The sequence below is a fragment of the Herbaspirillum huttiense genome (assembly GCF_047300815.1).
Taxonomy (GTDB): domain Bacteria; phylum Pseudomonadota; class Gammaproteobacteria; order Burkholderiales; family Burkholderiaceae_D; genus Herbaspirillum; species Herbaspirillum huttiense_A.
In genome coordinates this window covers 1,477,962-1,534,589 of record NZ_CP178608.1, presented here as the reverse complement: position 1 = coordinate 1,534,589, position 56,628 = coordinate 1,477,962, and the positions used below count along the sequence as shown (strand labels likewise).

At 62.9% G+C, this 56,628-nt stretch carries 48 protein-coding genes and 1 pseudogene (2 of these 49 running past the window's edge); 36 read left to right on the top strand and 13 right to left on the bottom strand.

The genetic code is table 11. From position 1 onward, the window contains the following. From ACLRDN_RS06990 to ACLRDN_RS06970, 5 genes are all read left to right on the top strand, one after another. Nucleotides 1–281, top strand: the 3' portion of a protein-coding gene (locus tag ACLRDN_RS06990) for a YajQ family cyclic di-GMP-binding protein (protein WP_034333613.1). The gene continues 205 nt to the left of window position 1, outside the view; only the last 281 of its 486 coding nucleotides appear in the window; the start codon falls outside the window, past its left edge; its stop codon occupies nucleotides 279–281. A 222-nt stretch (nucleotides 282–503) separates the two neighbouring features. Then, nucleotides 504–917, top strand: coding sequence for a PAAR domain-containing protein (locus tag ACLRDN_RS06985; RefSeq protein ID WP_413459546.1), 414 nt, complete (start codon nucleotides 504–506; stop codon nucleotides 915–917). Beyond that, entirely contained in the window at nucleotides 914–1,474 is a 561-nt protein-coding gene (locus ACLRDN_RS06980; RefSeq protein ID WP_209531658.1) for a PAAR domain-containing protein, read from the top strand. The genes ACLRDN_RS06985 and ACLRDN_RS06980 overlap by 4 nt, the downstream gene beginning before the upstream one ends. Further along, entirely contained in the window at nucleotides 1,474–2,241 is a 768-nt protein-coding gene (locus tag ACLRDN_RS06975) for a hypothetical protein (RefSeq protein ID WP_413459545.1), read from the top strand. Before ACLRDN_RS06980 ends, ACLRDN_RS06975 begins: the two co-directional genes overlap by 1 nt. After that, nucleotides 2,238–2,717, top strand: coding sequence for a hypothetical protein (locus tag ACLRDN_RS06970; RefSeq protein ID WP_413459544.1), 480 nt, complete (start codon nucleotides 2,238–2,240; stop codon nucleotides 2,715–2,717). Before ACLRDN_RS06975 ends, ACLRDN_RS06970 begins: the two co-directional genes overlap by 4 nt. A 214-nt stretch (nucleotides 2,718–2,931) precedes the next feature. Here the strand turns inward: ACLRDN_RS06970 and aroG are convergent, their stop codons facing one another. From aroG to ACLRDN_RS06950, 4 genes are all read right to left on the bottom strand, one after another. After that, nucleotides 2,932–4,005 carry a 3-deoxy-7-phosphoheptulonate synthase AroG gene (gene aroG / locus ACLRDN_RS06965; RefSeq protein WP_008326955.1) on the bottom strand — a complete coding sequence of 358 codons (1,074 nt, stop codon included), beginning with the start codon at nucleotides 4,003–4,005 and terminating at the stop codon, nucleotides 2,932–2,934. Nucleotides 4,006–4,561: 556 nt separating this feature from the next. Continuing rightward, the gene (tldD, locus tag ACLRDN_RS06960) at nucleotides 4,562–6,022 is read right to left on the bottom strand and encodes a metalloprotease TldD (protein WP_134134763.1); all 1,461 of its coding nucleotides are present in this window, start codon (nucleotides 6,020–6,022) and stop codon (nucleotides 4,562–4,564) included. Between the two features lie 25 nt (nucleotides 6,023–6,047). After that, nucleotides 6,048–6,854, bottom strand: a complete 807-nt coding sequence (locus ACLRDN_RS06955; protein WP_413459543.1) for a carbon-nitrogen hydrolase family protein — start codon at nucleotides 6,852–6,854, stop codon at nucleotides 6,048–6,050. A gap of 88 nt (nucleotides 6,855–6,942) precedes the next feature. Next, nucleotides 6,943–11,235 (bottom strand): YhdP family protein, encoded by a 4,293-nt coding sequence (locus tag ACLRDN_RS06950; RefSeq protein ID WP_413459542.1) that lies wholly within the window; start codon nucleotides 11,233–11,235, stop codon nucleotides 6,943–6,945. Between the two features lie 311 nt (nucleotides 11,236–11,546). On the opposite strand from ACLRDN_RS06950, the gene glnE reads away from it, so the two are divergent. Next, nucleotides 11,547–14,261 (top strand): bifunctional [glutamate--ammonia ligase]-adenylyl-L-tyrosine phosphorylase/[glutamate--ammonia-ligase] adenylyltransferase, encoded by a 2,715-nt coding sequence (gene glnE, locus ACLRDN_RS06945; RefSeq protein WP_413459541.1) that lies wholly within the window; start codon nucleotides 11,547–11,549, stop codon nucleotides 14,259–14,261. A gap of 133 nt (nucleotides 14,262–14,394) precedes the next feature. On the opposite strand, the gene ACLRDN_RS06940 is transcribed toward glnE, so the two are convergent. From ACLRDN_RS06940 to tkt, 4 genes are all read right to left on the bottom strand, one after another. After that, nucleotides 14,395–14,901, bottom strand: a complete 507-nt coding sequence (locus ACLRDN_RS06940; protein ID WP_413459540.1) for a hypothetical protein — start codon at nucleotides 14,899–14,901, stop codon at nucleotides 14,395–14,397. 226 nt (nucleotides 14,902–15,127) lie between these two features. After that, complete coding sequence (gene gap, locus ACLRDN_RS06935; RefSeq protein ID WP_075257511.1) at nucleotides 15,128–16,141, bottom strand: type I glyceraldehyde-3-phosphate dehydrogenase; 1,014 nt, start codon at nucleotides 16,139–16,141, stop codon at nucleotides 15,128–15,130. Nucleotides 16,142–16,333: 192 nt separating this feature from the next. Beyond that, a complete protein-coding gene (locus ACLRDN_RS06930) occupies nucleotides 16,334–16,861 on the bottom strand; it encodes a GNAT family N-acetyltransferase (protein WP_198516518.1) in 528 nt (175 codons plus the stop codon). A gap of 14 nt (nucleotides 16,862–16,875) precedes the next feature. Beyond that, nucleotides 16,876–18,918, bottom strand: a complete 2,043-nt coding sequence (gene tkt, locus ACLRDN_RS06925; protein WP_413460357.1) for a transketolase — start codon at nucleotides 18,916–18,918, stop codon at nucleotides 16,876–16,878. Between the two features lie 162 nt (nucleotides 18,919–19,080). On the opposite strand from tkt, the gene ACLRDN_RS06920 reads away from it, so the two are divergent. The 21 genes and pseudogenes from ACLRDN_RS06920 (at nucleotide 19,081) to ACLRDN_RS06820 (ending at nucleotide 40,499) form a co-directional block, all read left to right on the top strand. Beyond that, complete coding sequence (locus ACLRDN_RS06920; protein ID WP_039788649.1) at nucleotides 19,081–19,806, top strand: 16S rRNA (uracil(1498)-N(3))-methyltransferase; 726 nt, start codon at nucleotides 19,081–19,083, stop codon at nucleotides 19,804–19,806. 119 nt (nucleotides 19,807–19,925) lie between these two features. Next, nucleotides 19,926–20,264 (top strand): annotated as a pseudogene (locus tag ACLRDN_RS06915) (type II toxin-antitoxin system RelE/ParE family toxin). Beyond that, nucleotides 20,261–20,542: a helix-turn-helix domain-containing protein gene (locus ACLRDN_RS06910; RefSeq protein ID WP_413459539.1), complete on the top strand. Its 282-nt coding sequence runs from the start codon at nucleotides 20,261–20,263 to the stop codon at nucleotides 20,540–20,542. The pseudogene ACLRDN_RS06915 and the gene ACLRDN_RS06910 overlap by 4 nt, the downstream one beginning before the upstream one ends. 327 nt (nucleotides 20,543–20,869) lie before the next feature. After that, nucleotides 20,870–22,699, top strand: a complete 1,830-nt coding sequence (gene atzF, locus ACLRDN_RS06905; protein ID WP_413459538.1) for an allophanate hydrolase — start codon at nucleotides 20,870–20,872, stop codon at nucleotides 22,697–22,699. A gap of 22 nt (nucleotides 22,700–22,721) precedes the next feature. Beyond that, a complete protein-coding gene (locus ACLRDN_RS06900; RefSeq protein ID WP_413459537.1) occupies nucleotides 22,722–23,735 on the top strand; it encodes an ABC transporter substrate-binding protein in 1,014 nt (337 codons plus the stop codon). A gap of 7 nt (nucleotides 23,736–23,742) precedes the next feature. Beyond that, a complete protein-coding gene (locus ACLRDN_RS06895; RefSeq protein WP_413459536.1) occupies nucleotides 23,743–24,591 on the top strand; it encodes an ABC transporter permease in 849 nt (282 codons plus the stop codon). Next, entirely contained in the window at nucleotides 24,588–25,445 is an 858-nt protein-coding gene (locus ACLRDN_RS06890; RefSeq protein ID WP_413459535.1) for an ABC transporter ATP-binding protein, read from the top strand. The genes ACLRDN_RS06895 and ACLRDN_RS06890 overlap by 4 nt, the downstream gene beginning before the upstream one ends. Nucleotides 25,446–25,559: 114 nt before the next feature. Then, entirely contained in the window at nucleotides 25,560–26,657 is a 1,098-nt protein-coding gene (locus ACLRDN_RS06885; protein ID WP_034330116.1) for a BMP family ABC transporter substrate-binding protein, read from the top strand. 28 nt (nucleotides 26,658–26,685) lie between these two features. Continuing rightward, nucleotides 26,686–27,834, top strand: coding sequence for an ABC transporter permease (locus ACLRDN_RS06880; protein WP_413459534.1), 1,149 nt, complete (start codon nucleotides 26,686–26,688; stop codon nucleotides 27,832–27,834). Continuing rightward, complete coding sequence (locus ACLRDN_RS06875) at nucleotides 27,827–28,747, top strand: ABC transporter permease (protein WP_413459533.1); 921 nt, start codon at nucleotides 27,827–27,829, stop codon at nucleotides 28,745–28,747. The genes ACLRDN_RS06880 and ACLRDN_RS06875 overlap by 8 nt, the downstream gene beginning before the upstream one ends. Before the next feature lie 24 nt (nucleotides 28,748–28,771). Then, the gene (locus ACLRDN_RS06870; RefSeq protein ID WP_252696915.1) at nucleotides 28,772–29,467 is read left to right on the top strand and encodes a cysteine hydrolase family protein; all 696 of its coding nucleotides are present in this window, start codon (nucleotides 28,772–28,774) and stop codon (nucleotides 29,465–29,467) included. A 1-nt stretch (nucleotide 29,468) separates the two neighbouring features. Further along, the gene (locus ACLRDN_RS06865; RefSeq protein ID WP_413459532.1) at nucleotides 29,469–31,037 is read left to right on the top strand and encodes an ABC transporter ATP-binding protein; all 1,569 of its coding nucleotides are present in this window, start codon (nucleotides 29,469–29,471) and stop codon (nucleotides 31,035–31,037) included. Next, complete coding sequence (locus ACLRDN_RS06860) at nucleotides 31,034–31,717, top strand: cysteine hydrolase family protein (protein ID WP_413459531.1); 684 nt, start codon at nucleotides 31,034–31,036, stop codon at nucleotides 31,715–31,717. Before ACLRDN_RS06865 ends, ACLRDN_RS06860 begins: the two co-directional genes overlap by 4 nt. After that, entirely contained in the window at nucleotides 31,714–32,091 is a 378-nt protein-coding gene (hpxZ, locus tag ACLRDN_RS06855) for an oxalurate catabolism protein HpxZ (RefSeq protein WP_145606463.1), read from the top strand. Before ACLRDN_RS06860 ends, hpxZ begins: the two co-directional genes overlap by 4 nt. Before the next feature lie 34 nt (nucleotides 32,092–32,125). Beyond that, nucleotides 32,126–32,827: a GntR family transcriptional regulator gene (locus ACLRDN_RS06850; RefSeq protein WP_413459530.1), complete on the top strand. Its 702-nt coding sequence runs from the start codon at nucleotides 32,126–32,128 to the stop codon at nucleotides 32,825–32,827. Between the two features lie 184 nt (nucleotides 32,828–33,011). Further along, nucleotides 33,012–33,989, top strand: a complete 978-nt coding sequence (locus ACLRDN_RS06845; RefSeq protein WP_413459529.1) for a bifunctional riboflavin kinase/FAD synthetase — start codon at nucleotides 33,012–33,014, stop codon at nucleotides 33,987–33,989. A 136-nt stretch (nucleotides 33,990–34,125) separates the two neighbouring features. Next, entirely contained in the window at nucleotides 34,126–37,020 is a 2,895-nt protein-coding gene (ileS, locus tag ACLRDN_RS06840; protein WP_413459528.1) for an isoleucine--tRNA ligase, read from the top strand. Nucleotides 37,021–37,094: 74 nt separating this feature from the next. Continuing rightward, nucleotides 37,095–37,610, top strand: a complete 516-nt coding sequence (gene lspA, locus ACLRDN_RS06835; RefSeq protein WP_413459527.1) for a signal peptidase II — start codon at nucleotides 37,095–37,097, stop codon at nucleotides 37,608–37,610. 63 nt (nucleotides 37,611–37,673) lie between these two features. Then, nucleotides 37,674–38,870, top strand: a complete 1,197-nt coding sequence (gene coaBC, locus ACLRDN_RS06830; protein WP_413459526.1) for a bifunctional phosphopantothenoylcysteine decarboxylase/phosphopantothenate--cysteine ligase CoaBC — start codon at nucleotides 37,674–37,676, stop codon at nucleotides 38,868–38,870. Nucleotides 38,871–38,946: 76 nt separating this feature from the next. Next, entirely contained in the window at nucleotides 38,947–39,396 is a 450-nt protein-coding gene (gene dut, locus ACLRDN_RS06825) for a dUTP diphosphatase (RefSeq protein ID WP_034330145.1), read from the top strand. A gap of 11 nt (nucleotides 39,397–39,407) precedes the next feature. Then, nucleotides 39,408–40,499 carry a M48 family metalloprotease gene (locus tag ACLRDN_RS06820; protein WP_413459525.1) on the top strand — a complete coding sequence of 364 codons (1,092 nt, stop codon included), beginning with the start codon at nucleotides 39,408–39,410 and terminating at the stop codon, nucleotides 40,497–40,499. A gap of 145 nt (nucleotides 40,500–40,644) precedes the next feature. Here the strand turns inward: ACLRDN_RS06820 and clpA are convergent, their stop codons facing one another. Continuing rightward, nucleotides 40,645–42,948 carry an ATP-dependent Clp protease ATP-binding subunit ClpA gene (gene clpA, locus ACLRDN_RS06815; protein ID WP_276840522.1) on the bottom strand — a complete coding sequence of 768 codons (2,304 nt, stop codon included), beginning with the start codon at nucleotides 42,946–42,948 and terminating at the stop codon, nucleotides 40,645–40,647. Further along, a complete protein-coding gene (gene clpS, locus ACLRDN_RS06810) occupies nucleotides 42,945–43,259 on the bottom strand; it encodes an ATP-dependent Clp protease adapter ClpS (RefSeq protein ID WP_034330154.1) in 315 nt (104 codons plus the stop codon). The genes clpA and clpS overlap by 4 nt, the downstream gene beginning before the upstream one ends. A gap of 337 nt (nucleotides 43,260–43,596) precedes the next feature. On the opposite strand from clpS, the gene ACLRDN_RS06805 reads away from it, so the two are divergent. Beyond that, a complete protein-coding gene (locus tag ACLRDN_RS06805; RefSeq protein ID WP_006463169.1) occupies nucleotides 43,597–43,803 on the top strand; it encodes a cold-shock protein in 207 nt (68 codons plus the stop codon). A gap of 179 nt (nucleotides 43,804–43,982) precedes the next feature. Here ACLRDN_RS06805 and icd read toward each other — a convergent pair whose 3' ends face one another. Then, on the bottom strand, nucleotides 43,983–45,239 hold the full coding sequence (icd, locus tag ACLRDN_RS06800; protein ID WP_413459524.1) for an NADP-dependent isocitrate dehydrogenase: 1,257 nt from the start codon (nucleotides 45,237–45,239) through the stop codon (nucleotides 43,983–43,985). Nucleotides 45,240–45,475: 236 nt separating this feature from the next. On the opposite strand from icd, the gene ACLRDN_RS06795 reads away from it, so the two are divergent. From ACLRDN_RS06795 to ACLRDN_RS06785, 3 genes are all read left to right on the top strand, one after another. Further along, complete coding sequence (locus ACLRDN_RS06795) at nucleotides 45,476–46,036, top strand: pseudouridine synthase (protein ID WP_413459523.1); 561 nt, start codon at nucleotides 45,476–45,478, stop codon at nucleotides 46,034–46,036. A gap of 180 nt (nucleotides 46,037–46,216) precedes the next feature. Further along, complete coding sequence (locus ACLRDN_RS06790; RefSeq protein WP_006463172.1) at nucleotides 46,217–46,387, top strand: hypothetical protein; 171 nt, start codon at nucleotides 46,217–46,219, stop codon at nucleotides 46,385–46,387. Between the two features lie 170 nt (nucleotides 46,388–46,557). Further along, complete coding sequence (locus ACLRDN_RS06785; RefSeq protein ID WP_413459522.1) at nucleotides 46,558–47,031, top strand: DUF192 domain-containing protein; 474 nt, start codon at nucleotides 46,558–46,560, stop codon at nucleotides 47,029–47,031. Between the two features lie 170 nt (nucleotides 47,032–47,201). Here the strand turns inward: ACLRDN_RS06785 and rpsT are convergent, their stop codons facing one another. Beyond that, nucleotides 47,202–47,468, bottom strand: coding sequence for a 30S ribosomal protein S20 (rpsT, locus tag ACLRDN_RS06780; RefSeq protein WP_006463174.1), 267 nt, complete (start codon nucleotides 47,466–47,468; stop codon nucleotides 47,202–47,204). Between the two features lie 374 nt (nucleotides 47,469–47,842). Here rpsT and murJ point away from each other — a divergent pair, with 374 nt between their 5' ends. Both murJ and ACLRDN_RS06770 read left to right on the top strand, forming a co-directional pair. Continuing rightward, nucleotides 47,843–49,396, top strand: coding sequence for a murein biosynthesis integral membrane protein MurJ (gene murJ / locus ACLRDN_RS06775; protein ID WP_413459521.1), 1,554 nt, complete (start codon nucleotides 47,843–47,845; stop codon nucleotides 49,394–49,396). Nucleotides 49,397–49,507: 111 nt separating this feature from the next. Then, nucleotides 49,508–50,356, top strand: coding sequence for a SirB1 family protein (locus ACLRDN_RS06770; protein ID WP_145606487.1), 849 nt, complete (start codon nucleotides 49,508–49,510; stop codon nucleotides 50,354–50,356). Nucleotides 50,357–50,380: 24 nt separating this feature from the next. On the opposite strand, the gene ACLRDN_RS06765 is transcribed toward ACLRDN_RS06770, so the two are convergent. Continuing rightward, nucleotides 50,381–52,303 carry an ATP-binding cassette domain-containing protein gene (locus ACLRDN_RS06765; RefSeq protein WP_413459520.1) on the bottom strand — a complete coding sequence of 641 codons (1,923 nt, stop codon included), beginning with the start codon at nucleotides 52,301–52,303 and terminating at the stop codon, nucleotides 50,381–50,383. A 326-nt stretch (nucleotides 52,304–52,629) separates the two neighbouring features. Between ACLRDN_RS06765 and ACLRDN_RS06760 the strand changes: the two genes are divergently transcribed. The 3 genes from ACLRDN_RS06760 to ACLRDN_RS06750 all read left to right on the top strand — a co-directional run. Further along, a complete protein-coding gene (locus tag ACLRDN_RS06760; protein ID WP_413459519.1) occupies nucleotides 52,630–55,104 on the top strand; it encodes a penicillin-binding protein 1A in 2,475 nt (824 codons plus the stop codon). 515 nt (nucleotides 55,105–55,619) lie between these two features. Then, a complete protein-coding gene (locus ACLRDN_RS06755; protein WP_413459518.1) occupies nucleotides 55,620–56,336 on the top strand; it encodes a c-type cytochrome in 717 nt (238 codons plus the stop codon). Next, on the top strand, nucleotides 56,333–56,628 hold the start of the coding sequence (locus tag ACLRDN_RS06750; protein ID WP_413459517.1) for a c-type cytochrome. Its footprint extends 1,006 nt past the window's final position; 296 of the gene's 1,302 nt are visible here — the first part of the coding sequence; its start codon is at nucleotides 56,333–56,335; its stop codon lies beyond the right edge, outside the window. The genes ACLRDN_RS06755 and ACLRDN_RS06750 overlap by 4 nt, the downstream gene beginning before the upstream one ends.

Here is a 56,628-nt window from a genome sequence, read left to right as displayed (position 1 = left end):
AGCGCAACGTCGACGTGCGTTTCCTGGACGAAGGCAAGATCGAGAAGATCGGCGGCGATAAGGTCAAGCAGGTCATCAAGGTGAAGAACGGCATCGAAAGTGACGATGCCAAGAAGATCGTGCGCGTCATCAAGGACAGCAAGATGAAGGTCCAAGCCAGCATCCAGGGCGACGCCGTGCGCATCACCGGCGCCAAGCGCGACGACCTGCAGGCGGCCATGGCGCTGCTGCGCAAGGAGATCAAGGAGATTCCGCTGGAGTTCAACAACTTCCGCGACTGATCTGGGCACTTGCCTTTGCAGTACCGACAACGCCGGCTTTTGCCGGCGTTTGTTTTTGGCGCTAGCTCGATGGTATTCGAGAAACCGCAGCTGATTGCTTGAGGGCAAGCGGGTTTCCGCTTTGCCAAATCTACACTCCTTCCACCCAAAAATATCGGCGTCTCTTGAAGCGAGGGCTGATGGGCTGTTTGGGCAAGTTGCCCACTGACGGAAGGAGCAAAGATGGAACACAAGGAATTCGACGGACAACGCCTGGTAACCGATTTTCTTGCCGGCATCGACAAACGACCCATCAAAGGCCGCCATACGCTGGCGACGCTGGGTTCGGCCACGCGGCTTGGCGGGGAAGTCGCTACGGCAAGCAGTAGCATGCACATCAAGGGACACCGCGTCGCCTGCGTCGGTGACATCGTGCGATATCAGGACGGGACGGAGAGCAGGATCATCTCAGGTGCCGGCGCAGCTTTAACCTGCAAAGGCCATCCGATGGCCATCGTCGGCAGCACGACCGACAATGGGGACACGGTCACAAGCAGTCTGCAAAATACGGCACAAATTCGGGAATACGCAGACGATTCTGGCATACCGGGGCTGCTGCAAGCTGGCTACCTGGCGCCAACAGGGGATGGCGCATGAAGATCATCGGCTGGATTCGCTATGGCGATAAAGCCGCCTGCGGGGGGACGGTAATTGAGGGTGACCAGACTTGCCGCAGCCATGGGCGGGCTTATGCCTTTCAGGGGGCTCGGGTGGCTTGCCGAAAGGACTGCATCATTGCTGATGGTTTTCCGCGCTCTACGCTCACCAATGGACGGGCTCAGGTGATACATGGGATGAAGACCAGTGCTGGGTGTCCGTTGCTTTCTACGCTCAATGAGGTTGATGGCGTGGGCAATGCGAGCGGTGAAGCAGTCACGACCAATTTTTATCAAACAACTCAAGGCGACTGGCTACCAAAGTTTGGACCTGAGCATCTCACAGAAGAAAGCCCGGATGAACAAGTGCGCGCCATCGATGGCAAGACCGGCGAGCCGATACCTGATCTGGCGTATTACATCAAGGCACCGGACGGAACTACTTACAGCGGCTACACCGATGCCAACGGCTTATGCGAACGAGTCGCGACCTATCATCCTGAGGAACTGAGCGTCTGGTTCGGCGAGGATGCAGAAACAAAAATGCGGGAGGGATGATGGGAGCAAAGGTCAAGACTAACCATGAAAAGGGCTCAACGGTGCCGGTGAAGCACGACCGCAAAGTACGTTTGTTACTATGGGGAGGCGCAGCAACCCCATCAGACAATTACACCTTCGAGCACGCAAAAAACAACGTGCTGCGCGACTATAAAACTCAGGACAAAAGCAAATTTATCTTAGTGGTAAAGCGGATATATGTCGCAAAAGACATTGTCAGCATCATCAATTCGCAAACGACTGGAAGCATTCAGTCTCTCGACATATGGACGCACGGGGGCCCTCAAGCACTATACCTAACTACCGCAGATCCCCCACCGCCGAAGGACTCCTCGTGGATTAGGAAAAAAGCTTATGAAGCAAATAGATGGGTACTACACAACTCCAGTCTATACCGCACAAGAACCCGAATGATATTCAACGCAGCGGGATGGGTGGAAGGTTCCGCACTGGTGGACGACATAGAGTTTTCGAAGTTTTCCGAAAATGCGAGAGTCGAACTACATGGATGTGCAACAGCGGCAAATCCATCCGATGCCGACAACATCGCCGCCGATATTTCAGAAAAACTAGCCTTAGCAGGAAAAGAAATGTCATTCGTAATCGGCCATATTGAGAATGCTGTTCCGGTTATCAAAGGTAAAGGAAAAACACGCGCGCCAGAGCAAGACTATAGGTTCGGTGAAAGGGCGATATTCAAGCACGGAAAACTGGTCTCTATTACGGAAAAACAAGGCGACCTTAGCGACAAAGAGCTTGAAAAATGATGCGAAAAAAATATCTGGCACGTACTTTCATCAGCACCTCGTTACTTCTATTGGGTGCCATAGGTATCTGCGTTTATCCATTCACGCTGTCAAATCCAGACGTAACGATACAAGTCTTCGATAGACGTTATACCTGCGGTGAATGCTATGTAGCATTCGGAATATCAAAGATCGAGGGGCGCGATGAAAGCAACCGACAAAACTCACCTTACCGGTTCGAGGACTGGGATGTTCTCGTTCTGTTCAGGGGGAATGACTCCTACCTATCCAGATATCAAGATGAGTTGTTTGAAAAGAACCCGGCATGTACATGGCCGACGTTTCGTCTCACGGGCCAGTTCAAACGTCGTTTGATTTATGCCCTGATCTTCAATGGCGACCACTACGATGGCATCTACTTCGATGCGAACTCAGGCGTGGCGATCAATACGGAGCCGAGCTGCAAGACCGTTGCGCGAGAGACCGCGTTGCCATAGGGCCAGAACTTCATTTTTAGAAATCAGATGAAAAGACGTTGCCTTTCGTCTTCTTACTTCTTTCCTGGGCTGCGCTGTGGGCAGGTAGCCATCTGCCCGACCAATATGAATTCAGCCGGGCCTAAAACAACAAAGCCCTGGCTCCCACCAAGGCTTTGTTCACTACCTCGCGCCAGCAATCACCGGCGCTTCAATCTCACTTCAACGACAACCCTCAAGCCGCATCCCGCTCATCGCCCACCAAACGGCGCTGCTTGACCGAATCCGCCAGGCCCTGCAGCACTTGCAGGCTTTCTTCCCAGTTGATGCAGCCATCAGTGATGGACTGGCCATAGGTCAGTTCCTTGCCCGGCACCAGGTCTTGGCGGCCGGCGACCAGGTGCGATTCCACCATCACGCCGACGATGCGGGTGTCGCCTGCAGCCACCTGGCGGCCGATGTCGGCGCAGACCGGGATCTGGTTTTCCGGCTTCTTGGAGCTGTTGGCGTGCGACGCGTCGATCATCAGGCGCGCTGCCAGGCCGCTCTTGGCGATGTCCTGGCAGGCCGCTTCCACGCTGGGCGCATCATAGTTGGGCTGCTTGCCGCCGCGCAGAATGATGTGGCAGTCCTCGTTGCCGGCAGTGGAGACGATGGCCGAGTGGCCGCCCTTGGTCACCGACAGGAAATGGTGCGGCTGCGACGCGGCCTTGATGGCATCCACGGCGATCTTGACGTTGCCGTCGGTACCGTTCTTGAAGCCCACCGGGCAGGAGAGGCCGGACGCCAGCTCGCGGTGCACCTGCGACTCGGTGGTACGGGCACCGATGGCACCCCAGCTGATCAGGTCAGCGATGTATTGCGGGCTGATCACGTCCAGGAATTCGGTACCGGCCGGCAGGCCCAGGTCGTTGATGTTCAACAGCAGTTCACGCGCCGCGCGCAAGCCGTCGTTGATGCGGAAACTGTTGTCCATGTACGGGTCATTGATCAAACCCTTCCAGCCCACCGTGGTGCGCGGCTTCTCGAAGTAGACGCGCATGACGATTTCCAGCTCGTTCTTGTGGCGCTCGCGCTCCACCACCAGGCGGCGCGCATATTCCATGGCGGCCTTGGTGTCGTGGATGGAGCAGGGGCCGATGACGACCATCAGGCGGTCGTCCTGTCCATGCAGGATGCGATGCAGCGCAGTGCGGGCTTCAGCGGTGGTGCGCTCGACCTTTTCGGTGCAGGCGAATTCGCGGATGAGATGCGAGGGGGGGACCAGTTCTTTCATTTCTCGGATGCGAAGATCGTCAGTGCGCGGCATTTTTTTCTCCTGGTGTACTGCAATGATTCAGCTGGAATATTGACCAAAAAAAAACCGCCATCACTGGCGGTTTTTTAGGAAATCGGTTTTGTCTTTTTACGAACGCTTACCGCTTTTCACCGCCGTGGGGCTGGAATAGCTAAAGTAAAAATAAAAGTAAGCGCGGGCGAAAGACATGTCTGGCGTCATGGGTTAAGTGAAGCAGGCGTTCATAGTGCTACAAATCAGGGGCTTTGGCAAGCAACAAGACGAAATCGATATGCTGCGCTGCAAATGCAGCTTTTATTCATTAAATGTACATTCCGTGAATATTTATTGCCTAAACAACTAATTAACATCAGCAATACACAATAAAAAATCTGGCCTCGCGCAAGCCTTGCCCGTCCCCCATCATCCCGCCAACTGTGGCTTTCCTGCAAAAAAGGTGAATATTTGATCTGGCCACGTCGTTTCCCCCTGCCACCGGAAGTCATATTCCCGGCGCATAAATGAAAAAACCGCCGGTGGATGACACCGGCGGTTTTCACAAGAAACGATGCAGAGATGAACAGAACGATCAGGCAGTCCCACCCACGGTCACGCCATCCAGGCGCAAGGTCGGCTGACCCACGCCAACGGGGACGCTCTGGCCTTCCTTGCCGCACACGCCGACACCCGAATCCAGGCGCATGTCATTGCCGATCATGGAGACGCGGTTGAGCACATCCGGGCCATTGCCGATCAAGGTCGCGCCCTTGACCGGATAGGTGATCTTGCCATCCTCGATCATGTAGGCCTCGCTGGCCGAGAAGACGAACTTGCCATTGGTGATATCCACCTGGCCACCGCCGAAGTTGACGGCATACAGGCCATTCTTGACCGAGGCCAGGATCTCGCCCGGATCCTTGTCACCGCCCAGCATGTAGGTATTGGTCATGCGCGGCATGGGCAGGTGGGCGAAGGATTCGCGGCGGGCATTGCCGGTGACGTCCATCTTCATCAGGCGGGCGTTCATGGTGTCCTGGATGTAGCCCTTCAGGATACCGTCTTCGATCAGCGTGGTGCACTGGGTCGGATTGCCTTCGTCGTCGATGTTCAGCGATCCGCGGCGATCAGCGATGGTGCCGTCATCGACCACGGTCACGCCCTTGGCAGCGACGCGCTCGCCGATACGACCGGAGAAGGTGGAGGAGCCCTTGCGGTTGAAGTCCCCTTCCAGGCCGTGACCGATGGCTTCGTGCAGCAGGATGCCGGGCCAGCCGGGGCCGAGCACCACGGTCATGGGGCCGGCCGGGGCCGGGCGCGCATCCAGGTTCACCAGCGCAGTGGCCACCGCTTCGGAAGCATACTTTTCCAGCAGGGTGTCGGAGAAATAGCCGTAGTCATAACGTCCACCGCCACCGCTGCTGCCCATCTCGCGGCGGCCATTCTGTTCGGCGATGACGGTGACCGACACCCGCACCAGCGGACGGATATCGGCGGCCAGCACGCCGTCGGCGCGCGCCACCAGCACCACGTCGTATTCACCGGAGAGGCTGGCCATGACCTGCTTGACGCGCGGGTCCTTGGCGCGGGCGATGCGTTCGATGCGTTCCAGCAGTTGCACCTTGGCCGTAGCGTCCAGCGAAGTCAGCGGATCATGCGGCAGGTACAGCGCACGACCGCCGGCCGGCGTCATGGCACCGGCCACCTTGATCTTGCCGCTGCCCTGGCGGGCGATGGTGCGGGTGGCGGCAGCGGCGTCCAGCAGGGCCGATTCGGAAATCTCGTCCGAATAGGAGAACGCGGTCTTGTCGCCCGACACGGCGCGCACGCCCACGCCTTGGTCGATGGAGAAGCTGCCGGTCTTGACGATGCCCTCTTCCAGGCTCCAGCCCTCGCTCTTGGTGAACTGGAAGTAAAGGTCGGCATAGTCCACCTTGTGCGTGAACATGCTGCCCAGGGCCTTGAGCAGCTTGGATTCGTCCAGGCCGAAGGGAGTCAGCAGCACGTCGCGCGCCACTTGCAGGGCGCCCATGTTGGGTTCAAATAATTTCATAGCGTCTTGTCGGAAGGCAAAAAGGTCAAAGCTTGCGATGGCGTAGCGCCGGCAAGCTTTCTCGAACGTATTGTAGACGATGGGGGTCAATGTCGCCGATCACAAGTCCTTCTCCCTCAGGAAGCACCGAGACGATCTCACCCCAGGGATCGACCAGCATGCTGTGGCCCCAGGTGCGCCGGCCATTGACGTGCTCCCCGCCCTGGGCCGAGGCCAGCACGTAGCACTGGTTCTCGACGGCGCGGGCGCGCAGCAGCAGCTCCCAGTGCGCGCGGCCGGTGGTATAGGTGAAGGCGGCAGGCATGACGATCAGGGTGCACTCGCCCATGGCGCGATACAGCTCCGGGAAGCGCAGGTCATAGCACACCGACAAGCCGACCCGGCCGAAGGGCGCCTCGAAGCTGCGCACTTCGCTGCCGTATTCGATGGTGCGGGCCTCGTCGTAGTTTTCTTCACCCCGCACGAAATTGAACAAGTGGATCTTGTCGTAACGCGCCACCCGCTGCCCATCGGGTCCATAGACCAGTGAAGTATTGAGCACCTTGCCGGAAACCGCCGACTGCAGCGGCAGCGTGCCGCCCACCAGCCAGAGGCCATGCTCGCGCGCCCAGGCGCTCAAGTGTTCCTGGATGGGGCCGCTGCCATCGGCTTCGGCATGGGCCAGCTTGTCGCGTTCGTGGCGGCCCATGATGGGCCAGTATTCGGGCAGCAACGCCAGCTGCGCACCCTGCCGCGCCGCCTGTGCGACCAGGCGCGCGGCAGCGTCGACGTTCTGCTGCGGCTCGGGGGTGGAGACCATCTGGATCGCCGCCACCTTGAAGGAATCGCTCATGTCTGCCTCTTTGCCAGCGTGGGGAGTTGAAAACAATGCCACCAGTATCGCCCATCCGGGCCAGCCGCGCAGGCGCGCAGCAGGATGTTCAGGCGCCGGAGTTGATGACCGGCCCCGGCTCCGGCGTGCGGCGCCGCTGTACCGGCGCTGCAGCCGGCGCAGGGATCAGCTCGTCACCCTGCTTGCCGCTGCCCTGGCCATCCCCGCCCTTCTTCATCAGTTCCCGCGCGCGCTCGCCATCGACCGGCGAGACCTGTCCCTGCTTGACCACGATGGGGTCGCTCCAGGGACCCGTCACCTTGTATTCAAAACTGAGTGACTTCATCACCGGATTGCGCAGGAACAGCTGCGCCAGCAAGGTACTGACCCCCACCACCGGATTGACCGCCATGGCCACCACCGAGGCCGTGCCCAGGTTGATCTCGGGGATCACCACCACATGCAGGTCCTGGGTTTCCCGGGCGATGTCGGCCGAGCCGCTCATCAGCACCGAGGCCGTCACGCCGGTCATTTTGAGGTTGTCGGTGCTGGCGATGCCCTTGGCGATGCTGGCGGTACCGGCCACGGTGTCGAAGGCGAAACCCTCCGAGAACACGTCCCGGAAGTCCAGCGTCAGCCGGCGTGGCAAGGCCTGCAGGTTGAGCACGCCCAGCAGCTTGGCCGCGCCCGGATCCACCTTCAGGAACTGCCCCGAATGCACATCCATGTGGACCTGTCCGGCCAGGGTCGCCATATCCATCGCATAAGGCGGCGCCTTCCAGCTGAGGTCGCCGTCGAGCTTGCCGCGCCCGCCACGGATGGTGCCGGGATAACCGAAGCGCTCCAGCAGCTTGCCCGCGTCCTCGATATCAAGCGCATAGGTGAAGTTGGAAGTGTGATTGCTGCCGAAGGTGAGCCAGTTGCCCGCCGCCCGGAACTGCGCATCGGGATTGGCCAGCAGCAGGCGGCTGATGCGCCATTCGCGGCCGACAGAGGTCAGGATGTTGCTGGCATCGAGCTCCAGGCGGCCCAGCTTCTTGCCGCCCAGCTCGAACTGCTCGGCACGGATGTCCAGGGCCGGCATCTGCACGTTGTCATCGGTCTTGCCGGTGCTGGCGGGCTGGACCGTGTCGGCCCCCGGGCTGGACTTGGGGATGACCAGCGAGGACAGGCGCGCGGTGACCTTGCCGGCGCCACGTGCGCTGCCGGGTTCGTCCCAGGTCACGGTACCGGCGGCCTGCTGCGACTCCAGGTTGATCTGCCAGGCATTGCGGCGATGCGCGGCTTCCAGGATCAGCTTGTTGAGCTTCTTGCCCATCAGGTTCAGTTCGCCGACACGGGCCGAGACGCTGTCCGGCTCCAGGTATTGGGTCACGTCGGTACCGCCCAGGCGATGGCCGGCTGCCGCGCCGCCGGCGTCCTTGCCGGCCAGGTCATTCTTCAGGGCCAGCCACGCATCGGCATCCAGGCTATCGGTGGCCAGGGCCAGCTTGAGGCCCGAGGCGGGCGCTGGCGCAGGCTGGTTCCAGCCAATGCCGCCGCTGGTGACGCGCCATTCATTGCCCTTGCCCGCCACGCGCTCACGTACATAGCGCGAGGCCACATTCGATCCCAGCGCCACGCGCATTTCTTCTCGTTCGATCAGCGGGTCCGAGGAGCCCAGCGGCAGCAGGTCGAATCGCATCGGCAGGTTGTCCTGGGCGCTCTTGCGCAAGGGCAGCGGCAGGTCCACGCCCAGACCGGCCAACGTGGACTCCACCGTCACCTCGGGCTGGCGCTGGCGCACCGCTACCGTGGCGGTGTAGCGGGTGCCGCCCGAGAAGCGCGCCAGCAGGCGCTGCAACGAAGCATCGGGATATTGCTTGCGCAGGTTGTCGATATTGATGGCACCGTCCAGTCGAACCTGGCTGCTGCCATCCTTCTGGGTGCCGCCGCTGATGGCCAGGCTGTCGCCCAGGAACTGGCCGCGCACGCCATTGAGCGTGAAGCCGTGCTCGTTGAATTCGACCTTGCCGCTGGTGCGATAGATGGGCGGCAGTTCCGGCAACAGGTCCACATCATTGTTGGCGAAATGGAAGGCCCCCTGGGCGCGGGTCTCGATGGCATGGTTCAGCGGCATCTGGAACTTCAGGTCCAGGCGGCCTTCGCCGGTGGCCGTACTGTGTTCCATGACATTGCCGGTCCAGCGCGCTACCGGGCTCTGGTTCACGTATTGCAGGAAGACCGGCATGGAAGCATTGGCTACGCCATCGATTTCCAGCACGGCTTCATGGGAATCAACATCGGCCACGCGCGCGCTCACCGGCCCCAGGCGCGCGCCCAGCGTGCGGGCGCTCTCGGCCTTGATCTCCAGGCGCGTGCGGTCGACACTGATGCGGCCACGTCCCTCTTCCAGCAGGGGCCACTCCGGCTCCTTGCCGTCACGGCCCACATGGCCGGGGGTGTAATTCAGTTTCAAGCCTTCAAAGTCGCCCGCCAGCTGGAACACGCCCTTGGGCTGTTCCCCTGCCTTGGCCGTATGGAAGGGGAAGTCAGCCAGCGCCCCCTTGAGCTTGAACTGCACATCCGTCAGATGGCCGGCCAGCAAGCCCTCGGTCAGCCAGCGGTGCAGCGGCTCGCTCATGCGTTGCGGCAGGTAGCGGCGGATCGCCTGCACATCGAAACTGGTCAGTTCGCCATGCAGGTCGACGCTGCCGGAGGAGCGGCCTTGCAGCGGCATCAGGTGCTGGCCGCTGAGGCTACCGGCCACGCCAGGCTGGGCGAACTGCATCTGGTCCAGATCCACCTGCAGGGTCTGGTCCTTCAGGTATTGCCAGCGCGCCTGCAGCTTGAGGCTGTCAAAAGGCAGGCTGGGCTCGCGGAAGAGATCGGTCGGCAGATCGACCACCATCTGCCGGGCATCGACCTTGACCGAGCCGCCCTTCTCGCTGGCATCGATCTCACCAGTCAGGTTGCTGAAACCGGGGAAGGCCGCCCATTGCGCGCGCGCCTGCTGGGTGCCGCTCTTGCGCGGCTCGACGTGGGCCGGCAAGCCCTTCAGGCCCAGTCCCTTGAACTTGCCGCTGACGCGATAGGAACTCAATTCAGGATAAGTGCCCTGCCATTGCACGGTGAAATCGTGCAGTTCCCCGCGCGGCGCCAGGTCATCCAGCAGCTTGCGCTGGGACGGTGCCAGCGGCAGCCGCGTGGCCAGTTGCGAGAGGGTCTGCAGGTTCAGGTAAGTGGCCTTGACGCTGGTGCGCTCGGCCTTGAGCGGGCTGGCCGGTTCATAGCTCTCGGCAATCGAGGTCGGCGGCAGGACGAAACCGTCCGGGGTCTCGATGGAAAAATCGGTCAGCGTCACCTGGTGGCCATTGGCGCCGAAGGTCGGCACGCCATCCTCGGGGTTGGTCCCCAGGGTTTCACTGGCGGAGATGCGGCCATTGACGCGCTTCAGGGACAGCGGCTCCAGCTGGCGTGACAGGCGCGCATTGAAATCGGTCAAGCCCAGATCGGCGGTGAAGTTGGCGACCTTGGCGTGGTCCAGCGTGAGCCAGGCGCGCACCGAGCCACGGCCGCTGTTGATGGCAATGGGATAGTCCAGCCAGGCGCGCCAGACCGCCAGGTCGGTATTGCGCAGGTCGGCATAGAGCAGGCCCTTCCAGCGGCCGATGTCGGAACTGCGCGCAAAGGCCGGATGGCTGAAGTCGGCCCGCACATCCAGGGGCGCTGCCATGTCCTGCGGCGGAATGGCGCGCAGCGAGAGGCGATGGCGCAGCCAGCGGTTGTGCAGCACCAGGTTGACGTCTTCCAGCACCAGTTCGGGCGCGCGGCGCAATTCGTCATCCCAGCGCAGCTTGCTGTGACGGATCACGATTTCGCGCTGCGACAGCAGCCAGTCTAGGTTGCTGCCGTCGCCTCCCGCCGGTACCGGAATGCCGGCCACGTAGAGCTTGCCGGCAGGATCGCGCCGGATGGCCAGGTCGGCACCCTCGATGCTGAGGTTTTCCAGCCGCAGCGAGGCCACCAGCACGCTGCTCCACGAGAGTGTGGTCGACACGCGCGGCAGGCTCAGGGCGGCTTCGCCCTCTTGGTCGTGCACGGTGAGATTGGTCAGCGAGAGCTGCGGACGCAGGCCGCTCCAGGAGGCCTCGATGGAGTCGATGCTGACCGCGCGGCCGATCTGGTGCGACACCAGGGCTTCGATGCGCGGCTTGTAGTGGCCGATCTCGGGCAGCACCGCATAGCGCAGCACCAGGAACACGGCACAAAAGACGAAGTAAGCCGCCAGCAGCAGCTTGAGGGTGAAACCCAGGACGTGGTGGGTGGCCCGGTTCAGGCGCCGATAGCTGCCCCGTGCAAATCGCCAGCACAGCGCCCAGCGGCCAGGCTTGGGTGCGGCGTTATGTTGTTCTTGGGACATCAGGTTGCAAGGCGGCTCGGCAAAAAATGGAATCGGGCAGGCAGCATGATCGCATGGAAAACCAGCCCATGCCATCTTGGCAAAGGGGCTATGAGGGGCAAAAACGGCGATAAGTTTAAAAAGGGAGGCTAGAATCGCCTGATTCGCTCTTTTTGGCGCTCTTGTTGGCGTGCTTTGTCAGCGCCAAGTCAGTCCGGCTTCAGCCTGCGGTCAGCTTTGCCTGCATTGTCGGCGAGGGCCGGGCAGGACTTGAGCCGGGGAGCGCGGGTTTTCTTCCTTTTACACCTTGTCGTGGAGCTTTGCGGTCTCTTATGCCTGTTCATCATCCTTCCCTGGTCGACGCCTCCACTTCGCGCTACTACACCCGCTGGACTCAAGCCGATCCTGCCCGCCCGGCCCTGGTCGCCGAGGCCGCCGCGTCCCCCATGGACCGCGCCGCCATGCAGCAGCGCCTGGCGCAGGACCTGCAAGCCGGCCTGAGCCTGCCGGCAGCCATGCGGCGTCTGCGCAATCTCATCATCTGCAGCCTCATCACCCGCGACCTCGATGGCCGCGCCGATCTGGCCGAGGTGGTAGCCACCATGACCGGCTTTGCCGACTTCGCCGTGCAAACCCACCTGGGGGCCCTGATGCAGGAACAGACGGCGCTGTACGGCACACCCGTAGGTGAAGAATCCGGCCGGCCGCAGGAGATGATCGTGCTGGGCATGGGCAAGCTGGGCGGGGGCGAACTGAACGTTTCTTCCGACATCGACCTCATCTTCGTCTATCCGGAAGACGGCGACACCCGCGCCGAGGCCGGCCAGAAATCGCTGTCGAACCATGAATTCTTCGTGCGCCTGGGCAAAAAGCTCATCGGCGCGCTGGCCGAGATCACAGAGGATGGCTTCACCTTCCGGGTCGACATGGCCTTGCGCCCGAACGGCAACTCCGGTCCGCTGGTGGCCAGCTTCAACATGGTCGAGGAATACCTGGTGCGCCAGGGCCGCGAATGGGAGCGCTACGCCTGGACCAAGGCCCGGGCGCTGACGGGCACGGAAGAAGACATCGCGACCCTGGAGGCGATCAGCCGGCCCTTCATCTTCCGCCGCTACCTGGACTTCGGCTCCATTGACGCGCTGCGCTCCATGCACGGCCAGATCCGCGCCGAGGTCAAGCGCCAGGAAGCCCTGCACCCCGACCGCAGCAACAACGTCAAGCTGGGACGGGGCGGCATCCGCGAGATCGAATTCACCAGCCAGGTCTTCCAGTTGATCCGCGGCGGACGCGACCCCGAACTGCGCGACCGCTCCACCCGCACCACCCTGCGCACCCTGGCGGCCAAGGAACTGCTGGCGCCTGACGTGGTGGAGCAACTGCTGGACGCCTATACTTTCCTGCGCGACCTGGAGCACCGCCTGCAATACCTCGAAGATGCGCAGACCCACACCCTGCCCGTCAATCCCGACGACTTGCTGCTGGTGGCCAACATGATGGGCTACCCCGACAGTGCGGCGCTGCTGCAGGCGCTGGAACGCCAGCGTGCCATCGTGGCCGCGCAGTTCGATGCCATCTTCGCCGACAAGCAATCAGAAGGTGACAACGAAGGTCCCACCTGCGCCGTGAGCGAGAACGACAACCTGGAAGGCCTCACCGATGCCTTGCGCCTGGTCGGCTTTCCCGAGGAAGACATCGAGGATGGCGCGCGCCGCCTGCACCTGACCTGGCAGTCGCCACGCATGCAAAGCCTGCCCGAGGCCAGCCGCAACCGGCTCAATACCGTCATCAACAATGGCCTGCCGCTGCTGGCGGCGCTGCACTACGACCAGTTGCCGGCACTGGGGCGGCTGCTCGATTTCCTGGAGGCGATCGCCCGCCGCGCGGCCTACCTGGCCCTGCTCACCGAATATCCGTATGCCCTGCAGCGCCTGGTGCGCATGATCGGCGCCAGCGGCTGGGCCGCCACCTACCTGACGCGCCATCCGCTGCTGCTCGACGAACTGCTGGACGACCGCAACCTCAAGGTGGCCTCCGACTGGAACGCCTTTGCCGACACCTGCCGCCGCCAACTGGCCACGGCCGAGGGCGATACCGAACGCCAGCTCGACATCCTGCGCGAATTGCACCACGCCGAACAGTTCCGCCTGCTGGCCCAGGACTTGGAGGGCGACCTGTCGGTGGAAAAGCTGGCCGACGAACTCTCGGCCCTGGCCGACGTGCTGGTGCAGGTCACCATCGAGGCGGTCTGGCAAACCATCGCCCAGCGCCACCGCGAGGTGCCGCGCTTTGCCGTGATCGCCTACGGCAAGCTGGGCGGCAAGGAACTGGGTTATGCCTCGGACCTGGATGTGGTCTTCCTCTACGACGATGACGACCAGGATGCCCCCGGCCTCTACGCCAAGCTGGCCCAGCGCTTCATCACCTGGATGACCAGCCACACCCCGGCCGGCACCCTGTTCGACATCGACATCGCGCTGCGGCCGGATGGGGCCAGCGGATTGCTGGTGTCGCCGGTCTCCTCCTTTGAGAAGTATCAGCTCAATGCTGCGTGGATCTGGGAGCACCAGGCCCTGACCCGGGCGCGCTTCTGCGCCGGGGATGCGGCTATCGGCGAGCGCTTCGAAGCGCTGCGCGAGCGCGTGCTGCGCCAGCCGCGCGACGTGAACAAGCTGGAAGAAGAAGTCATGTCCATGCGCCGCCGCATGCGTGACGCCCATCCCAACCGCAGCATGATGTTCGATCTGAAGCACGACGAAGGCGGCATGATCGACATCGAGTTCATGGTGCAGTACCTGGTGCTGCGCCATGCCTGCGACCATCCGCAACTGACCGGCGACATCGGCAACATCGCCCTGCTCAAGCTGGCCGGCCAGCTCGGGCTGATTGACGCCCTGCTGGCGGCCGAGGCGGCCAATGCCTATCGCCTCTTCCGCAAGCTGCAGCACCAGATTCGCCTGCAGGGCTCGGACCGCGCTCACATCGATGCAATCCGGGTGGAACATGAACGGGCTTGCGTGATCCGGCTGTGGCAGCAGGTCTTCGGCTGATCCACCGGCTGGAGCATGAATGAAAAAGCGGGATGGACCTCAGTGGGTCCATCCCGCTTTCCTTTACGTGCCTGCTTGCCTGTCTACCGGAGGGGCCACAAGGCTTGTGCCTTGCATCCCGGCTCACCCGTTTTCAATACTTGGGCGGCGTCTTCTCTTCGCGGCTGGCACGACGATCGCTGCCGCCATCGCGCGAGGACGAAGAACTCTCGCGATCGCGCGAACGGCCGTTGTCGCGGTTGGCATCACGCTCGCGGGCGCGGCTGCGGTCGCTGTCCTTGGCATCCTTGTCCTTGCCGTCCTTGGCCTTGGCGTCGTCCTTGGCCGGTTCGGCCGCAGGCGCCGGCGGGGTCACGGTCTGGATGCCCTTGGCGGCCATGTATTCATGCATGTCCTTCCAGCCGGTGAAGATGCCGGCCTTCAGGGCCTCGGGATTGCGCTGGTAGCAGTCTTCCAGGCTCTGGCCGGCCTGGCGGCAGCCGGCGCCTAGGGCGATGCCTTCGGCCTTGGCTTCTTCCGGGGTCTGCTTGGGCTTGGAAAAGCTGCTGATGTAGTCGCACGCGGACAGCGAGAAGCTGACGGCGGAAATCAGGGCCAGGTTGGCCAACAGGCGGCGGGCCTGGGATGAGCTTGCTGACATGCGTTCCCTCATTGGGTCGGTTGCTCTTGTTGTGGACAGGCCATGCGCAAACGGACAAAAGGCCATTGCAAGCAGTGCCTGCAACAGCCTTCTGATCCTTTTGCAGGCTGATTGGTCTATTTTCACCTTGGCAAGCAAGCTTGCATACGAGGAAAAGAAGCCGAAACAGCCCTGAAATTGACGCTCCCGGCCAGGCAACCCCGGCCGGTGCGGCAGAACACGCGTCTTACTTGGCGTTGGCCAGGGCGACGGTGGTGTCGAGCATGCGGTTGGAGAAGCCCCACTCGTTGTCGTACCAGGACGACACCTTCACCAGACGGCCGGAGACCTTGGTCAGGGTAGCGTCGAAGTTGGACGATGCCGGGTTGTGGTTGAAGTCCACCGAAACCAGCGGGTCGGTGTTGTAGGTCAGGATGCCCTTCAGGGGACCGCTTTCGGAAGCGGCCTTCAGGATGGCATTGACTTCATCCACGGTGGTGTCGCGCGAAGCCACGAAGGACAGGTCGACGATGGACACGTTGATCGTCGGCACGCGGATGGCGTAGCCATCCAGCTTGCCGTTCAGTTCCGGCAGCACCAGGCCGACGGCGGCGGCAGCGCCGGTCTTGGTCGGGATCATGGACTGGGTGGCCGAACGGGCGCGGCGCAGGTCTTCGTGGTAGACGTCGGTCAGCACCTGGTCGTTGGTGTAGGCGTGGACGGTGGTCATCAGGCCGTTTTCCAGGCCGATCTTGTCATGCAGCGGCTGCACCAGCGGTGCCAGGCAGTTGGTGGTGCACGAGGCGTTGGAGATGACGGTGTCGGAAGCCTTGAGCACGCCGTGGTTCACGCCAAAGACAACGGTCGCATCGACGTCCTTGCCGCCCGGCGCGGAGATGATCACCTTCTTGGCACCGCCCTTGATGTGGGCGCTGGCCTTTTCCTTGGTGGTGAAGAAGCCGGTGCATTCCAGCACCACGTCCACACCCAGCTCGCCCCAGGGCAGCTCGGCCGGGTTGCGCTGGGCCAGCACCTTGATGCGGTCGCCGTTGACGACGATGGAGTCGCCATCCACGGTCACGGTGCCCGGGAACTTGCCGTGGGCGGTGTCGTACTGGGTCAGGTGGGCATTGGTCTTCGGGTCGCCCAGGTCGTTGATGGCGACGATCTCGATGTCGTGCTTCTTGCCGCCTTCGTAGTGAGCGCGCAGGATATTGCGGCCGATGCGGCCATAACCGTTGATTGCTACGCGAATTGCCATGCTCTTCTCCTCAAGTAGTAAAAATCAATGCAAACCGGTAGTCGGGAAAGCGACCAGGCCCTCAGCTTGCCCCTGTTCGGAGCCGCCGATCGGACATGGATCCTTCTTTTCCGGCCTTTTTGTTCAGTTGTTCTTGCCGTCCCTCTTTGCCCTGCTGATCCTGCCGGTCAATCTCGTGGCGCCCTCACCCGCTCAGGAGTGAAGCTTGCGCCAGACGAAACCGATCTCGTCGAGTTCACTGCCATCATCCCAGGTGAACGTTTGTTCATAAAGCCTTTCGGCCCCGAGCGACTCGAAAAATTCCCCGGCGCCTTCGTTCTTGCTCAGCACCCAGGCCATCAGGCCGGTCGCACCGGCACCGATGAGGGTGGCCGCCACATTGGCCAGCAGCCGCTTGCCCAGTCCCTTGCGCTGCTCATCGGGCAGCACGCAGATGGCGGTCAGCTCGGCATCGCAGCCGAAGCGCGATTCGGCCAGGGTCATGCCGGAAGCGAAGCCGATGATCTCGCCCCCGCTTTCGGCCACGAAGGTGCAGGCGGCGTCCGAGGACGCTTCCAGCACCTGCTCCCACAGCTTGACGCTTTCCTCGGGCTTCAGGTGATCCAGGTAGCTGTCGGGCACCAGGCCGCGATAGGCGGCGCGCCAGGCGTCGATGCGCACGCCGGCGATCGACGCCGCATCGCCCTTCCTGGCCCGGCGGAACAGGACTTCTTCAGTCATGGGCACCAGACTGCTCAAGCCAGCACTGCCTTGGCCTTGGCCACCACGTTCTCGACGGTGAAGCCGAAGTGCTTGAACAGCACGCCAGCCGGGGCCGATTCGCCGAAGGTATCGATCCCGACCACGGCGCCTTCCAGGCCCACGTACTTGTGCCAGAAGGCGGTCACGCCGGCTTCGATGGCCACGCGCGGCACGCCGCGGGTCAGCACGGAGGCCTTGTAGGCCGCATCCTGGCGGTCGAACACGTCGGTGGAGGGCATCGACACCACGCGTACGGCGATGCCTTCAGCGGTCAGGGCGTCAGCGGCCTTGGTGGCCAGTTCGATTTCGGAACCGGTGGCCATCAGGATCACCTTGGCATTGGGTGCATCGCGCAGCACGTAGCCGCCACGGGCGATGTCCTTGACCTGGGCGTCGGTGCGCTCCTGGAAGGGCAGGTTCTGGCGCGAGAAGATCAGGGTGCTCGGACCATCGTGGCGCTTGATCGCTTCAGCCCAGGCCACGGCGGTTTCAGTGGTGTCGCACGGACGCCAGTTGTCCAGGTTGGGGATCAGGCGCAGGCTGGAGACGTGTTCCACCGACTGGTGGGTCGGGCCGTCTTCGCCCAGGCCGATGGAGTCGTGGGTGAACACGAACAGCGCGCGGGTCTTCATCAGCGCCGCCATGCGCAGGGCATTGCGGCTGTAGTCGGAGAAGGTCAGGAAGGTCGCGCCGAAGGGCAGGTAGCCGCCATGCAGGGCGATGCCGTTCATGATGGCGCTCATGCCGAATTCACGCACACCGTAGTTGATGTGGTTGCCGCGCTGGTCGGCGCGCACGGCCACCGATTCCTTCCAGTTGGTCAGGTTCGAGCCGGTCAGGTCGGCCGAGCCGCCCAGGAATTCCGGCAGCGCCTGCGCGTAAGCCTGGATGGCGTTCTGGCTGGCCTTGCGGGTGGCGATGGTTTCCTTCTTTTCCAGCGTGGAATTGATGTAGGCGGTCACGGTCGATGCGAACGCGGCCGGCAGCTCGCCCTTGAGGCGACGCAGCAGTTCAGCGGCTTCAGCCGGGTATTGGGCGGCGTAGCTGTCGAAGGTTTGCTTCCAGTTCGCTTCGAAGTCGGCACCGGTGGCCTTGGCATCCCAGGCGGAGTAAACATCAGCCGGGATTTCAAACGGAGCGGAAGTCCAGCCCAGCGCTTCGCGCACGGCGGCGATTTCCTTGTCGCCCAGGGCGGCGCCGTGGACCTTGTCGGTACCGGCCAGGTTGGGCGAACCCTTGCCGATGACGGTACGGCAGCAGATCAGGGTCGGCTTGTCGGCCAGCTTGGCCTGGTGGATGGCGGCGCTGACGGCCTCGACGTTGTGGCCGTCCACGGCCGGGATGACGTTCCAGCCGTAGGCTTCGAAGCGCTTCGGGGTGTCGTCCTTGAACCAGCCTTCGACGTGGCCGTCGATGGAGATGCCATTGTCGTCATACAGCACGATCAGCTTGGACAGGTTCAAGACGCCCGCCAGCGAGCAGGCTTCATGCGAGATGCCTTCCATCAGGCAGCCGTCGCCGACGAAGGCGTAGGTGTAATGATCGACCACCGCCAGGCCGGGCTTGTTGAATTCGGCGGCCAGCAGCTTTTCAGCCAGCGCCATGCCCACCGCATTGGTGATGCCCTGGCCCAGCGGACCGGTGGTGGTTTCCACGCCCGGGGTGATGTGCACTTCCGGGTGGCCGGCGGTCTTGGAATGCAGTTGGCGGAAGGACTTGATGTCGTCCATCGACAGGTCATAGCCGGTCAGGTGCAGCAATGCGTACTGCAGCATCGAGCCGTGGCCGTTGGAGAGCACGAAGCGGTCGCGGTTGGCCCAGTGCGGGTTGGACGGATTGTGGCGATAGTGCTTGGCCCACAGGGCCACTGCGATTTCGGCCATCCCCATCGGCATGCCCGGGTGTCCGGAATTGGCTTTTTGTACTGCGTCCATCGCCAGCGCGCGGATCGCGTTGGCCATCTTGTCGGTGGGGAGAGTGGAAATCATGTCGAGGTCAGTGTTTGCTGTGCTGGGGGGCGCCGCGGGCGCACAAATCGGATGTTCAAGCCAATGCGCCGGCCCGGAAGACCGGGTAACGGCGCGGGCCCGTATTTTACCAGAGTGCGCCGGGGGGATTAAAATTCGGGACCAGCCCCTGACCGGACTGACAACATTTTTCATGGTTTTTTGATCTTCTTCTCCCAGGACCCTGCCCCCATGCCCCGCTTTTACTTCCCGCACCCCCTCGGCATCGGCTCCGCCCTGGTCCTGCCGGAGCAGATTGCCCATCACATCCAGGTACTGCGCCTGCAACCGGGCGATACGGTGACACTGTTCAATGGCGAAGGCGGCGAATACACCGCCAGCCTGAGCACCCTCGAAAAGAAGCGCGCCCATGCCGAAGTGAAGACTTTTTCACCCCGCGAGGCCGAACTGCCCTATGCGCTGACCCTGGCCCAGGCCCTGCCTGAAGGTTCGAAGATGGACTGGATCGTCGAGAAAGCCGTGGAACTGGGCGCCACCGCCCTGCAGCCGCTGGCCGCGCAGCGCTGCGTGGTGCGGCTCTCGGGCGACCGCGCCGAGAAGAAACAGGCGCACTGGCAAGGCATCATCCATGCTGCTGCCGAGCAATGCGGCCGCAATCGCCTGCCGCACCTGGGGGAAGTCACTGACTTCAAACGCTGGATCGCCCAGAGCGACCTGCATCGCCGCATCCTGCTCTCCCCGCGCGGGACCGAGCCGCTGTCAGGCTGGGCGCGCCACCATCCGCCGCAGGCCGTGACTGTCATGGTCGGCCCTGAAGGCGGCTTCAGCGAGGAAGAAGAAGACCTGGCCTGCGCCCAGGGCGCGCTGATGCTGTCCATGGGCAGCCGGGTACTGCGCACCGAGACCGCCGGGCTGGCGGCACTGGCTGCCTTGAATGCGGTGTGGGGAGAGCTTTGAAGAAAGCTTCATCCGGGTAATTTTCCGGCGGCCCGGCCGGTTTCCGGGATTTCCCTCTTTGTGAACCAATGATTCGGCGACCCCGTTGCGGAAATATATAAAAAATTGTATATTGCCGCATGTCCGATCGCAAACCCGTCGAGTTCCGAGGCAGCGCCCTCGATGACCTTCGAGCCTTTCCACTTGAGGCAAGGCGGGAAGCGGGTCATCAGCTGGACCAGGTACAAAACGGCCAGGAGCCGGACGATTGGAAGCCCATGATCACCGTGGGCCAAGGCGTGAAGGAGATTAGGATCCGGGACGCCTCCGGCGCGTTCCGCGTCATTTATATTGCCTAGTTCGCCGATGCCGTCTATGTACTTCACTGCTTCCAGAAGAAGACAGAGAAGACCAGCAAGACAGATCTGGACCTGGCCGCAAAGCGTTACCGCGATTTGTTGAAGGAGTTAGGGCAATGAGCAAGCAACGATTTTCCAGCATCTGGGATACCATCGAGGACACTCCGGAAGCAGCTGAAAACATGAAGCTGCGTTCTGTCCTCATGACGGCACTCAAGAACCACCTCACTCGCACGGAAATGAGCCAGGCCCAAGCCGCCAAGCTCTTCGGGGTGACTCAGCCGCGTGTCTCCGACCTGATGCGAGGCAAGATCAACCTGTTCGGACTCGATGCGCTGGTGAACATGGCCACGGCCGCCGGCCTGCACATTGAAATGCGTGTGATCGAATCTGCCTGAGTATCCCGGGGCTCCTCGTTTGACGACACGCGCGCAGCCGCCTGGGTCTCAACCTTGTTGCCACGGTGAACATACTTGGCATCGACGATCAACTTGCCTGATTCCCGTGCAGGCCGCCACTACGGACGTCCAAGTTCGGCGCACGCCTCCCCATTTTGTCTCGCTGACAAAACTCTTCATTTGCCCTCTTTCAACTTGCCTTCCAGCACTTCACCTCGCAAACCCGCGTAGTGAAGCCTTCTCCCATTTTTCAGCCGTGTGACGGACGAGCTGGCACGCCTCCTGCTTAAAGATATTCAATCTTGTATTCAAGTTTGAATATCCAATATGACCGCCACCCACGCCCTGCAGCAAGCCGCCCCCGAGGCCGCCACGAACACCATTGCCGCCACCCTGGCGGCCTATCGAGAAGGCCGCAGCACACCGGGCAAGGTGGTGGCCGAACTGCTGGCCCGCATCGAGAGCGCCGGACGCGATGAAGTCTGGATCAGCCGGGTGCCGTCCAAACAACTGAAACAACAGGCCGCCGCGCTGGACCTGATGCTGCAGATCAAGGGCGAAGCCGTGCTGGAGAGCATGCCGCTGTTCGGCATCCCCTTCGCCGTGAAGGACAACATCGACGTGGCCGACATGTCCACCACCGGGGCTTGTCCCGAATTCGGCCGCCTGGCCAGCGAGAGCGCCACCGTGGTGCAGCGCCTGCAGGCCGCTGGCGCGCTGCTGGTGGGCAAGACCAACCTGGACCAGTTCGCCACCGGCCTGGTCGGCGTGCGCTCCCCCTACGGCGCGGTACGCAACGCCATCAAGCCGGAATATGTCTCCGGTGGCTCCAGCTCGGGTTCGGCAGTGGCCGTGGCGCTGGGCCAGGTCATGTTTTCGCTGGGGACCGATACGGCAGGTTCTGGTCGCGTGCCGGCCGCCTTCAATCACCTGGTCGGCCTGAAACCGACCAAGGGCCTCATCAGCGCACGCGGCCTGGTCCCGGCCTGCCGCACCCTGGATTGCATCTCCATCTTCGCCCACGACGTGGCCGATGCCTGGCGCGTGCTGCACAGCGCGTCCGGTTTCGATGCCGAGGATGGCTATTCGCGCCGCCCCACCATGCTGGGCGTGAAGCGCCGGGGTTATCGCATTGCCATTCCCGAGCAATGTGAATTCTTTGGCGACAGCGTCGCGCAAGAAGCCTGGGAACGCAGCCTGGCGCAAATCGCCGCCCTCCCCGGCGTAAGCCTGGCGAAGATCCCCTTCGCCCCCTTCAGCGCCGCCGCGCAACTGCTGTACCAGGGCCCGTGGGTGGCCGAGCGCCGCGCCGCGCTGGGCGACTTCTTCCTGGAGAACCCGGAAGCCATCCACCCGGTGGTGCGCCAGATCACCGCCCAGGCCGACGACTACGATGCCGTGGACAGCTTCAACGCCCAGTACCGCCTGGCCGACCTGCGCCGCCAGGCCGAAAACCTGCTCGAAGGCAGCGACCTGATGCTGGTGCCGACTACCACCACCTTCCCCACCATCGCCGAAGTCGAGGCCGATCCCGTGGCGCGCAATGCGCAGCTGGGCCATTACACCAACTTCGTCAATTTGATGGACATGTCGGCCCTGGCCATCCCCGCCGTGTGGCGGCGCGATGGCCTGCCCGCCGGCGTCACCCTGATCGGCCCGGCCGGTGCCGACCACCTGCTGGCCGAAGCCGGCGCACGCCTGCAGCAGCAACTGGGCGGCGCGGCGCAAGCCGATGCCATTGCGGCCGCTCCGCTGCCCTTCAATGAAAGCACCATCAAGGTCTGCGTGGTCGGCGCCCACCTGGCCGGCCAGCCCCTGAACTGGCAATTGCTGGAAGCCGGTGCGCGCCGCGTGGCCGTCACCCGCACTGCTGCCCACTACCGTCTCTACGCCCTGGCAGGTACCACGCCGCCCAAGCCGGGCCTGGCCCGCACTGAAGGCGATGGTGCGGCCATCGCGGTGGAAGTGTGGGAAATGCCGCTGCGCCAGTTCGGCGGCTTCGTCGCCGCCATCCCGGCGCCGCTGGGCATCGGCACAGTGGAGCTGGCCGACGGCAGCAGCGTCAAGGGCTTCATCTGCGAGCCGGCCGGCATCGCGGGCGCGACCGACATCACCCACCACGGCGGCTGGGTCAATTACCTCCATTCGCTGAACTGACACCCTCACCACGGAGCTGCTCATGAAAAAGAACAACCCAACCGCTGTCCACGATGCCAACCGCCGCAGCTTCATCGCCAAGGCGGGCGCCGTTGCCGCCACCGCAGCCATCGCAGGTGCCCCGGCCATCCTGCGCGCGCAGACGGTGCCCATCCGCATCGGCTACTGGCCGGTGGCCGCCGGCCTGCCCTTCTATGCCGCCGTGGAAGCGGGTTATTTCAAGCAGGCCGGGCTAGAAGTGCAAGCCCTCAAATTCGCCGGGGCCCAGCAGGTGATGGAAGCCATGCTGGCGGGCCGCGCCGATGGCTCGGCCAACGGCACCGGGGCCGGCAACCTGGCCATTGGCGAAATCGCCCAGCCGGGCCTGTTCAAGATCTTTGCCACCAATCCCAGCAATGCCAAATACGTCCTGGATGAATTCCTGGTACCCAAGGACAGCCCAGTCAAATCGATCGCCGACCTCAAGGGCAAGAAGGTCGCTTCCGGCCCCGGCATCCAGAACGTCACCTTGGCCAAGACGGTACTCGAACGCGCCGGTGCCACTGGCGCGACCGTAGTCGAACTGCCCATCGGCCAGCACGTCGCTTCGCTGGCAGCCGGCCAGGTCGATGCCGCCTATACGCTGGAACCCACCGGCACCGTGGGCCGCATGAACAACAGCACCCGCGTGCTGGAAGCAGGCGTGATCGCCAAGTACATCCTGGGCGATCCGATGGCCCCCTGGCACGGCGGCGCTGCCGCGCTGACCACCGAATTCATCAAGAAGAATCCCGAACTGGCGCGCAAGTACATCGCCGCCTATGCGCGCGGCATCGAGCTGGTGCGCAACAATCCGGACCAGGCCCGCACTTACCTGAAGGGCTATACCGCCATTGAAGGTTCGCTCACCAATGAAGTGCCGCTGGCGGCCTACATGCTCTACAACGAGTTCAAGCCCAGCGACCTGGCCTACTTCCAGAAGTTCTACGACCTGTTCGTCGAGAAGGGCGTGTTCTCGCAACGCATCGTGGTCGACAACCTGATCTACAAGGGCTGAGGTCATCATGAACGAGACCATCGCTCCTGCCGTGACCGTGGCGCCCAAGCCCGCCGCCCCGGCGTCCACCGGTGCGCCAGCGCCTAAAGCGCCGCGCAAGGCCCCGGCCCTGGGCCGCCTGCTGCCCATCGTCGGCCCCATCGCGCTGTTCGTGATCTGGGACCTGGTGGTGCGCGCCGGCTGGATCAAGGCCATCCTGCTGCCCCCTCCGGAAGCCACGCTCATGGCCATGCTCAAGGGACTGGCCGGGGGACCGCTGCTGCTGGACTTCACCGTCACCGTGATCCGCACGCTGGAAGCCTTTGCCATTGCCGCCGTGCTGGGTCTTCCCATCGGTGTGCTCCTGGGCAGCAACGAGCGTGCTTATCGCAGCGTGGAATTCCTGATCGACTTTTTCCGTTCCACGCCCTCCTCCGCGTTGATTCCGCTGTTCCTGCTGATCTTCGGTGTCTCCGACATCAACAAGGTCGCCATCGCGGCCTTCGGGGCTTTCCTGATCGTGCTCTTCAACAGCGCTTACGGCGTGCTCAATGCGCGCAAGCAGCGGGTGATGGCAGCCAAGGTGATGGGCGCTTCGCGCTGGCGCATCTTCTGCGACGTGCTGATCTGGGAAAGCCTGCAAGCCAGCTTCGTCGGCCTGCGCAGCGCGGTCTCGATGGCGCTGGTGATCGTGATCGTGGCGGAAATGTTCATCGGCTCCGAAAACGGCCTGGGCCACCGCATCATTGATACCCAGCAGGTCCTGAACGTGCGCGAGATGTATGCCGCCATCCTCTCGGCGGGCGCATTGGGCTATGCCCTGAACGTGGTCTTCATCGTCATTGAAAAACGCATCGTGCACTGGAGCGGAAGATGAGCGTCGTGATCAGCCCCAAAGTAGACCTGCCCCCGGAAACGCCCTTCGTTCCCGGGCCGCCAGGCACCCACATCACCATTCGCGGCCTGACCAAGTATTTCGCCGGCTGGCCGCTGTATGAAAACTTCGACCTGGATATTCCCAAGCAGCAGATCGTCTCCGTCTTCGGGCCCAATGGCTGCGGCAAGTCCACGCTCATCAACATGATCGCCGGGCTCATTCCCATCGATGCCGGAGAGATCCTGTTCGATGGCAAATCGCTGGCGCAGACCAAGATCGGCTATGTGTTCCAGAACTACCGCGATGCCATGTTCCCGTGGCTGCGCACCATCGACAACATCGCCTATCCCCTGAAGCTGGAGGGCAAGTCCAAGGCCGAGATCAAGCACCGCGTCGATGAACTGGTGGCGTCCTTCGACGTCAAGTTCGACCTGATGCGCTATCCCTATGAACTCTCGGGCGGCCAGCAGCAGACGGCCTCCATCATGCGTGCCCTGGCACCGGGGCCGGAGGTGCTGTTCCTCGATGAACCTTTCTCGGCGCTGGATTTCGAGATGACGCTCTTCATCCGCGAGAAGCTGCAGCAGGTCTTTTTGCAGACCGGCACCACCATGGTGCTGGTGTCGCACGACCTGGAAGAGGCGGTCTACCTGGCCGACCAGATCCTGCTGCTGACCAAGCGCCCGACGGCGGTGGCAGACATCTTGCATTACCAGGATCCACGGCCGCGCACGGTAGAGACGCTGTCGCAGCCCGGCTTCATCGCGGCCAAGAAACTGTCCATGGAAATTTTCCAGCGCGAAGTGCGCAAGCCGGCGCGTATGCAGGCACCGGGTTCGCTGACGCTGTCCTGATTGCCGTACCGGATCCTGTACAGACTCAAGTACGGAATCCTGCCCGGAAAGAAGTACCGAATTTGTCTCGCCTTGCCCCACCCCAACCATCCACGATCACACTGGAGCAACAACATGCAAAACCGCCGCGATTTTCTGAAACTGTCCGGAGCTGCCGCACTGGGCGCTGCCTTCCCGCTGGAACTGCTGGCCGCAGGCCCGCTGACCGTCGGCTTCATCTACGTCGGCGCGCGCGACGACTTCGGCTACAACCAGTCGCATGCGCAGGCCGCCGCCATCATCAAGAAGATGCCCGGCGTGAAGGTGATCGAGGAAGAAAAAGTGCCCGAGACCGTGGCCGTGCAAAAGACCATGGAAGCCATGATCCAGCAGGATGGCGCGACCCTGCTCTTCCCGACTTCCTTCGGCTACTTCGATCCGCACGTTCTCAAGATTGCAGAAAAATATCCCAAGGTGCGCATCGCCCACTGTGGCGGCCTGTGGACCGCCGGCAAGCATCCGATGAACGTGGGCAGCTTCTTCGGCTACATCGAAGAGTGCGAATACCTCTCGGGCGTGGTGGCCGGCCACATGAGCAAGAGCAAGAAGCTGGCCTTCATCGCCGCCAAGCCGATCCCGCAGGTCCTGCGCAACATCAACGCCTTCACCCTGGGCGCGCAGTCGGTCGATCCGTCCATCACCTGCCACGTCATCTTCACCGGTGACTGGTCGCTGCCGGTCAAGGAAGCCGAAGCTGCCAACAGCCTCATCGACCAGGGTTGCGATGTCATCACCTGTCACGTCGATGGCCCCAAGGTGATCGTGGAGACGGCCGAGAAGCGCGGCATCATGACCACCGGCTACCACGCCAGCCAGGCCTCGCTGGCGCCCAAGGGCTACCTCACCGGTGCCGAGTGGAACTGGGCCACGCCTTATACCGAGATCGTCAAGGCCACGCTGGAAGGCAAGCCGATGATCAACTTCCTGCGCGGTGGCCTGAAGGACGACTTCGTCAAGATGTCGCCCTATGGCGCAGCCGTGAGCGCACCGGCCAAGAAGAAGGCCGACGAGATCAAGGCGCAGATGCTGGCCGGCAAGTTCCAGATCTTCAAGGGACCGATCAAGGACAACAAGGGCAATACCGTGATCCCGGCCGGCACCACCCAGGTCCAGACCGACGTGGCGCTGGAGAAGATGAATTACCTGGTGGCCGGCGTGGTCGGCCAGGTCTGATTGCTGATCCTTGATGCAGGACGGTCTCATGACATCCCTCCCCGCTCCCGGGGTGGCGGCTGCCGCCACCTCGCCCTGGCACCGCTTGCGCTCGGCGCTGCTCAACGGCAGCGCGCCGGCCCTGCCCACGCTGTGCGCGCTGGCCGGGACGCTGCTGCTGTTCGTGCTGTTCCTGCTGGTGCAGGGCAAGCCGGCGGGCGAGGCTTGCCTGCTGATCTTCCAGGGCGCCTTCGGCACCCTGTTCGCCTGGCAGAACACCCTGCAGCGCGCCGCGCCCCTGCTGTTGACGGCGCTGTGCGTGGCCTTGCCGGCGCGCGTGGGCCTCATCGTCATCGGCGGGGAAGGTGCACTGGCGCTGGGCGGACTGGCGGCGGCGGTGATGCCGCAACTGCTGCCGGCATTGCCTTCGCTGGTGATGCTGGCCGTCATGGCGCTGGCGGCGATGCTGGCCGGCGGGCTGTGGATCGCGCTGTGCGGCGCTCTGCGCCAGTGGCGCGGGGTCAATGAGACCATCTCCAGCCTGCTGCTGTCCTATCTCGCCGTGGCCGTCTTCAAGCATCTGGTGGAAGGGCCGCTGCGCGATCCGGCCAGTCTCAACAAACCCTCTACCCTGCCCCTGCCCGATCCTTATCTGGTGGGTTCGCTGCCGGGACTGGAAGTGCATTGGGGCCTGGCCTGGGGTGCGCTGGCCTGCGTGGCGGCCTGGGTGTTCCTGCGCCATAGCGTCTCCGGGTTCGCCATGGGCGTGGTCGGCGGCAACGTCCGTACGGCGCGGCTGGTGGGCTTGCCGGTCAACCGGCTCATCCTGGCGGCCTGCGCCCTCGGTGGTGCGGCAGCGGGACTGGCAGGCATGTTCGAAGTCAGTGCCGTGCAGGGCAGCGCCACCAGTGCGCTGCTGGCCGGTTACGGCTTCTCGGGCATCCTGGTGGCCTTTGCGGCGCGCCAGAATCCGCTGGCCATCATCGTCTGCGCGCTCGTCATCGGTGGCGTGGAAGCCAGCGGCAGCCTGCTGCAGCGGCGGCTGGACCTGCCCGACGCCACCACGCTGGTCTTGCAAGGCCTGCTGTTCTGCAACCTGCTGGCCTGGGAAGCCATTACCGGGCGCCTGTCCGCGCTCAAGCTGCGCTGGCAGCAACAGGCGCAAGTCATCCCCGCCAAGGAGGCCGGCCATGCATGACATCGATCTCACGACCCTGCTGCTGGCCCTCTTCGCGGGCGCCATCCGGGTGGGGACGCCCTTTCTCTTCGTCAGCCTGGGCGAATGCCTGACCGAAAAAGGCGGACGCGTGAACCTGGGCCTGGAAGGCATCCTGGTCTGCGGTGCCATGACCGGTTACGCGGCCTCCTTCTACAGCGGCTCGGCCTGGCTGGGCGTGCTGGCGGCGGGCTGCGCCGGACTCTTGCTGGGCGTGCTGCACGGCGTGGTGTGTTCGCTGCCACGCGTCAACGACATCGCCTTCGGCATCGCGCTCATGCTGCTGGGGACAGGCCTGGCCTTCTTCCTAGGCAAGCCTTTCATCCAGCCGCAGGCACCGATTCTGCCCTCCATCGATCTGGGTGCGTGGAGCAGCAATGATCGCCTGCACCATGCATTGCAGATCAACGCGCTGTTCTTCATCGGCGTGGCGCTCGCCCTGGTGCTGCAGTGGGGCCTGTCGGCCACGCGCTGGGGACTGGCCTTGCGCCTGGTGGGCGACCACGCCGAGACCGCACGCGCGCTCGGTTACCGCCTCACCGGCACGCGCATTGCGGCCACGGCCGCAGGCGGATTCCTGGCTGCCATCGGCGGCGCCTACCTGTCGCTCTACTACCCCGGCAGCTGGAATGAGGGACTCTCCAGCGGCCAGGGCCTCATGGCCGTGGCGCTGGTGATCTTCGCGCGCTGGCAGCCGTGGCGCTGCCTGCTGGCCGCGCTCCTGTTCGGTGCTGCCGGTGCGCTGGGGCCGGCCTTGCAGGCGGTGGGCGTGACCTCCGGCTATTACCTCTTCAACGCGGCACCGTATGCGCTCACTCTCTTGATCATGATCCTCACCTGCCGGCCTGACCGCACGCTCTCGAGTGCGCCGGGCGAACTGAGCCTGACCCGTTAAATCCACTTGCCCCAAGGAGAAACCATGTCCGAACGCTACATCCAGGCCGAACCCTATCCCTGGCCCTATGACGGTGCCCTGACCCCGGCCAATACCGCGCTCATCGTCATCGACATGCAGACCGACTTCTGCGGCATCGGCGGCTACGTCGACAAGATGGGCTATGACCTCTCGCTCACGCGTGCGCCCATCGAACCGATCAAGAAAGTGCTGGCCGCCATGCGCGCCGGCGGCTACACCATCATCCATACCCGCGAAGGCCATCGCCCCGATCTGTCCGACCTGCCCGCCAACAAGCGCTGGCGTTCGCGCCAGATCGGCACCAACGGCGTGGGCATCGGTGACGCCGGCCCCTGCGGCCGCATCCTGGTGCGCGGCGAACCGGGCTGGGAAATCATTCCCGAACTGGCCCCCATGGCCGGTGAGATCATCATCGACAAACCGGGCAAGGGCTCCTTCTGCGCCACCGACCTAGAAATGATCCTGCACACGCGCGGCATCCGCAACATCGTGCTCACCGGCATCACCACCGATGTCTGCGTGCATACCACCATGCGCGAAGCCAATGACCGTGGCTTTGAATGCGTGATGCTCTCGGATTGCTGTGGCGCCACTGACCACAACAACCACCTGGCGGCACTGTCGATGATCAAGATGCAGGGTGGCGTGTTCGGCGCGGTCTCCGATGCGGCCGCACTGATCGATGTGATCGGGGCCTGACATGCACGCCCTGGAGCTGGAGATCATCAATGCCGGCAAATCCTTCGGCAGCTTTCGCGCGCTCGATGAGGTCTCGCTGAAGATCCGCGCCGGCACCATCCACGCGCTGCTGGGCGAGAACGGTGCGGGCAAGAGCACGCTGGTCAAGGGCCTGGTCGGCTACAGCCCGCTGGACCAGGGCAGCATCGTGGCCGACCGCCGCGAGGTGGAGATCCGCAGTGCGCGCGTACCCAACCAGCTCGGCATCGGCATGGTCTACCAGCACTTCACGCTGGCCCCCAGCCTGACCGTGGCCGAGAACCTGCTGCTGGCGCGCGGCGACCTGCCCTGGCGCATCCGCTGGCGCAGCGAACGCGCCGTGCTGGAAGAATTCATGGCGCGCATGCCCTTCAAGCTGGGACTGGAGCGCGCGGTGAGCAGCCTCTCCGCGGGCGAAAAGCAGAAGCTGGAAATCCTGAAGCAACTCTATCTGCGCCGCCGCTTCCTGATCCTGGATGAACCGACCTCGGTACTGACTCCGCAGGAAGCCGACGAAGTGCTGGGACTCATGCATGCCCTCACCCGCCAGCAGGAACTGACGGTGCTGATGATCACCCACAAGTTCCACGAGGTGACCGCCTATGCCGACGATGTGACGGTGCTGCGCAAGGGCCGTCTGGTCGGCAGTGCCCAGGTTGCCGAGACGACGCCGGATGCCCTGGCGCACTGGATGATGGGCCACGCCCGCGCCGAGAAGACGCAGGTGGAGCGGCCTGCCGTGCCCGCAAACGCCCGCTTCGGGCTCGAAGTGAAGGAACTGACGGTCAACAACGATCGCGGCGTGGCTGCCGTCCGGGCCCTCTCGCTGCAGGTGAAGCGCGGTGAAATCGTGGGCCTGGCCGGCATCTCCGGCAATGGCCAGAAGGAACTGGTGGAAGCCCTGCTGGGCCAGCGCCGTCACCTGCTGGGCGAGATCCGCATCGAGGATGCGCCCTATGCCGCCACCCGCGAGGAAATGCGACGGCTGCGTGTCTTCGCGTTACCGGAAGAACCCTTGCGCAATGCCTGTATCGCCGGCATGAGCGTGGCCGAGAACATGGCGCTGCGCAATTTCGATGTCGCGCCCTTCAAACGCAGCGGCTGGCGCGTGGACCGCAGCGCCATGAAGCGCCAGGCGCAATCCCTGATCGCCGCCTTCAACGTCAAGCCGCCCGCACCGGAACGCCCCATCGGCACGCTCTCCGGCGGCAACGTGCAGCGCGCCGTGCTGGCGCGTGAGCTGGGTGAAGAGGGCGATGCAGGCGCGGCCAACGTGCTCATCGTCGCCAATCCGGTTTTCGGACTGGACTTCGCCTCGGTGGCCGACATCCACGCCCGCCTGCTGCAGGCGCGCGCACGGGGCGCGGCCGTGCTGCTGGTGAGCGAAGACCTGGACGAACTGCTGGAACTGTCCGACCGCATCCTGGTGATGACCGAGGGCCGCATCGTACACGTGGCCCAGGACGTGGCCACGCAAGGTGCGGACCGCGCCGCCCTGGGCCGCTGGATGGCGGGCCACTCCGAACAACCTACTCACGCCGAGGCCGCATGATCCGTATCGACGCCTTCCCCTATCCCTATCAGTTCCATCCGCGCAGCACCGCGCTGGTGGTCATCGACATGCAGCGCGACTTCGTGCAAGAAGGCGGTTTCGGCAGTGCGCTGGGCAACGATGTGCGGCCCCTGGGCGCGATCGTGCCGACCGTGGCGACCCTGCTCGCGCTGGCGCGCCAGGCGCAGATGCTGGTGGTCCACACGCGTGAATCGCACCTGCCGGATCTCTCCGACTGTCCGCGCGCCAAGCGCCTGCGCGGCAACCCGACGCTGGGTATCGGCGACGTCGGGCCGATGGGCCGCATCCTGGTGCGGGGCGAGCCGGGCAACCAGATCCTGCCGCAACTGGCGCCCCTCGATGGCGAGATCGTCATCGACAAACCCGGCAAGGGGGCCTTCTACGCCACCGACCTGCACGCACAATTGCAGGAGCGCGGCATCACCCATCTGCTGGTGGCCGGCGTCACCACGGAAGTGTGCGTGCAGACCTCGATGCGCGAGGCCAATGACCGCGGCTATGAATGTCTGGTGGTGGAAGATGCCTGCGCAAGTTATTTCCCTGAATTTCATCGCGCCACGCTGGAGATGCTGACCGCCCAGGGCGGCATCGTCGGCTGGCGCGCGCCGCTGGCGCAGCTGCACAGCGCCGTGGCCGCCTATACCGGAGAAACATCATGATGCAAGTGAACCTGCCCCACGTGGTGGCCGAGGTCGAACAAGCCTTTACGGATTACGAATACGCCCTGCTCATCAACGACATCCCGACCCTGGACCGCTGGTTCTGGTATGCCCCCGAAACCGTGCGCTACGGGGTGGGCGAAGTGCTGCTGGGGGGCGAGGCGATCCGCCAGTACCGCAAGACCTGCACCCCGGTGCCGGCCTCGCGCAAGCTGCATCGCACCGTTGTCACCACTTTCGGCAGCGACTATGCTACGGTCTCCACTGAATTCACCGACCATACGTCCGATCGTATCGGCCGCCAGATGCAGACCTGGGTGCGCATGGACGAAGGCTGGCGCATCGTCGCCGCCCATGTCAGCCTGATGGCATGAGTCCGCAGCCCCCTCGAACCAGAATGCCCGCACCATGACCGTCACCGTCGCCAACCCGCTCGCCGAACAGGTCTATCACCGGATCAAGGACGACATCTTCAGTTTCCGCCTGCTGCCGGGAGACAATTTCACCGAGACCGAGATGGCCCAGCGCCAGGGCGTCTCGCGCACCCCTTTGCGGGATGCACTCTTCAGGCTGCAGCGCGAGGGCTATCTGGAAGTGGGATTCCGGCGCGGCTGGAAGGTCTGTCCGATCGACTTCGACCGTCTCGACAATCTCTATGACCTGCGCATCGTGCTGGAGATGGCCGCGCTGGAGAAACTCTGCAGCCAGCAGGAACCGACCGCCGAACTGGAGCAGTTGAACGCCGTCTGGCTGGCCGCACCGGAAGCGCGCCATACCGATGCCGTCAAGGTCGCCGAGCTGGACGAAGCATTCCACACCAACCTGGTGGCCGCCGCCGGCAATGTGGAGATGACCCGGGTCCATACCGAGGTGACGGAAAAAATCCGCATCGTGCGCCGCCTAGACTTCCTCAAGAAGAAGCGCATCGAAGCCACCTACGAAGAACACGGCAAGATCCTGCAGCTCATCTCCAAGCGCAAGGCCACCGAAGCGCAGATCCTGCTGCGCGCCCATATCACCCAAAGCAAGCTGGAAGTCAGGAAGATCACCATCTGGATGCTGGCCGAGGCACGGCAGCTCCAGGAGCCCGAAGCGGCGCTGGCCCGCTGACGCTGCCGGGAAGAAACTTTCATGTGAAAGTTTGCCAATATTTCCCTGGAGAAATATGAAAAATTGCGCTGCATGCCCGCTTCAGGCGGCTTGATCCGTGCCAAGCCGCCACCAAATCAAGGAAAGCCTCCGAAACCATTTATAATGGAAGGCTTTTGCAACAGCGCATCTTTCCAGCGGCTCAATGAAGGTATTTCGCGGACTTCCCACAGCCGAATCGCGCGCCCCGTGCGCGCTGACCATCGGCAATTTCGACGGCGTGCATCTGGGCCACCAGGCTCTTTTGGCGCGCGTGCGCGAGGCCGCCGGCACACTGGGGCTGGACGCGGCGGTGATGACTTTCGAGCCGCATCCGCGTGAATTTTTCGCCCAGCTGGCCGGCACCCCCGAACGCGCCCCGGCGCGTATCGCCAACCTGCGCGACAAGCTCGAAGCGCTTTCCAACTCCGGCATCGACCGCGTGGTGGTGGAGCATTTCGGCAGCCATTTCGCCGCCCTCTCCCCGCAGGACTTCATCGAGAAGATCCTGGTGCAGGGCCTGCACGTGCGCTGGCTGATGGTCGGTGACGACTTCTGCTTCGGCGCGCGCCGCGCCGGCACGCTCGATACCCTGATCGCGGCCGGCAAGCAGTATGGCTTCGAGGTCCATGCCCTGCCCACGGTGACCAATGCCGGTGTGCGCATCTCCTCTTCGGCCGTGCGCGCGGCGCTGGCCGAGGGCGATTTCACCCTGTCGCAGCAGTTGCTGGGCCATCCCTACGCCATCAGCGGCCGCGTCGTGCACGGCAAGAAACTGGGGCGCACCATCGGTTTCCCGACGCTGAACATGCGCGTGGGCCACAAGCGTCCCGCGCTCTCGGGCATCTTCGTGGTGCAGGTGCACGGTCTGGCCGAGCAGCCCTTGCCGGCCGTGGCCAGCCTGGGCGTACGCCCGACGGTGGACGACAGCGGCCGGGTGCTGCTGGAAACGCACCTGCTCGATTTCAAGGGCGATTGCTACGGCAAGCTGGTGCGGGTGGAATTCCTCAAGAAGCTGCGCGACGAAGAAAAGTATGTCGACCTGCCCACGCTGACCACGGCCATTGCCCGTGACGTGGACAATGCCCGCGCCTGGTTCCGTGAAAACGCCGGCTTCGCCGTCTCGGCCACCGACCGAATTTGAACGCTGGGCGGTTGCCGGAGCCCTGCTCCCGCAGCTGTCCAGCCGCCCCATCCTGCATCCTGCCTGCCGCAGCGCGCCCTGCTAGTGACGCCTTGCCGGGCCCCAGAATCAACCTGCATTCAACGAAAGCTTTGTCATGTCCAACAACGAATCCTCCGCCAAGCCCGGCAAACCGGAAAAAGCCGGCAAGGCCCCCTCCAAGTACCCGGTCAACATGACCGAAACCGGCTTCCCGATGCGCGGCGACCTCGCCAAGCGCGAGCCGCAGTGGGTCAAGGAGTGGCAGGAGAAGAAGGTCTACGAGCGCATCCGCAAGGCCTCGGCCGGCCGCCCGAAATTCATCCTGCATGACGGCCCGCCGTATGCCAACGGTGACATCCACATCGGCCACGCCGTCAACAAGATCCTGAAGGACATGATCGTCAAGGCCCGCAACATGGCCGGCTTCGACGCCCAATACGTGCCGGGCTGGGATTGCCACGGCATGCCCATCGAGATCCAGATCGAAAAGCAGTTCGGCAAGAACCTGCCGGTGGCCGAAGTACAGGCCAAGGCGCGCGCCTACGCGGGCGAGCAGATCGAACGCCAGAAGGCCGACTTCATCCGCCTGGGCGTGCTCGGTGAATGGGACAACCCCTACAAGACCATGAACTTCTCCAACGAAGCCGACGAGCTGCGCGCACTCGGCACGATCCTGGAGAAGGGTTACGTCTATCGTGGCCTCAAGCCCGTGAACTGGTGCTTCGACTGCGGCTCGGCGCTGGCCGAGGCTGAAGTGGAATACCAGGACAAGCGCGACCCGGCCATCGATGTCGGTTTCCCCTTTGCCGAACACGACAAGATCGCCACCGCCTTCGGCCTGGCCGACCTGCCGACCCGCCACGGCTACATCGTCATCTGGACCACCACGCCCTGGACCATCCCGTCCAACCAGGCGTTGAACGTCCATCCGGAATTCGAATACGCGCTGGTCGAGACCAGCCGCAACGGTGAAGCCACCCTGCTGATCCTGGCCAAGGAGCTGGTGGAGTCCTGCCTGCAGCGCTTCGGCCTGGAAGGCAAGATCATCGCCACCACCACCGGCGAGAAGCTGTCGCTGATCCGCTTCCATCATCCGCTGGCCAAGGCCGATGCCGGCTACGACCGCCTGTCGCCGATCTACCTGGGTGAATACGTGACCGCCGACAGCGGTACCGGTATCGTGCACTCGGCACCGGCCTACGGTATCGAAGACTTCATCTCCTGCAAGGCGCACGGGATGAAGGACGACGACATCCTCAACCCGGTCATGGGCGATGGCCGCTTTGCCTCCTGGCTGCCGCTGTTTGCCGGCCTGACCATCTGGGAAGCCTCCAAACCCATCTGCGGCAAGCTGGAAGAAGTGGGTTCGCTGTTCAAGCTGGTCATGTTCGACCACAGCTACATGCACTGCTGGCGCCACAAGACCCCCATCGTCTATCGCGCCACCTCGCAGTGGTTTGCCAGCATGGACAACACGCCCAAGGATGGCGGCCCCAGCCTGCGCCAGACCGCGCTGCAAGGCATCGAGGACACCGCCTTCTTCCCCGGCTGGGGCAAGGCACGCCTGCACGGCATGATCGCCAACCGTCCGGACTGGACCCTGTCGCGCCAGCGCCAGTGGGGCGTGCCCATGGCCTTCTTCGTGCACAAGGAAACGGGTGAACTGCATCCGCGTACGCCGGAGCTGATCGAGCAGGTCGCCCAACGCATCGAGAAGAGCGGCATCGAAGCCTGGCAGGCCCTGGATCCCAAGGAATTGCTGGGTGACGAGGCCGAGCACTACCTCAAGAACCGCGACACGCTGGACGTCTGGTTCGATTCCGGCACCACCCACCAGACCGTGCTGCGCGGCTCGCACGCACAGCAGTCGCAGTTCCCGGCCGACCTCTACCTGGAAGGCTCGGACCAGCATCGCGGCTGGTTCCACTCGTCGCTGCTGACCTCGTCGATGTTGAATGGCCGCGCGCCCTACAAGGCCCTGCTCACGCACGGCTTCGTGGTCGATGGCGAGGGCAAGAAGATGTCCAAGTCCAAGGGCAACGTGGTCGCCCCGCAAAAGGTCTCGGACTCGCTGGGCGCGGAAATCCTGCGCCTGTGGGTGGCCTCGACCGACTACTCGGGCGAGCTGTCGATCTCGGACGAGATCCTCAAACGCGTGGTCGAAGCCTACCGCCGCATCCGCAACACCCTGCGCTTCCTGCTGGCCAACACCTCCGACTTCGACCCGGCACAACACGCCGTGCCGGTGGCCGAGATGCTGGAAATCGACCGCTATGCGATCGCCAACATGGCGCGTCTGCAGGCGGAGGTGCTGGCACACTTCGAGACCTATGAATTCCACCCGGTGGTGGCCAAGCTGCAGATGTACTGCTCGGAAGACCTGGGCGGCTTCTACCTGGACATCCTGAAGGACCGCCTCTACACCAGCGGCGTGGAGTCGGCCGCACGCCGCTCGGCCCAGACTGCGGTGTGGCACATCACGCAGTCGCTGTTGCGCCTGATGGCACCGATCCTGTCCTTCACCGCCGAAGAAGCCTGGCGCTTCTTCGCCGGCAAGGACGCCTTCGAGGCCAGCGGCGAAACCATCTTCTCGCAGGTCTATTACGCCCTGCCGGAAGTGGCCGATAGCGCTGCCCTGCTGGACAAGTTCGCGGTGTTGCACGAAGTGCGCGCAGCGGTCACCAAGCAGCTGGAAGAAGTGCGTATCGCCGGCAGCATCGGTTCTTCCCTGCAGGCCGAGGTGGAACTGAAGGTCACCGGCGACAAGGCAGCCTTGCTGGAAAGCCTGGGCGATGACCTCAAGTTCGTCCTCATCACCTCCGCTGCCCGCGTCACCCCGATGGCTACGGTGGAAGAGGAAGCGGTGGTGGTCACGCCGTCGGCGCATCAGAAATGTGAACGTTGCTGGCACTATCGCGCCGATGTCGGGTCTCATGCCGATCATCCGGGCCTGTGCGGTCGCTGCTACAGCAACCTGTTCGGCCAGGGCGAACAGCGTCGCTTCGCCTGATCCGGGCGGGACGGCCTTGCTAGCGGCCCGCTGCACTTGATTGCAGCGGGCCGTCCACTCCAACAAGAACATCCATGGCAACCAAAAAGCGCTCCTCCTCTTCCGGTTCTTCGTCCACCACCCAAGGGCTGCTGCCCTGGCTGGGCATCGCCACCATCGTGCTGCTGCTGGACCAGCTCTCCAAGATCACCATCCTGAAACTGTTCCACTATGGCGAGTCGGTGCCGGTGACCGGTTTCTTCAACCTGGTGCTGGTCTACAACAAGGGCGCAGCCTTCAGTTTCCTGGCCGCCAGCGGTGGCTGGCAGCGTTATCTCTTCACCGCCATCGGCATCGGTGCGGCGGTGTTCATCATCCACCTGCTGCGCAAGCATCCCGGCCAGCGCATGTTCTGCTGGGCCCTGGCGCTGATCCTGGGTGGCGCGATCGGCAACGTGATCGACCGCGTCGTGTATGGCCACGTGATCGACTTCCTCGACGTCTACGTCGGCAACTGGCACTGGCCGGCCTTCAACCTGGCCGATAGTGCGATCTGCGTGGGTGCGGTATTGTTCGTCGTGGACGAACTGCGCCGCGTCTCCAAGAAGTAAGGCAAGTCCGCACGTCCGCAAGTCTGAACACGCCTGCGGTACGCCGCATTCCGGGAGCAAACAATGGATCTGGCTGGCAAGAAAATCGTATTGGGCCTGACCGGCGGCGTGGCCTGCTACAAGGCCGCCATGCTGGCGCGCGAACTGGGCCGCGCCGGTGCCACGGTGCACGTGGTGATGACCGAGGCGGCCACGCACTTCATGACCGCCGTCACCATGCAGGCGCTGACCGGCAACCCGGTCTATACCGACCAATGGGATGCGCGCATGGACAACAACATGCCGCACATCAATCTCACCCGCGATGCCGATGCGGTCGTCATCGTGCCCTGCTCCACAGACTTTATCGCCAAGCTGGCCCACGGGCATTGCGACGACCTGCTCTCGACCTTGTGCGTGGCACGTCCGGCGCGGGTACCGCTGATGGTGGCCCCGGCCATGAACGTGGAGATGTGGCAGAACCCGGCCACCCAGCGCAACGTGCGCCAGATCCGCGAAGACGGCATCCTGCTGCTGGGCCCGGATGCGGGCGCGCAAGCCTGTGGCGAGGTCGGCGAAGGCCGCATGCTGGAGCCGGCGCAATTGCTGGAAGAAATCGTCGCGGCCTTCCAGCCCAAGCTGCTGGCGGGCCGCCGCGTGCTGCTCACGGCCGGGCCGACCTTCGAACCGATCGACCCGGTGCGCGGCATCACCAATCTGTCTTCCGGCAAGATGGGCTATGCGATTGCGCGTGCTGCGCGCGAAGCGGGCGCAGAAGTCACCCTGGTCTCCGGCCCGACGGCGCTGGAGACCCCTTATGGCGTGCAGCGCGTGGACGTGCAGACAGCCCTGCAGATGCATGAGGCGGTGTTAGCCCATGTGAAGGAAAAAGACCTGTTCGTCGCCGTTGCGGCCGTCGCTGATTGGCGCGTGGCCAATGCCAGCGAACAGAAACTGAAGAAACAGGACGAACACGACACCCCGCAGCTGGAGTTTGTCCAGAACCCCGACATCCTGGCGACCGTCGCCGCCCTGCCCCAGCGTCCCTATTGCGTGGGCTTTGCGGCCGAATCGGAGAACCTGGAGCAATACGGCGCGGCCAAGCGCATCCGCAAGAACATTCCGCTGTTGGTCGGCAATATCGGCCACCAGACCTTTGGCCGCGATGACAACGCGCTCATGCTGTTCGACGCCCAGGGCCACAGCGCCCTGCCCCGTGCGGACAAGCAGACCCTGGCCCGCCAGCTGGTGCGCGAGATCGCGCGCCGCATGGCAGCCTGACGGTGCACGGCCCGCCTCTGCGGGCCGTGTCTTTTGTACGTTTCCGTACGTTTGTATTTGAATCCGATTACGCATCATGAAGACCATCGACATCAAGATCCTCGACCCCCGCATGAAAGACCAGCTGCCCGCCTACGCCACCCCTGGTAGCGCCGGCCTGGACCTGCGGGCCTGCATCGATGCGCCGCTGACCCTGGCGCCGGGTTCCACGCACCTGATCCCGACCGGCCTGGCGATCCACCTGGCTGACCCGAATTACGCGGCCGTGATCCTGCCGCGCAGCGGCATGGGCCACAAGCATGGCATCGTGCTGGGCAACCTGGTCGGGCTGATCGATTCGGATTACCAGGGCCAGTTGATGATCTCGACGTGGAACCGCGGCAGTACCGAGTTTGTCCTAAACCCCATGGAACGCCTGGCGCAGCTGGTGATCGTGCCGGTACTGCAGGTCGGCTTCAACGTGGTGGATGAATTCGACAGCAGCGAACGCGGCGCCGGTGGTTTCGGCAGCACAGGCAAACACTGATGGAGAACCGCATGCTCGTATCCCCCCTGCCCCGGTGGCAGAAACTGAAAACCCTCGCCGTCCTGGCGCCGCTGGCCTTCCTGGCCGCCTGCGCCACCCAGGAACCCGGTCCGGTCACCACTACGCCCTCCAAGCCGGTGACCACGACGGCCCAGACCCCGCGTCCGGTGGCCGACAATCCCCAGCAGGCACAATTGCGCGAACTGATCGCGCAGCAGGACCGGCTCTACCGCGTTGCTGCGCCGCTCTTGACCAGCAACGCCCAGCTCTGCCGTGGCAATGCCCGCAACCTGCTGGGCTTTACCGCCAAGAACCGTTATTCCTTCCCCATCGAATATGCAGAAACCGCGCGTAGCCTGGGCTACGACGACCGCCTGCAGGTCACCGGCGTGCTGCCCGGCAGCGGTGCGGCCCAGGCCGGCATCCAGCGTGGCGACTTCCTCACGGCCGTGGCCGGCAAGCCGATGCCGCAAGGCACCGATGCCGAACGCCAAGCGGCCGTGCTGCTGAGCCCGCTGGTGGTCAAGAAGGCCCCCATTGCGCTGGGCGTACAGCGCAACGGCCAGAACACCACCGTCAATGTGCCGCTGACCTTTGCCTGCGCCTTCAGCATCGAGCTGGGCAATGCCGACAACGTCAACACCTATGCCGATGGCCGCCGCGTGCTCATCACCCGCGGCATGCTCAAGTTCACCCAGTCCGATGATGAACTGGCCTACCTGATCGCCAAGGACATGGCGCACAACATCCTCGGCCACGCCATCCGCCAGCGCATGGTCTCGACAATTGCCGAAGTGATCGACAACCTGCTGCTGCCGCATCCGGACCCAACCACCACGGCCGGTACTGCCGGCATCCGCGTCTATCCGCAAGACCTGGATGCGGCTGCCGACACGCTCTCGCTGTACCTGCTGGCGCGCGCCGGCTACAGCATCGACAACGTGCCGGCGTTCTGGAAGCGCCTGGCCGACCAGTATCCGGCCAGCGTGCCCAACGGCTACACGGCGCTGCATCCGGCTACCGCTTATCGCCTCTCGATGATCGACAAGGTCACCCAGATCGTGAAGGCCAAGCAGGAGGCGGGCAAGCCGCTGGTGCCGTAAAAGTGGTGAGATGAAGTATTGGACGTGAAGACGGCGCGGTGAAAATCGCGCCGTTTTTGTTTGCGTAATGAAAGTGAAGCAAGCTGCAAAACGAAAAGGCCACGCCGGTTTCCCGACGTGGCCTTGATGGCTTGCCTGATGCGGCTTATTCGACTTCGAGCTTCTCTTGCGGCTCTTCCGGCGGGGACGAATCGTCGCCCTCGGGGAAGTCCAGCTTGATCTGGTCCTTGTCGTCCATCTCCACCGTCACGCGGCCACCGCTGACCAGCTTGCCGAACAGCAGCTCGTCGGCCAGCGCCTTGCGGATCAGGTCCTGGATCAGGCGCGACATCGGACGTGCCCCCATCAAGGGATCGAAGCCCTTCTTGCCCAGGAACTTGCGCAGGTTGTCCGAGAAGACGGCTTCCACCTTCTTTTCGTGCAGCTGCTCTTCCAGTTGCATAAGGAACTTGTCGACCACACGCAGGATGATTTCCTCGTCCAGCGGGCGGAAGCTGATGATAGCATCCAGACGGTTGCGGAACTCCGGGGTGAACATGCGCTTGATGTCCGCCATTTCGTCGCCGGCTTCCTTCTTCTCGGTGAAGCCGATGGTGCGCTTCTGCAGGCTCTCGGCCCCCGCGTTGGTGGTCATGATGATGATCACGTTGCGGAAGTCGGTCTTGCGGCCGTTGTTGTCGGTCAGCGTGCCATGATCCATCACCTGCAACAGAATGTTGAAGATGTCAGGGTGCGCCTTTTCGATTTCATCCAGCAGCAGCACGGCGTGCGGCTTTTTGTTCACGGCTTCGGTCAAGAGGCCGCCCTGGTCGAAACCGACATAGCCCGGTGGCGCGCCGATCAGGCGGCTCACGGCATGGCGCTCCATGTATTCGGACATGTCGAACCGTACCAGCTCGATGCCGAGGATGAAGGCCAGCTGCTTGGCCACTTCGGTCTTGCCCACGCCGGTCGGACCGGAGAACAGGAAGGAGCCGATCGGCTTGTCGGTCTTGCCCAGGCCGGCACGCGCCATCTTGATGGCCGAAGCCAGTGCTTCAATGGCCGGATCCTGGCCGAACACCACGTTCTTCAGGTCGCGGTCGATGGTCTGCAGCTTGGCGCGATCATCCTGGTTCACGGACTGCGGCGGGATGCGGGCGATCTTGGAAATGATTTCCTCGATTTCCGGCTTGCCGATGGTCTTCTTCTGCTTGGACTTGGGCAGGATGCGCTGGGCGGCACCGGCTTCGTCGATCACGTCGATGGCCTTGTCGGGCAGGTGACGGTCATTGATGAAGCGCGCCGCCAGTTCGGCTGCCGAGGTCAGGGCCGAAGCAGAATACTTCACGCCGTGGTGTTCCTCGAACTTGGACTTCAGGCCGCGCAGGATCTGCACGGTCTGCTCCACGGTCGGTTCGTTCACATCGATCTTCTGGAAGCGACGCGACAGCGCGTGGTCCTTCTCGAAGACGCCACGGAATTCGGTGTAGGTGGTCGCACCGATGCACTTCAACTGGCCGCTCGAGAGCGCAGGCTTCAACAGGTTGGACGCATCCAGAGTGCCGCCCGACGCCGAACCCGCACCGATGATGGTGTGGATTTCGTCAATGAAGAGGATGCCGTTGGGGCTATCCTTCAATTGCTTCAACACCGCCTTCAGACGCTGTTCAAAGTCGCCACGGTACTTGGTACCGGCCAGCAGCGCGCCCATGTCCAGCGAATAGACGACGGCATTCTTGAGGATCTCGGGCACGTCGCCTTGCGTCACGCGCCAGGCCAGGCCTTCGGCGATGGCGGTCTTGCCGACACCGGCTTCGCCCACCAGCAGCGGATTGTTCTTGCGGCGGCGGCACAGGGTCTGAATGACGCGCTCGACCTCGGAATCGCGGCCGATCAGCGGATCGATCTTGCCTTCGGCGGCCGCCTTGTTCAGGTTCTGGGTGAACTGGTCCAGCGGGCTTTCCTTCTGCTGGCCTTCGGCTTGCACGTCTTCCGCGCCTTCCGGGGCCTTCTGCGGATCAGCCTGCTGATCCTTGCGCACACCGTGCGAGATGAAGTTGACCACGTCCAGACGGGTCACGCCCTGCTGGTGCAGGTAGTAGACCGCGTGCGAATCCTTCTCGCCGAAGATGGCCACCAGCACGTTGGCACCGGTGACTTCCTTCTTGCCGTTGGAGGCCGACTGCACGTGCATGATGGCGCGCTGGATCACGCGCTGGAAGCCCAGCGTGGGCTGGGTATCCACCTCATTGGTGCCGGGAACCGTGGGCGTGTTGTCGGTGATGAAATTGGTCAGCGTCTTGCGCAGATCATCAATGTTCACCGAGCAGGCGCGCAGCACTTCGGCCGCCGAAGGATTGTCCAGCAGCGCGAGCAGCAAGTGTTCCACGGTAATGAATTCATGACGCGATTGTCTTGCTTCGACAAAGGCCATGTGCAAACTGACTTCGAGTTCCTGCGCAATCATGCTTCCTCCATCACGCATTGCAGGGGATGCCCTGCTTTTCGAGCGTGGGTTAAAACGAGTTCCACTTTTGTGGATGCGATATCTTTGGGATACACACCACACATTCCCTTCCCATCGCGGTGAACCTTGAGCATGATCTGCGTCGCGGTTTCACGGTCCTTGTTGAAGTACTGCTGGATGACTGCGACGACGAATTCCATCGGCGTATAGTCATCGTTCAACAATAAAACCTGGTACATCGGGGGCGGCTTGAGTTTTGCCTCCTGCCGTTCCAGGACTGTACCGCCATCATTTTCGTGCTTGGTTGCCATGCGTTTATTCGACCATCAAAGCTGTGCAACGCACAATGATCACGTAACCTCTAGATGAGATAGATATTACTTGTTTTCCGGACCTTGCGCAGATGACGATGATTTATCCTAAATCAAGGGTTTCTTTCCCCATCGTTCAAACAGGGCCACAAAGCGGAACGTGAAAACTGCTTGACTTTTGGATTTCGACCGAGAACAATGGAATTCATTGATTAGTAGTTACTAAATGTAACAACTCATCGATACGATAGGGGGCAGGTTTAAGGGGGGCTGCGTGACGCGCGATGCTTCTTGCTTTGACGGCTCGTGTGAATAGTTAATTTTGAAAGATGCTTTTATGGCAACAGGTACTGTCAAGTGGTTCAATGATTCCAAAGGCTTTGGCTTTATCACTCCGGATGACGGCGGCGAAGATCTGTTCGCTCACTTCTCCGCAATCCAGATGAACGGCTTCAAGACCCTGAAAGAAGGTCAAAAAGTCCAGTTTGACGTTACGCAAGGCCCCAAAGGCAAGCAAGCTTCGAACATCCAGAACGCCGCTTAAACCCCGGTTTCTCTAAAAGCCCCGCTCTTGCGGGGCTTTTTTCATTGGGGCCCCGCCTTGGCTGCGCCCGCAATCACTACGTAACCGAAAATGCAAACAGCCAGGCAGATGCCTGGCTGAGTGTTGTTTTTTCATCATTACTCTGCAGCAAATCACGCTGCACAAGCAGTTTGTCCGGCTTACATGTTTTCGATCATGGCTTCACCGAAACCGGAGCACGACACCTGCGTCGCCCCTTCCAGCAAACGCGCGAAATCATAGGTCACGCGCTTGGCCGAGACCGACTTCTGCATGGCCGTGATGATCAGGTCCGCAGCCTCGATCCAGCCCATGTGGCGCAGCATCATTTCTGCCGAAAGAATGCTGGAACCGGGGTTCACGTAATCCTTGCCGGCATACTTCGGAGCGGTGCCGTGGGTGGCTTCAAACACGGCCACCGAATCGGACATGTTGGCACCCGGTGCAATGCCGATACCGCCGACCTGGGCCGCCACGGCGTCGGAAATGTAGTCGCCGTTCAGGTTCATGGTGGCGATGACGCTGTATTCCGCCGGGCGCATCAGCACCTGCTGGAAGAAGGCATCGGTGATGGCATCCTTGATGACGATCTGGCGGCCGGTCTTGGGGTTCTTCAGACGCATCCACGGGCCATCGTCGATCAGTTCGGCGCCAAACTCGCGGCCGGCCAGCGCATAGCCCCAGTCACGGAAAGCACCCTCGGTGTACTTCATGATGTTGCCCTTGTGGACCAGCGTCACCGAAGGCTTGTCGTGGTCGATGGCGTACTGGATGGCCTTGCGCACCAGGCGCTCAGTGCCTTCGCGCGAGACCGGCTTGATGCCCAGCGCCGAGGTCTCCGGGAAGCGCAGTTTCTTGACACCCATCTCGCGCGTCAGCAGCTCGATCAGTTTCTTCACTTCCGGGGTGCCGGCCTGCCATTCGATGCCGGCGTAGATGTCTTCGGAGTTCTCGCGGAAGATCACCATGTCGGTCTTCTCGGGCTCCTTCAGCGGCGAGGGCACGCCCTTGAAGTAGCGCACCGGGCGCAGGCAGACGTAGAGGTCCAGTTGCTGGCGCATGGTCACGTTCAAGGAACGGATGCCGCCACCGACCGGCGTGGACAGCGGCCCCTTGATCGACACCAGGTACTCCTTGAGCACCTCCAGCGTTTCCTCGGGCAGCCAGGTATCGGCCCCATAGAGCTTGGTCGACTTCTCGCCTGCATAGATTTCCATCCAGTGGATCTTGCGCGCACCGCCGTAGGCCTTCTCCACCGCGGCATCGACCACCTTGAGCATCACCGGCGTGACGTCCACGCCCACGCCATCGCCCATGATGAAGGGAATGATGGGGTTGTTGGGGACATTGAGGGTGTCATCGGCATTGGCGGTGATCTTGCGCCCTTCTGCAGGCACTTGGATATGTTGGTACGACATCGTGGTCTCCGACGGTTGAGGCGGTAGCGTTAGGAAGCATCAGCGGCAAGGCCCATGCAGATCGGCAAGGACCTTGCATGAATTGCCATGCAAGCGGGGAATTTTAAGAGATTTCCGGATTTTCAGCCGGGAAAATTCCGGATTGCAATCAGCCAGTCTTATATAAGACATAGGACTTATCCAATTGATTATGCATCAGGATTTTACGCAAGGCCATCTTTTTGCGACACTAGCGCATGCCTTTGATCCTCTTCAACAAACCCTTCGGCGTGATGAGCCAGTTCTCCGCCCATCCCGAGCGCCAGACGCTGGCCGATTACCTCGACATTCCCGACATCTACCCTGCGGGCCGGCTCGATGCCGACAGCGAAGGCCTGCTGCTGCTCACCGATGACGGCAAGCTGCAGCACGCCATCGCCCATCCGCGCCGCAAGCAGCCCAAGACCTACCTGGCACAGGTGGAAGGGCTGGCCACACCGGAAGCGCTGCAACGCCTGCGCAATCCGCTGGACCTGGGCGACTTCGTCACCCAGCCCGGAGAGGCCCGGTTGATCCAGGAGCCGTCCTGGATGTGGCCGCGCACGCCACCCATCCGCCAGCGTGCCCACCAGCCCACCAGCTGGATCGCCCTGACCATCAGCGAAGGCAAGAACCGCCAGGTACGCCGCATGACGGCGGCCGTGGGCCTGCCGACGCTGCGCCTGGTGCGCATCGCCATCGGTCCTTTCTCGCTGGCAACCCATCCGGTGATGCCGGGCGAATGGCGCGAAGTCGATCCACAGGAACTGGATGCCTGAGCGCCGTGTGAACAATGTGGCAAGGTTTGAAGCATTCCGGGCTGCACACTTCTTCCCGAAACCTCATAAAAAAGATCCAAAGTGGTGTCAACCTTCATACGTGCGCGCCGTTATTGGCAGTGATTCGCACGAATCATCGTTTGCCTCACATCCCTAACATGTTGAATTGAAGGACGCAAAATGAAAAAATTGATCGCCGCTCTGATCGCTGGTCTGTTCGCCACTGCTGCTTTCGCACAAGCTCCGGCCGCACCTGAAGCGCCGAAGGCTGAAGCCGCTGCTCCGAAGGCAAAGAAGGCCAAGAAGGCAAAGAAGGCCAAGAAGGCAAAGAAGGCAGCTGAAGCTAAGTAATTAGCGTCCGCACTCAGAAAAGGCAGGCTAGTCCTGCCTTTTTTCATGTCCGCACGGTTCAGGCGAGGCGCGCCATGGCCTTCCACGCCGGTCAGCACCCTGCTCCCGTCGTACACACCCTGCCCCGCTGCTGCTATCCTGCCCGATCCGAATCCCGATTGATAAAGAACATGCGCCAATCTTCACTTTCCCGACTTTCCCGTTTCTTCATGCACAGCGCCGTCGCCCTGCTGGCCGTCGGCAGCCTCTCCACCGCCGGCGCGCAGACGCCGCCGGTGCGCAAGTTTGCCACCACCCAGCTCAACATCGGCATCCACCTGATCAAGGCCGAAGTGGCCCAGACCGAAGCCGAGCGCGAGCAAGGCCTGATGTTCCGCGAAAAGATGGGCGACAACGAAGGCATGCTGTTCCTCTTCGGCCAGCCGGCCGGGGTATGCATGTGGATGAAAAATACGCTGATCCCGCTGTCGGTGGCCTTCATGGACGAAAAAGGCGTCATCATCAACATCGAGGAAATGAAGGAACAGACCCTGGATTCGCACTGTGCCAAGCGCGCGGCGGTCTATGCGCTGGAGATGAACAAGGGCTGGTTCAAGCAGAAGAGCATCAAGCCCGGCACCAAGATCGAGGGATTGCCCCAATAAGGCATCCGGGCTGCAGCGGTGGCTGCGGCCCGTTATCTCGCCAGCGACATACTGGAGACGGCCGTGGAAAACCGTCGCCCAAACGCAAAAAACCGCTTGAAATCAAGCGGTTTTCTTGTACTGCAGCCTGAAGCGGGCGGGGCCGCGCTTCAGTTCAAGCCAAGTTGCAATTAAGCAGCCAGGGCCTTCAGGGCAGCAGCCAGGCGGCTCTTGTGGCGAGCGGCCTTGTTCTTGTGAATGATCTTCTTGTCGGCGATGCTGTCGATGGTCGACACGGAAGATTGGAACACGGAGGTTGCTGCAGCCTTGTCGCCGGCGGCGATGGCCTTGCGAACTGCCTTGATTGCGGTGCGCAGGGTCGAGCGCTGGCTCGAGTTGTGAGCGTTTTGCTTGACTGCTTGACGAGCACGCTTACGTGCCTGTGCGGTATTTGCCATGAAAATTATCCTAAATCGAGAGTCGTTTGCGCCGCAAACCCCGAGGACTCGCGATGCCAAATTCTGTAAAGCATCGGATTATAACGAGATTCCCGTGACAAGGCAATCAACTTGTCTGCTTCTACCGTAAACACGGTGACATCCGTTGCGATGCCACCGCACTGCTGCAGATTTCCGCAAAGAAATTCAGGCCTGCCGCCGAACCTGTCGCCAAGGTACCGAGTCTATTGCGCCGTGCAGCAGGGGATTGTCCTTTCCTTCATATCGCCACCGAACCGCCCTTATCCAGGGCCTGCTCCATCCCTGTCGCGCTCCCGCACCAATCCTTGCCAATGCAGCAAAAGCACCGCTGCCCACCGCTATAATGCCGCTCCATGAATCTGCATAAAACCCTCGCCGCCATCTCCGGCATGACGATGCTCTCGCGCATCACCGGGCTGGCCCGGGAAATCCTGTTTGCCCGCGCCTTCGGCGCTTCCGCCTACACCGACGCCTTCAACATCGCCTTCCGCATTCCCAACCTGTTGCGCCGGCTCTTCGCTGAAGGCGCCTTCTCGCAGGCCTTCGTGCCCATCCTGGCCGAATACAAGAACCGCCGCGGCCTTGAGGAAACCAAGCACCTGGTGGACCACGTGGCCACGGCCCTGATGTGGGTCATGCTCTTGACCTGCGTGGCCGGCATCGTGGCCACCCCGTTCGTGGTCTATTTCATCGCCACCGGGCTGCAATACAACCCGGAGGCCTTCAACGCCTCGGTGCTGATGACCCGCATCATGTTCCCCTACATCGGCTTCATGGCCTTCGTGGCGCTGGCCGGGGGCATCCTCAATACCTGGAAGGAATTCAAGATCCCGGCAGTCACCTCGGTGCTGCTCAATGTGGCCTTCATCGTGGCTTCGCTCTTCGTGGCCCCCTTCATGGAACAGCCCATCTACGCGATGGCCTTCGCGGTGCTGGTGGGCGGCATCCTGCAGGTGGCCATCCAGGTACCGGCGCTGATCAAGATCGGCATGCTGCCGCGCCTGTACTGGAACCCGCTGCTGGGCCTGCGTGACGACGGCGTCAAGCGCGTGCTCAAGAAGATGGGGCCCGCCGTCTTCGCCGTCTCGGCCGCGCAGATCAGTCTGATGATCAATACCAACATCGCCTCGCGCCTGGAGCACGGCAGCGTCTCCTGGCTCAGCTATGCGGACCGCTTGATGGAGTTCCCCACCGCCCTGCTGGGCGTGGCGCTCGGGACCATCCTGCTGCCCAGTCTCTCCAACGCCCATGCTGCCGAAGACATGGACGAATATTCGGCCTTGCTGGACTGGGGGCTGCGCCTGACCTTCATGCTGGCCATGCCCTCGGCCGTGGGTCTGGCCACACTCTCCGAGCCGCTCACGGCCACCCTGTTCCACTATGGCCGCTTCGATGCGCTCTCGGTGACCATGGTCGGCCACGCCTTGGTGGCCTACGGTGTCGGCCTGATCGGCCTGATCGTGGTGAAGATCCTGGCTCCCGGCTTCTATGCCAAGCAGGATATCCGCACCCCCGTCATCATCGCCGTGGGCGTACTCATCGCCACCCAGCTCATGAACAGCGTCTTCGTGCCCATGTTCTCGCACGCCGGCCTGGCCTTGTCGATCGGCCTGGGGGCCTGCCTCAATGCCCTGTGCCTTTACATCGGCCTGCGCCGCCGCCAGATTTACGTGCCGCGTCCCGGCTGGGGTCTGTTCCTGGTCCGCCTGACGGGCGCGCTGCTGGTAATGGCCGGCGTGGCGCTGTGGATCTCCGGCTATTTCGACTGGGTCGCCCTGCGCGCCCATCCGGTCTTGCGCATCGGGGCGCTGCTGCTGGTGCTGGCCGTCTGTGCGGCAGCCTATTTCGGGCCCTTGTTCGCCATGGGCTTCCGGCTGCGTGAATTCAAGCGCATCGCGCGCCGCTGAGCAGCCTTGCAGGCCGCTTGAACACAAGCAATGGGCGGCCTGAAACAAGAAATTTCATTCCCGGCCAAGCAGACCTGACGCAGCGCGCAATATTTTGATAGCATGGGTGGCATGACGCTCACCTCCCTCGACTATTTTGCTTCGCTGGTGCGCCAGGACGATTCGATTCCGCTGTTCGAATCGGCCTTGACGCTGGGACAGGATTTTTATCCGGAAATGGATTTTGCCGAGGAAGAGATGGCGCTCGACACCCTGGCCGCCAAGCTCAAGCAGCGCCTGCCTTCGGATGCCTCGCAGATCCAGAAGCTGCGCATGCTGAACCATTTCTTCTTCCAGGAAATGGCCTTCGCCGGCAACGTCAACAATTACTACGACCCCGACAACAGCTACATCCACCGCGTCATCTCGACGCGGCGCGGCATTCCGATCTCGCTGGCGGTGGTCTACATCGAACTGGCCCAGCACATCGGGCTGGAGATGAAGGGAGTTTCCTTCCCCGGCCACTTCCTGATGAAGCTGTCGGTGCAATCCGGTGAAATCGTGCTCGACCCCATGAATGGGGCAAGCCTGTCGCGCCAGGAACTGGAAGAGCGGCTCGAACCCTATCTGGCCCATCAGCCCGAAGAAGATTTCGGCGATGAACTCCCGCTGGCGGCCTACCTGCGTGCGGCCCATCCGCGCGAGATCCTGGCGCGCATGCTGCGCAACCTCAAGGCCATCTTCATGGAAAGCCAGCGCTGGCAACAGGTGCTGGACGTGCAGGAGAGACTGGTGATCCTGCTACCCGAGGAAATCACCGAGAAGCGCGACCGTGGACTGGCTTATGCCAACCTCGGCCAGGCCCAGCCGGCGCTGGAGGATCTGGAAGCCTACCTGGCCCTGCGTCCCCATGCCGAGGACGCGCCCAACCTGCGGGAGATGCTGCCCGACCTGCGCGAAGCACTGCGCAAGCCGAGCTGACCGGGTCGTCCCGGTCTTCGGGGCTTACTGCTTCCCTTCGATTTCTTCCCAGCGCTCCAGGCTCACCAGCAGTTCTTCGTCGATTTCGGCGAAGCGCTGGTTCAGCTTGACGGCTTCATCTGCGCCCTTCTTGTACAGGTCCGGATCGGCCAGTTTGGCCGACAGTTCCTTCTGTTCCGCTTCCAGCGCGGCGATGCGCTTGGGCAGTTCTTCCAGCTCGCGCTGCTCCTTGTAGCTCAGCTTCTTCTTGGCCGCTACAGGGGCGGCGGCTGGTGCGGCCATGGTCGATTCGGCCTTGACCTCGTTCCTGTCGGCCGCCTTGGCAGCGGCCTTGGCGCCTGCCGAGGTTTGCGCCGGACGCTGGCGCTCCCAGTCGGAATAGCCGCCCACGTATTCACGCCAGACACCATTGCCTTCGGAGGCGATCACCTGCGTGACCACGTTGTCCAGGAACATGCGGTCGTGGCTGACCAGGAAGACGGTGCCTTCATATTCTTCCAGCAATTCTTCCAGCAATTCCAGGGTATCGATATCGAGGTCGTTGGTCGGTTCGTCCAGCACCAGCACGTTGGCCGGCTTGGCGAACAGGCGCGCCAGCAGCAGGCGGTTGCGCTCGCCACCGGAGAGCGTGCGCACCGGCGAACGGGCGCGTTCGGGCGCGAACAGGAAGTCCGACAGATAGGTCATCACATGCTTGCGCTGGCCGTTGACTTCCACCCAGTCGCTGCCCGGCGCGATGGTGTCGGCCAGGGTCGTTTCTTCATTCAATTGCGCGCGCATCTGATCGAAATACGCGACCTGCATCTTGGTACCCTGCTTGACGGTGCCGCTGTCGGGCGCTTCCTCGCCCAGGATCAGCTTGAGCAGGGTGGTCTTGCCAGCGCCGTTCTGGCCGATCAGGCCGACCTTGTCGCCGCGCATGAGGATGCTGCTGAAGTCGCGCACGATGGTCTTGGGGCCGTAGGCCTTGTTGACGTTTTCCAGCTCCGCCACGATCTTGCCGGAACGTTCACCGGTGCCCACTTCCAGCTTCACCTGACCCTGCCGCTCGCGGCGCTCGCTGCGCTGCACGCGCAGGGCTTCCAGACGGCGCACGCGGCCTTCGTCGCGGGTGCGGCGGGCCTGCACGCCCTTGCGGATCCACACTTCTTCCTGCGCCAGGAATTTGTCGAACTTGGCGTTTTCCACTTCTTCATTGGCCAGCAGCTCGGCCTTGCGGGCCTGGTAGGTCGTGAAGTTGCCGGGGAAGGAAAGAATCTTGCCGCGATCCAGTTCGATGATGCGCGTGGAGACATTGTCCAGGAAGCTGCGGTCGTGGGTGATGAAGAGGATGCTGCCCTTGAAGTCGCGCAGCAGGCCTTCCAGCCACAGGATGGAGCCGAAATCGAGGTGGTTGGTCGGTTCGTCCAGCAGCAGCACGTCGGGGTTGCCCACCAGGCCGCAGGCCAGCGCCACGCGTTTCTTCATACCGCCGGAGAGCTCGCCGATGCGGGCATCGCGGTTCAGGTTCAGCTTGTCCAGGGTGGTCTCGACCTTGTTGCCGATGGACCAGGCGTCGGCCGCATCCAGCACGGTCTGGATCTGGTGCATGCGCTCCAGCAGGGCGTCGTCATTGTCGCCGCCGAACTGGCCGGTGATGGCTTCATATTCGGCCAGGAGCGCCGGCAGCTCGCCCAGGCCCGAGGCCACGGCGTCGAAGACGGTCATCTCTTCCGGGAAATGCGGTTCCTGGTCGACGTAGGCGATCTTCAGGTTCTGCTGCATCACCAAGAGGCCATCATCGAGCTTGGAACGGCCTGCAATGATCTTCAGCAGCGAGGACTTGCCGGTGCCGTTGCGGCCGATCAGGCCGATGCGTTCGCCGGTTTCCAGCGAGAATTCGGCGTGATCCAGGAGGGCGACGTGGCCGAAAGCCAGTTGTGCGTCGGAGAGGGAAATGACTGCCATAGCGTGCGTGATCTGCGTGAATGCGTCGGCCAAAGCCGCGCAGGATGAATGCGAAAGGCGCTCGATACAGGAAAAAGCGCGAGAGCGGCATTGTACCGACTGCGCCGCACAAATGCTGATTTAAGCGCGCTCTTGCCGCTTCCGACGAGCCGGAAGGGCTGCGGCTTGCACTTTGGCAACGGGATTGATGAAAAATAACGACAAAAGCTCGAATTTCCCCGTCGTCCGGGAGCCATGTTACAACTGGTTAAGCATTGCCCGTGGCGGGCACGCCGGGCCGGCGGTGCGATGCGGTAAGATAGCGCATTCCGATTCCCGCTCATCCCATGCCTTTTTCCTCTTTGCCGGACCTGCGCCGCCAGCGCGGCTTCCTCAATCCCAACATCGCCAAGTTCATCGGTCTTTCCATCCTCGGCCTGGGCGTCGCCGCTGCCCTGCTGGTGGTGTATGCACTGATCTTCATCAACCCACGCCTGCCCTCGCTGGACCTGATCACCGACTACCGTCCCAAGGTGCCGCTGCGCATCTGGTCCGAGGACAAGGTCCTGCTCGGTGAATTTGGTGAAGAAAAACGCAGCCTGGTCAAACTGGACGACATTCCGGCCGACATGAAGAATGCCGTGCTGGCCATCGAGGACTATCGTTTCTACGAGCATGGCGGTATCGACTGGATCGGCATCGCCCGCGCCTTGGCCACCGACGTGCTGCGCGGCAGCGCCTCGCAGGGGGCCAGCACCATCACCATGCAGGTGGCGCGCAACGTCTTCCTGACCAAGGAAAAAACCTTCTCCCGCAAGCTCTACGAAGTGCTGCTGGCCAACAAGATCGAACATGCCCTGACCAAGGACCAGATCCTGGAGGTCTACATGAACCAGATCTACCTGGGCCAGCGCGCCTTCGGCTTCGCCGCCGCCGCACGCACCTACTTCGGCAAGGACCTCAAGGATATTTCGCTGGCCGAAGCGGCCATGCTGGCCGGCCTGCCCAAGGCCCCCTCGGCCTACAACCCCATCGTCAACCCCAAGCGTGCGCACATCCGCCAGCAGTACATCCTGCAGCGCATGATGGACGTGGGTTTCATCACCAAGGCGCAATATGAAAAGGCTGCCAAGGAAGAACTGAAGGTACGCGCACCGGGCAGCCAGTACAGCATCCACGCCGAATACGTGAATGAAATGGTGCGCCAGATGGTGTACGCGCAGTACAAGGAAGACACCTACACCCAGGGCTTCAACGTCTACACCACCGTCAATGCGGCCGACCAGCAGGCGGCCTACCAGGCCGTGCGCAAGGGCGTGATGGATTACGACCGCCGCCACGGCTATCGCGGACCGGAAGAAACCATCGAGCTGCCCGCCAATGCGGAAGACCGCGCCTCGGCCATTGACGACGTCATGGACGACCACCCCGACAACGACGATATCCTGGCCGCCGTGGTGGTGGCCGCCAGCCCCAAGCAGATCGATGCGGTACTGCGCAGCGGCGACAAGATCAGCATCAAGGGCGAAGCCCTGCGCTTCGTGGCCCCGGCCCTGTCGGAGAAGGCCAAGAAGGAGATCCGCATCGCACCCGGTGCCCTGATCCGCGTGATGCAGGACGCCAAGCAGAACTGGCAGGTGGTGCAGTTGCCGCAGGTGGAAGCGGCACTGGTCTCGGTGGTGCCGCAGGATGGCGCCATCCGCGCCCTGGTCGGTGGCTTCGACTTCACCCAGAACAATTTCAACCACGTGACGCAAGCCTGGCGCCAGCCGGGTTCGACCTTCAAACCCTTCATCTATTCAGCTGCGTTGGAGAAGGGTTTTGCACCGGCCTCCATCGTCAACGATGCCCCGGCCTCCTATCCGGCCGGCCCCGGCCAGCCGAACTGGGAACCCAAGGATGACGAGACCCCGGCCGGCCCCATCACGGTCCGCACTGCCCTGCAGAAGTCGGTGAACCTGGTGGCCATCCGCACGCTCGACTACATTGGCGTGCCCTATGCCAAGGACTTCATCACCGGCACCTATGGCTTCGATGCCGACAAGGTCCCGCCCTACCTGCCCATGGCGCTGGGTGCAGGCCAGACCAATCCGCTGCAGCTGTCTGCCGCCTACTCGGTGTTTGCCAATGGCGGCTACAAGATCCAGCCCTACCTGATCTCGCAGATCACCGATGCGCGCGGCAAGGTGCTGTCCAAGGCGGAACCGCTGATCGTGGGCAACGGCGCACCGCGCGTGGTGTCGGAACGCAACAGCTACATGATGACCAGCATGCTCAAGGCCGTGGCCCAGGGCGGCACCGGCGCACGCAGCAACAGCATCGGCCGCACCGACCTGGCCGGCAAGACCGGTACCACCAATGATGCCGTCGATGGCTGGTTCGCCGGTTACCAGCGCACCCTGGCCACCGTGGCCTGGATGGGCTATGACCAGCCCAAGAGCCTGGGCAGCAAGGAATTCGGCGCGCAACTGGCGCTGCCGATCTGGGTGGACTACATGGCCAAGGCCTTGAAGGGCGTGCCGCAGTTCGACCTGCCGGTGCCGGAAGGCATCCGCTTCATCGATGGCGAGCCCTATTACGACAACTTCACGCCCAACAGCGGCCTGGTGACCAATGTGGGCGTGACGGTGGTGGATGCGATCTCGAACTTCTTCGGCTGGACACCCAGCCAGACCCCGGCCGCACCGGGCAATGCGCAACCGGCACCGAACGTGCCAGGGACCTCGCAGGGTACGCCGGGGGCAGCGCCTGGCGGTTCTGTGAACCGGCCCCAGAACGAGAGCGCCCGACGCTTCCTGGACAATACCAACCAGGGACATTGAGGCCACGCCAGCGGCAGCACGAAAAAAACGGGCACTTCAGAAGAAGTGCCCGTTTCCTTTTGTCTGGCGCCCCCGACACGGATCGAACGTGTGACCTATCCCTTCATACCACTATGGCTTTCGCCACCATCAGATACATGAACGTCGTGTAACCGGATGTTTGTAGTCTGGACTATACCTTGGCCATGGACCCTGCCCTGACGGGAAGGTCGGAAGGCCGGAGCCGTCTAGTCTCTACACCTTCCGGCTTCCGAAGAAACCGGCTTGGCTCGGTATTGCCAGCAGCCGCTGCAAACGTGCCTGCATGCGCTGTCAGGGTTCACCGACTTTGACTCCATTCAGGCGGCGCCTTTCGGCATCCGCTGCCCAATTTGACTTAGGAGGGGATCGCTCTATCCACTGAGCTACGGGGGCAAACAAGGCCGCTATTGTATCTGCTGCGCCCGGCCTTGCAAAGCCGCAAGCGCGGCGCCCGCATGGACTACAATAGGCCGATGCGCTCGCCCACGAAAAATATGAAGAAGCTTGCAGCCGCCGCCCTGGGGACACTGATCGCGGGCGGCGCGGCCATGGCCCAGACCACCGCTGAAAAACCGCGCGCCATACCGGGCATGGCCGAACGCATGGCCGCCTGCATCGCCTGCCATGGCAAGGAAGGGCGCGCTACCGCCGATGGCTACTATCCGCGCATCGCCGGTAAACCAGAGGGCTATCTGCTGAACCAGCTGCAGAGTTTCCGCGATGGCCGGCGCCGCTATCCGATGATGAATTACCTGCTGGGCCATCTTTCTGACGATTACCTGCAGCAGATCGCCCTCTTCTTCGCCGACAAGCATCCACCCTACCCGCCGCCGGTGCCGGCCGATGCGGGCACCGCAGTGCTGGAGCGCGGACGCCTGCTGGTCAGCCAGGGCAAGCCCGCTCAAGGCATTCCGGCCTGCGCCAGTTGCCACGGGGCTGGCTTGACCGGCGTGCAGGCCGCCATTCCAGGATTGCTGGGCCTGCCGCGCGACTACATCAATGCGCAACTGGGTGCCTGGCGCAATGGCGAACGCACGGCCAAGGCGCCGGATTGCATGGGCGAGATCGCCCGGGCATTGAGCCCGGAAGAAATCAATGCTGCCAGCAGCTGGCTGTCGTCCCAGCCGGTCCCGGCCGACTATGCGCCTGCGCGCACGCTGCCCAAGCCTTTGCCGGTGGCCTGCGGCAGCATGCCGGGGGCGGCACGATGAATAAGACCTTGCGCCTGGGACTGGGAATCCTGCTGGGCAGCGCGCTGACCGTAGTGGTGCTGGCCGGCGGGGTGATCGCCTGGCAAAGCCTGCGCAGCGGAGATCCCGGTGTGGCGGTCGCGGTGGCCGATCCGCAGGCGCAGCGAGTCAGGGGCCAATACCTGGCGCGTGCCGGCAATTGCATGGCCTGCCACACGGCGCGCGGCGGTGCGGCCTATGCAGGTGGACGCGCCATCACCACGTCGTTTGGCACCTTCTATACCACCAACCTCACGCCCGACAAGGCCAACGG

Excerpts from the sequence above, each read along its gene's own strand:
- ACLRDN_RS06985 (WP_413459546.1), top strand. The coding sequence starts at position 504 with ATGGAACACAAGGAATTCGACGGACAACGCCTGGTAACCGATTTTCTT.
- ACLRDN_RS06980 (WP_209531658.1), top strand. The coding sequence starts at position 914 with ATGAAGATCATCGGCTGGATTCGCTATGGCGATAAAGCCGCCTGCGGG.
- ACLRDN_RS06975 (WP_413459545.1), top strand. The coding sequence starts at position 1,474 with ATGGGAGCAAAGGTCAAGACTAACCATGAAAAGGGCTCAACGGTGCCG.
- ACLRDN_RS06970 (WP_413459544.1), top strand. The coding sequence starts at position 2,238 with ATGATGCGAAAAAAATATCTGGCACGTACTTTCATCAGCACCTCGTTA.
- aroG (WP_008326955.1), bottom strand. The coding sequence starts at position 4,005 with ATGCCGCGCACTGACGATCTTCGCATCCGAGAAATGAAAGAACTGGTC.
- tldD (WP_134134763.1), bottom strand. The coding sequence starts at position 6,022 with ATGAAATTATTTGAACCCAACATGGGCGCCCTGCAAGTGGCGCGCGAC.
- ACLRDN_RS06955 (WP_413459543.1), bottom strand. The coding sequence starts at position 6,854 with ATGAGCGATTCCTTCAAGGTGGCGGCGATCCAGATGGTCTCCACCCCC.
- ACLRDN_RS06950 (WP_413459542.1), bottom strand. The coding sequence starts at position 11,235 with ATGTCCCAAGAACAACATAACGCCGCACCCAAGCCTGGCCGCTGGGCG.
- glnE (WP_413459541.1), top strand. The coding sequence starts at position 11,547 with ATGCCTGTTCATCATCCTTCCCTGGTCGACGCCTCCACTTCGCGCTAC.
- ACLRDN_RS06940 (WP_413459540.1), bottom strand. The coding sequence starts at position 14,901 with ATGTCAGCAAGCTCATCCCAGGCCCGCCGCCTGTTGGCCAACCTGGCC.
- gap (WP_075257511.1), bottom strand. The coding sequence starts at position 16,141 with ATGGCAATTCGCGTAGCAATCAACGGTTATGGCCGCATCGGCCGCAAT.
- ACLRDN_RS06930 (WP_198516518.1), bottom strand. The coding sequence starts at position 16,861 with ATGACTGAAGAAGTCCTGTTCCGCCGGGCCAGGAAGGGCGATGCGGCG.
- ACLRDN_RS06920 (WP_039788649.1), top strand. The coding sequence starts at position 19,081 with ATGCCCCGCTTTTACTTCCCGCACCCCCTCGGCATCGGCTCCGCCCTG.
- ACLRDN_RS06910 (WP_413459539.1), top strand. The coding sequence starts at position 20,261 with ATGAGCAAGCAACGATTTTCCAGCATCTGGGATACCATCGAGGACACT.
- atzF (WP_413459538.1), top strand. The coding sequence starts at position 20,870 with ATGACCGCCACCCACGCCCTGCAGCAAGCCGCCCCCGAGGCCGCCACG.
- ACLRDN_RS06900 (WP_413459537.1), top strand. The coding sequence starts at position 22,722 with ATGAAAAAGAACAACCCAACCGCTGTCCACGATGCCAACCGCCGCAGC.
- ACLRDN_RS06895 (WP_413459536.1), top strand. The coding sequence starts at position 23,743 with ATGAACGAGACCATCGCTCCTGCCGTGACCGTGGCGCCCAAGCCCGCC.
- ACLRDN_RS06890 (WP_413459535.1), top strand. The coding sequence starts at position 24,588 with ATGAGCGTCGTGATCAGCCCCAAAGTAGACCTGCCCCCGGAAACGCCC.
- ACLRDN_RS06885 (WP_034330116.1), top strand. The coding sequence starts at position 25,560 with ATGCAAAACCGCCGCGATTTTCTGAAACTGTCCGGAGCTGCCGCACTG.
- ACLRDN_RS06880 (WP_413459534.1), top strand. The coding sequence starts at position 26,686 with ATGACATCCCTCCCCGCTCCCGGGGTGGCGGCTGCCGCCACCTCGCCC.
- ACLRDN_RS06875 (WP_413459533.1), top strand. The coding sequence starts at position 27,827 with ATGCATGACATCGATCTCACGACCCTGCTGCTGGCCCTCTTCGCGGGC.
- ACLRDN_RS06870 (WP_252696915.1), top strand. The coding sequence starts at position 28,772 with ATGTCCGAACGCTACATCCAGGCCGAACCCTATCCCTGGCCCTATGAC.
- ACLRDN_RS06865 (WP_413459532.1), top strand. The coding sequence starts at position 29,469 with ATGCACGCCCTGGAGCTGGAGATCATCAATGCCGGCAAATCCTTCGGC.
- ACLRDN_RS06860 (WP_413459531.1), top strand. The coding sequence starts at position 31,034 with ATGATCCGTATCGACGCCTTCCCCTATCCCTATCAGTTCCATCCGCGC.
- hpxZ (WP_145606463.1), top strand. The coding sequence starts at position 31,714 with ATGATGCAAGTGAACCTGCCCCACGTGGTGGCCGAGGTCGAACAAGCC.
- ACLRDN_RS06850 (WP_413459530.1), top strand. The coding sequence starts at position 32,126 with ATGACCGTCACCGTCGCCAACCCGCTCGCCGAACAGGTCTATCACCGG.
- ACLRDN_RS06845 (WP_413459529.1), top strand. The coding sequence starts at position 33,012 with ATGAAGGTATTTCGCGGACTTCCCACAGCCGAATCGCGCGCCCCGTGC.
- ileS (WP_413459528.1), top strand. The coding sequence starts at position 34,126 with ATGTCCAACAACGAATCCTCCGCCAAGCCCGGCAAACCGGAAAAAGCC.
- lspA (WP_413459527.1), top strand. The coding sequence starts at position 37,095 with ATGGCAACCAAAAAGCGCTCCTCCTCTTCCGGTTCTTCGTCCACCACC.
- coaBC (WP_413459526.1), top strand. The coding sequence starts at position 37,674 with ATGGATCTGGCTGGCAAGAAAATCGTATTGGGCCTGACCGGCGGCGTG.
- dut (WP_034330145.1), top strand. The coding sequence starts at position 38,947 with ATGAAGACCATCGACATCAAGATCCTCGACCCCCGCATGAAAGACCAG.
- ACLRDN_RS06820 (WP_413459525.1), top strand. The coding sequence starts at position 39,408 with ATGCTCGTATCCCCCCTGCCCCGGTGGCAGAAACTGAAAACCCTCGCC.
- clpA (WP_276840522.1), bottom strand. The coding sequence starts at position 42,948 with ATGATTGCGCAGGAACTCGAAGTCAGTTTGCACATGGCCTTTGTCGAA.
- clpS (WP_034330154.1), bottom strand. The coding sequence starts at position 43,259 with ATGGCAACCAAGCACGAAAATGATGGCGGTACAGTCCTGGAACGGCAG.
- ACLRDN_RS06805 (WP_006463169.1), top strand. The coding sequence starts at position 43,597 with ATGGCAACAGGTACTGTCAAGTGGTTCAATGATTCCAAAGGCTTTGGC.
- icd (WP_413459524.1), bottom strand. The coding sequence starts at position 45,239 with ATGTCGTACCAACATATCCAAGTGCCTGCAGAAGGGCGCAAGATCACC.
- ACLRDN_RS06795 (WP_413459523.1), top strand. The coding sequence starts at position 45,476 with ATGCCTTTGATCCTCTTCAACAAACCCTTCGGCGTGATGAGCCAGTTC.
- ACLRDN_RS06790 (WP_006463172.1), top strand. The coding sequence starts at position 46,217 with ATGAAAAAATTGATCGCCGCTCTGATCGCTGGTCTGTTCGCCACTGCT.
- ACLRDN_RS06785 (WP_413459522.1), top strand. The coding sequence starts at position 46,558 with ATGCGCCAATCTTCACTTTCCCGACTTTCCCGTTTCTTCATGCACAGC.
- rpsT (WP_006463174.1), bottom strand. The coding sequence starts at position 47,468 with ATGGCAAATACCGCACAGGCACGTAAGCGTGCTCGTCAAGCAGTCAAG.
- murJ (WP_413459521.1), top strand. The coding sequence starts at position 47,843 with ATGAATCTGCATAAAACCCTCGCCGCCATCTCCGGCATGACGATGCTC.
- ACLRDN_RS06770 (WP_145606487.1), top strand. The coding sequence starts at position 49,508 with ATGACGCTCACCTCCCTCGACTATTTTGCTTCGCTGGTGCGCCAGGAC.
- ACLRDN_RS06765 (WP_413459520.1), bottom strand. The coding sequence starts at position 52,303 with ATGGCAGTCATTTCCCTCTCCGACGCACAACTGGCTTTCGGCCACGTC.
- ACLRDN_RS06760 (WP_413459519.1), top strand. The coding sequence starts at position 52,630 with ATGCCTTTTTCCTCTTTGCCGGACCTGCGCCGCCAGCGCGGCTTCCTC.
- ACLRDN_RS06755 (WP_413459518.1), top strand. The coding sequence starts at position 55,620 with ATGAAGAAGCTTGCAGCCGCCGCCCTGGGGACACTGATCGCGGGCGGC.